This is a genomic window from Microcoleus sp. B4-C2, from assembly GCF_036705265.1.
Lineage (GTDB): Bacteria > Cyanobacteriota > Cyanobacteriia > Cyanobacteriales > Microcoleaceae > Microcoleus.
In genome coordinates this window covers 1-57,671 of the sequence record NZ_JAUBUB010000004.1, presented here as the reverse complement: position 1 = coordinate 57,671, position 57,671 = coordinate 1, and the positions used below count along the sequence as shown (strand labels likewise).

Below are 57,671 nucleotides of genomic sequence, written 5' to 3'. Positions count from 1 at the left end.
GGAAAGCCAGACATATTCCTACCAGTGCTTTATGGATTTTCACCTGTTGCATTGAGCTGTCACAACTTTCAATCAAAAGTTCGATCGTACTCGGAGCATCTGTGCAGAAAGTAAAAAGCGTTTTTTGGGACTCGGATCCGTCCCACACAGCAAAGTCTATAAATATAGCGAGCCGGACGATCGCACACCGACAGTAAAAGCCAAACCGAGATGATCCCGATCGCACTTACGCCGACATAGCAAAAATAATCAAGATTGATGTGGTAGACTAGGAAAAATAGTTTTAAATCCGCACGATCGGAAGGAAGCAAAACTATGTCAATTTTTAAGCGATTTCCTACATCAGTCCGCTATCTAATAGCGCGGTTGCGCCACTGGACGCAACCGGCGGTTTGGGCTCCCTTAGCCGTGCTGTGTGCAGGGGGATTATTTATCTGGGAGGTCTCTGTAAATCCAGAAAGGTTGAGTATAGATGGCGAAGAAGAACCAGCCTCAAACACTCCAGCTTCGCTATCGGGACTATCTGCTGAAGATACCGCCATTGCCGCTGAAATCGACAGCTCACCAGTGCTAGTCAATCAGTTTAATGGATCTACTGCTTCTGAACTGAACTTGTTAAATTCATCAGTAGTAAAAAGCAAAGGTTTATTCGAGGAACTTCGAGATCGGGACTTAGAAACTCCTCAGCCATCTTCAGCACCCAAGCAGGTAGGAAGCAGCGGATTTTTCTCCTTGCCAAATTTAGCAAATCCTGCTGTCGAGGCCGGAAACAATAACCCCCAAAATTCCAGCTTGCCAAGTTCAAACGCAACATCAGCGTTGAGTTTATCTAGCAGCGAGAGACTAACTTCCGGGATAAAAACGATTAAGCCTGAGTCTGGGGGTACAGCGACAGCAACTTTATCCCAGCCGTCGAGTGATGCTAATTCAGCTAAACAAAACGAAAATTCTCTGCCTTTGAGTCCGCTGCAAGCAGCTATGAAAAAATACGTCGTTGCTAACACTTCGGCAACGGCGGCTTCAGGTGAGAAAACTGCAGACGAGGCTACATTGCTCGATCGACCGGCTTCCGATCCGGCTGCAGGAAATGCGACAAATTTGCTCCCAACGACCGCTACAGCTCAAAGTGGAGCCAATCCTGTGAATGTTCCCACAGCACTTCCCCCCCTTGTGACTCCGACAAATACTGTAAGCAAGGAATCTCAAGAATTCTTAAAACCGACAGCTACAGTCGCTGAATCATTGGCGGGGTTAAATTCCAGAGTGCCGAACCTCCCCGAAATTAATGCAGGGGCTGCACCGGTGGCTTTGCCGAAAAATCCCTACCAAACTGATTTATCTGGTTCCGGCTTCGCAACTGAAGTTCAACCTGTGGCACTTCCAGTAGCCATACCTTCGCCAACACCTCTACTTCCGAATGTCAGTCCATCTCCCTTTCCGAATGGGATTGGGGGAAGCAAGATAATTAACCCTCAATTCTCTCCCAATTCAGCGAATTCTCAATTTCAAACACCTCCACCGAGTCAGCTTAATTTACCACAGCAGCCTAACTTTGGAGTTGTTCCCCAAAATACCAATCAGGGCGTGCAGCCCATTCAACCTCAAACTTTTGCTACACCAGGCTCCCTGGCTCCGGGACGCTACATTGGCGGTGGCGAAATCAATACTTTTTCTAATCCTTAAATGATGGAAGTTCGGCCACGAAAACGATATTATCAATTCCCAATTCCCAATTCCCAATGTTATTGGTAAAACTTACCTAGCGGCAGCCCGCACCAACAACAATCCCCCGATTCCCAAACCAAACATGATCGGCAGCCAAGCCGAAAGAATCGGAGTCAAAACAGCTTTCACTCCCATAGAACTGGTGATGAAAGAAAATACGTAGTAAGTAAAAATCACAACTACGCTAATACCAAAACTCGTTCCTCGGCCGGAGCGGCGCGGTTGAGTTCCCAAAGCGGCTCCCACTAAACCAAATACCATGCACACGAAAGGAAAAGCATATTTTTCTTGAATTCGCACCTTTAATTTGCGAATTTGCGGTTCGTCGCCACTGTTTTTAAGGATATCCAAACGCTCTAAAGCTTGGGCAATGTTCATTTCCTTGAAATCCCGCGCTCTCGCAGCTAAATCTAAGGGCGTGCGGGGGAGTTGCAACTGCTGGTGTTGAAATCTAACTATATTGCGGTAAGAGCCATCAGGAGCTACTATATAAGCGGTTCCGTTGAAAAAATCCCAGGTATTTTCTGAGGGATTCCAAGTAGCGGATTCTGAAGAAACGATTTGATTGAGGCCTGGGGTGGAGCGATCGATAATTGTTAAACCTTTCATTTGCTGGCCGTCAAATTGTTCTGCATAAAAAAAGCGGGCCAGGATTTCGTCGCCGCCTTTTTCTGGTTTGCGAAATTCTGTGTAGATAATATTTCTATCTTGAAATATGGGTTTTTCTCGCTTCAGGGCTCTGTCTAAAGTCAGAGTTGCTCTGTAGCTGGCGGCGGGTACAACTAACTCTTGCAAACCAAAGGTTAATCCTGCAACAATTAAACTCATGATCACAGCAGGCAGTATTAATCGGTAAACGCTAACTCCGCAACTGCGGAGGGCGATGAGTTCGCTGTCGCTGGACATTCGGCTGTAAGCCATTAAGGTTGCTAGCAGCATTGACATGGGGAAAGCCAATACCACGAAGTAGGGAATTTGCAGGAGAAAAATTTCTATGGCTGCGCCGTAGGGGAGGCCGGATTCTGCTACTCTGCGGACTAATTCAAATAAAGCTCCAACTGTGACGGCGACGGATGTAAAGAGTCCGACGCCAAATAAAAATGGGCCGATTAGTTCTTTGGTAATGTACCAGTCCATTACGGAAATTCTCGGCAGCCAGTTGATGGGATTCAAAGAATTGGATATTGCTATTTTCATAGTTTGGGATTTTTGCAGTTTGCTCCTCAATCTAACATCTCAAATCTAAAATTCTACCGTTTGCCGAATGCCTTCAAAAGACTATCGCACGAAGTTGTCACCTAAGTAATACTGTCGCACTAAAGGGTTGCTGTAGAGTTCTTCTTCAGCCCCGGAGGCTAAAATTTGACCGTCTCGCATGATGTAGGCTCGATCGGTAATTTCGAGGGTTTCTCGGACGTTGTGATCGGTGATGAGGATGCCGATTTGGCGATCGCGCAGTTTAGCAATAATGGTTTGAATTTCGTCTACGGCGATCGGATCGACGCCTGCAAACGGTTCGTCTAAAAATAGGAACATCGGCCCGTCTCGCCCTGCGGCTAATGCTCTCGCCAGTTCAGTCCGTCGTCTTTCTCCCCCCGATATTTGAATTCCCAAACTGGATGCTATTTTTTCTAAGCGAAATTCTTGCAATAGGAAATCGACTCGATCGCGCCATTCCCAGCGCGGCACTTGAGTTTGTTCTAGGACTAACAAAATGTTGTCCCGCACGCTCATGTTTCGGAAAATGCTTGCTTCTTGAGCGAGATAGCCTATTCCCAAATGCGCTCGCTGGTGCATCGGCAATTTAGTGATGTCTAAATCGTTTAGCCAAACGGTGCCTTGATTTGGTTTTTCTAATCCGGTTGCTATGTAAAATGTTGTGGTTTTACCGGCACCGTTGGGGCCGAGCAATCCTACGATTTCTCCTTGGGCTACCGACAGGTTGACGCGACTAACTACATTGCGTTTTCCGTAGGATTTGTGAATATTTTCGAGTACAATTTTCATTTTCGCTCCCGGCAACCTCTACAAGCTCAATTTCAGACTGCAGCTTTGTGCGATCGAGTTTCTAATTTAAATTTTACCTTTTCAAGTTTGTGAGTTTTATAAAGACGAAATTTCGCATCTATCCCAAGCAGTATGTTTTGGCTGAGGCGAAATTTCGCTGCTGCGAGCCACTGTTACCGGGGGGCTGTAGTTGGACGTGGGGAGCCCACTGCATTTTGGGCTGCTGCATCTTGTTCCGGGGCCACCAGATAAACAGATTCTACCTGTCCTGGGTTGTCTGGCAGGGCAATAAACCGCCCTTCGTCGATCAGGTATGTTATGGTTTCGCCACGCAGGCTGTTGCCCTGCTGCAATACGTAAACATCTCCGCTGAGAATGATCCGGCGCTCGCGGCTGAAGTATTGAGCTTGAGCCGCAGTTGCTTGTATTTGGCGGGCTGGATAGTTGATTTGCACGTTGCCGCGGGCTGTCACGATGCCGGTTTTGGAGTCGGCTTCTTGAATGTCCGATCGCACGCTGAGGGTGCGGGGCGCGTTGGCTTGCGAATAGGTGGGAGAGGCGATCGCGCCTGCCAGAGTGAGGGGCAACAGCAGCGATAATCCTTTGAATATTCGCGAATTGAGTAGTTTAGCGGAGGGCATCATAGCTTACAAGCCTCAAAATTTGTGAAATTGCTGAAGGGCATTATCTCCAGTTAGGTATTTTATCTTAACGGCCAGAAAGATTCCCGTGAGCTCGATCGATTGACCCGATAATCTCAACCAATTATCCTAGCAAGACAACAGCGAATTTTATTGGCTATTTTGCTGAGTGGCTGCAACTGTCTTAACCGGGAACGGGCAAGATGCTCGTTCCACAGCAAATAAATCTGCTTGTGCAGCGGGCAAGAAAGCCAGCCCCCCTCTGTGTAGAGGCAAAGTCTACTGCACACCCTAATACAAACATTTATTTAACTTTTATTTAACTTTTCGGTACTTTGATAATTCGTGGCAATTGCAAGCCTGCAACTTCTGCACCTGTTAATAAAGGTACAAAATCAGCAACTTTTTCCGGCCCTGCTTGTTGCAAAGCGCTCAAAAGTTTAGCACTCTGTCCGAGCAAGTCTTCAACGGCAATTCCGGCATAACTGGGCTGATAATAACTGAGCCGATTTATTCCTTCTCCCAGCAAGATTACGGCACCGCGCCAGTTTTGATTTCCTAAGTGATAAAGCGCGACGGCAATTTGTAATATCCCCTGATAAAATCTTTTTTCTGGGTCGCCAGCTTCCATCCACAAAGCCTCTAGTGTGTCGTGACAAGCATAAAAGTCTTGACTATTAAACTGTTCGATACCTTGCCAAAAGTCGATCGGCATTTCCTCTGTCATTCGATTGGGGATTGGGGATTTTCGATGGCGGATGTGTGTTTGAGTAGGCGGCGATCGATTTTTGTTAAATAGCTAAGTCTTAAAAATAGGAAAAATAACGACCTGTTTTCAAAACTACTGCCATTTCACGACCGCCTACTTAACCGATTACATAGTGTCTCTGACAGCTTGAATCTGATCCATTCCAATTTCCTGATTAGTTCCAGCGAAATCGTTATCTGGCGTCAGAAATAACATACAGTGACACTCTTTGCGCTCGCGCATGGGAATGCAGGGACAGTTCCAGTAGGCGGCTTTTACTTCGGCTTCTTTATCTTCGTAATGGCGACAAGGGCATAAGGGAGCGCCTAGTTCATCCTTGTGTTTTGCTAGTCCTTCTATCACGACAGCAGTGACGGAAGGTTCAGAACAAAAGTAAGTTCCCGTGCGCTTGGCGTAGGTTTCGGAGAAATTCTTCATCGCCTCCAAAGTTTTTTCGTTGGAGAGTTTAGATTTTTCTGTTGTGTTCATAGTTTAGGATCGAAGTTGAGGATGCTACGAGCTTTTGACAATTGTAGCGCAGAATGTGATTTTAAACACTTGTATATTTCTGTTTACTTACAAGGAGGAAAACCTTGACAAAGATTGAGTTTTAGGTTGTTGGTTTTTTAGTGGTTTTTGTCTATCCCGCAGGGTGCGGGAAACTGGCGGCAGACCCGGTTTTTGGAGCTGCCAAAAGATTTGGGCGATCGATCGCCCTCAACAATCATCCCCCAAAGGGGATAAAAATCGGATAAGATAGCACGGCGCTCTTTCTGTGACGGCTATAGGCACGGCATCTGATGGCAACTTCCCCGAACCGCACCCACAGCAAAAAATCTCCTCCGTCTGGGCTGATTTGGCCGGCTGACACCGAGTTAGTCGGATTAGTGTTTGAATTGGCTCCCCGCGCTCCTAGCTATCTGTACGCGCAGTATGCTATAGGTTTGCACGCTTGGTTTTTAGGTCAAGTACAGCAAGCTGACCCGGATTTATCGCAACTTTTGCACGATGAACAGTCAGAAAAAGCCTTTACTATTTCGGGATTGGAAGGTGATTTGCTCCCCGGTGGCAAAGAATTTCAGCTTTTGGGCGATCGAATTTATCGCTGGTACGTAACAGGACTTTCAAAGCCTGTAGTGCAGTGGCTGAGTCAGTGGCTGCAAAATTTGCCCCAAGAGATAGATTTGCGAAATGCTCCGCTGCTAATTCGCTCTTGGGATATTGCTTTTGCACCCACAACTTACCAGCAATTATTAACAGCGGAACCCCCTTTTTCGCCAACCATCAAACTTAGTTTTGTGACTCCTACAAGCTTTCGTAGCAAAGGGCATCACTTCCCTCTGCCAGTTCCCGAAAATGTTTTTCACAGTTATTTGCGCCGCTGGAATAACTTTTCGGGGGGGAATTTTGACCAAGCACAATTTTTGAATTGGATTGATGAAAATGCGATTATTAGCCACCACAAATTGGAGTCGCAAAAGGTAGCGGCGGGCAAAAAAGGCATGGTAACGGGATTCACTGGGGCTGTGGAATTTGGGCTAGGGCGATCGGCTCACAATCGCCCTGATTTTGTACAATTATTTTATGCTTTAGGGCGGTTAGCGCCTTACTGCGGCACGGGCCACAAAACAACTTTTGGATTGGGACAAACGCGAGCCCAATGGTTGACAGAAGCGCTACCTGAAGTATCGATACAAAGCGTATTGGCGGCGCGAATAGATGAATTGACAAATAAGTTTATGGCGCACAGAAAGCGTAAAGGTGGAAGTCGCGCTGCTGAGATTGCTGAAACTTGGGCGACGATTTTGGCGCGCCGGGAATTGGGAGAATCTTTGTTTGATATTGCTGCTGATTTGGAAATGCCTTATGAAACTGTGAAAACTTATGTGAAGTTGGCAAGAAGGGCTTTGAAAGTGGAAGATTAGAGGGCATTGGGCATTGGGCATTGGGCATTGGGCATTGGGCATTGGGAATGACTGATGACTGATGACTAATGACTAATGACTGATGACTGCTGACTAAGGACTCTTAGTAAATAGATATATGTTGTCTCGCTGATATTTGAGTTGAAATTGAGGGTTGTTTTTTAGTTTAGTTATGAGGTTTTCCACAAAAGCTCGATCGCTCATCCAGCCAGGATATCTGAGGTTAAGCAATACATAATCAAATTCTGCGAGATTTGGAGGCGGCGTGTTAGCCTGAGTTAATTTTACTACAGGGCGGTGCGCTAAGTGCGGAGCAATCTGAGCAGTTGTTAAAACACTGCCTTTTGTTTCAACCAGAGAAATTGCCTCTCTGGTAGCGGGCAAAGTGTCGAACCCATTTAAATAAATAGTCCAAAAATAGCCGTATTTCGCTAAAGCTAAGAAAGCAATCAACGACCAAATTACAATGACTCTAGCCAAGGGACAATTAGGAAGTGGCAATCTATCAAATATTGTCTTTCCCTTTTGCTGATTGCTAGCTGCCAAACTGGAAATTACGGCAACCAATAAAAACGGCAATATCGGCACAGAATATTGATGAATTAAATCCCGCTGAGCGGGGATATCGGAAAGAATATTCATCGCCAACATCGGCACAGCACTAATTAAAGATGACAGATGACGCGGAGACAGCCACCAAATTATAGGTAATACCAATAACGCTAAATATTCAAAAGTATCTAAAGAAAACAAACGCCCTAAAACTAGATTTGGTTTGAATATTAAATTAATAGCAATTTCAAAAACCGACTTTCCCAAATATTGATATCGCCCGATTCCCGCGTGTTCTCTTCCCTGATTAAAATACGGTATAACTGCCTGAGTAGCTACCAGGAACCAACCCGCGCCTAAAAATAGAGCTATGAGCCCACAATTACGTTTTTTGTCAAAACACAACAGCCACAAACCCATCGCAGCCACAGTTAAAGATAGCACGGCTTTGCAGCTCAAAACTAATACAATAGCAGCACAAAACCACAAGGTTTTATTCAGCCTCGCGGCTAAGATTGCTGCTAGCATTGCTGGTAAAGCAATTACTTCTGGGTGGAAGTCGAAGAGATTGACATTAAATACTGCGGGATAAAGCAGATATACGCCTGAAATTGCAATTGCTTTCCCTTCGTTTAATCCCGCTTGACGTGCCAAACTCCAACTCGGCCAAGCGCCTAAAGCTAGGGAAACAGCTTGCACTAAAAAAAGCCAGTGAACATCGGGATATATTTTGTAAAGTAAAGCCAGTGGATAGAAAATAAAAGCAGCGTGATCGCCCCAAATATTTATTGCCATTAAAGAGGAAAATGGCGTTTGATTTTGGGATATCAAATAAATTGCTTGGTCAAAAATTGCTAAGTCGAATGCAGTTGACTGAAACAAAGCGTGCCGCGCGCTGCTGGCCGTAAATAAGACTATCGTTGTCACGACAATCATTAAAAATACTGGATGAGATTTTAGGGATTTTAAAGTTAGCATTTTATTGGCTTAATCAGCGATTCGTTTAAATAGCAGAACTTCGTTTTTTTGATAAGTTAATTGAAAATTGGGAGAGTTTTTAAGTTGATTTGCTAAGGTATCACCAAGTTTTTCAGTATCAGGCCAGGGATGGCGCAGGTTTAATAATATGTATTGAAATTCAGCTAAATTTGTTTGAGGCGAAATTTGTGACAGCAATTTTACTATTGGGCGGTGGGCAAAGTGAGGGGCAAGTCTATTATCTGTTAAAATACTGCTTTGGGGTTGAACTTGTGCGACTGCTTCGCGTGTAGCTTGCCAGGTATCTAGTCTATTTAGGTACAGATAAAAATCTTTATATTCGCCCAGAAGTAGGAAAATTATTAACGACCAAATTATCATGATTCTCGGCAATTGAATTCCCCGCCAAAGTTGAGAAATTCGGAAGTTTTTCAATTGTGGCAGATTGACCCATGTTAAAAAATGTTGCTTATTTGCTTTATCCTCTTCCTTGTTGCCTTTTCTTTCTTCCCTCTTCCTTGTTTCTTCCTTCGCGATAACTGCTAAAAATAAAAATGGAATTACAGGCACTGAATACTGATAGGCTAAGCTGCGTTGAAATGACAAGTCAGAGAGGATATTGATCAGCAGGGTAGGGAGGGCAGGAATTAGCGCTGTTAAATATTGTAGGCGTAGTTTGCCCGAAAATGGCAAGAGCAGCCAAATCACAGGTAAGGTGAGGAGAAATAAATATTTGAATGTATCGAAGGAAAGGATTTTTCCTAATACTAACTGTGGTTTTAATATGAGATTGATGATAATTTCTAGTACCGATTTCCCTAAATAGCCGTAGCGCCCGACTCCAGCGACTTCGCTGCCGCTAAAGAAGGGAATTATTTTCTGGGAAGCTATCAAAAACCAAGCTGCACCGAGCAAAAGTGCGATCGCCCCGTACCGTTGCTTTTTTTCGCAAAAAAACAGCCAGAAACCCATAGCAGCAACGGTTATGGACAAAACCGCCTTGCAACTGAGAACTAACACAATAGCGGTACAAAACCACACAATTTTATTTAAACGCGCTGCCAAAATTGCGGCCAAAAGTGCGGGTAAAGCGATTACTTCCGGGTGAAAATCAAATAAATTGATGTTAAATACCACCGGATAGAGCAAATAAATCAATGCGATCGCACGGGATTGTTCTTGATTTAAACCTGCCAAACGCGCTAAACTCCAGGTAGGCCAAGCCCCCAGGGATAATGCAACTGCTTGTACCAACAGCAGCCAATGCACATCTGGGTAAATTTTGTACAGCAAAGCTAGCGGATAATAGATTACCGCTGCGTGATCGCCCAAAATATGAATCCCCATTAAAGAAGAAAAAGGCGTTTGGTTTTGGCTGATTAAGTAAATTGCTTGGTCAAAAATTCCCAAATCGAAAGCAGTTGATTGGAATAAAGCGTGGCGTAAACTGCTACACAACAAGAAAATTGCCGCAGCAGTCGCGATCGCCCAAACCAAACTCGACGGTAGCTGCGATCGACCTTCCTCTCTATTTTCGGCGATCGAGACACTGATGTCCTCACGGTCATCAGCAAAATTTTCCCTATTCTGCATGAAATCTGGCACTAGGTGGTCAATCGATTTTAGATTTTAGATTTTAGATTTTAGATTGACCCCACGGATAAATTCGGGGGCTTGTGTATCGGATACAGGTTTTTTATTTCTGGACGGATGAATCCGGGGGCTTGTATCCTGGATGCTTTCGGTCACTCAAAATATGATTCCATCGAATGTGCTTTCCACGCAATAGTTAACGACTAATTTTTATCCCCGCAATCGTAATATTAGAATAATCCACAAAACATTAAAAAATTGTGAAAGCAATAACTCTTCTCGGCTCCACAGGCTCGATCGGCACTCAGACTCTGGATATTGTAGCTCAATACCCCGATCAATTTCGGATTGTCGGGTTAACCGCCGGACGAAATGTAACGTTGCTGGCCCAGCAAATTCGCCAGTTTCGACCGGAAATTGTCGCGGTTTGCGACGAAGATAAATTACAGGAATTGAAGGAGGCGATCGCAGACATCGACCCTCAACCTATTTTACTTGCTGGCGAGTCAGGCGTTGTCGAAGTTGCCCAATACGGTGACGCTCAAGCCGTCGTCACTGGCATAGTTGGCTGTGCCGGTTTGCTGCCAACAATTGCGGCTATCAAAGCAGGCAAAGATATCGCCTTAGCCAATAAAGAAACATTAATCGCAGGGGGCCCCGTTGTCAACCCCTTAATCGAAAAATACGGCGTTAAAATATTACCTGCTGACTCGGAACATTCGGCAATTTTTCAGTGCCTCCAAGGTGTTATGGTTGGCGGCTTGCGGCGAATTATTCTCACTGCTTCGGGGGGTTCTTTTCGAGATTTGCCGATCGACAAATTAGCAGGAGTAACAGTAGCCGATGCTTTGAAACATCCAAATTGGTCGATGGGGCAGAAAATCACGATCGATTCTGCTACTTTGATGAATAAAGGATTAGAAGTCATCGAGGCTCATTACTTATTCGGAATGGATTATGACGACATTGATATTGTCATCCATCCTCAGAGCATAATTCACTCGTTAATTGAGTTGCAAGATACCTCGGTTTTGGCGCAATTGGGATGGCCGGATATGCGTTTGCCGCTGCTTTACGCTTTGTCTTGGCCGGAACGAATTCATACAGATTGGGAACGGCTGGATTTGGTAAAAGCTGGGGATTTAACTTTCCGAGAACCCGACCACGAAAAGTATCCTTGTATGCAGTTGGCTTATGCGGCGGGACGTGCGGGCGGTTCGATGCCGGCGGTGCTGAATGCGGCAAACGAACAGGCAGTAGCGCTATTTTTGGAGGAGAAGATTCAGTTTTTGGATATTCCGAAGTTGATTGAGAAGGCGTGCGACAAACATCAAGCCGATAACTGTGAAAGTCCTGGTTTAGACGATATTTTGGCGGCAGATAGGTGGGCGCGGCAGGAAGTTTTGGCAGATAGTATGGAATTGGGCGATCGTATTCTTTCGGTTCGCTAATTCTATCAGCCGACTTGCACTTACCCACAAGCCCTAGGAGTGCATTAATTCCTCGTCTCATAGAAGACAGTCGGTTGAAACTTATATCTTGCACCATTCTCAATAAGCCTTTTAGGAACAGGCTTTCTGGCCTGTTCCACAAGAAAATTCACTCTTTGTGGAACAGGCATCTTGCCTGTTGCTGATACTGGTGCAATATCAGAGTTGAAACCGACTGCCCAACCTTGATAAATATCCAGTCCTCTTTCAGAGGACTTTAGCTATGAGACAGGGGTTTTTAACCCCTGACGGACTATGCCAAAAAGTGCAAAATATCGGCAAAACCATATTAAAGCTTGACCTGATTTTAGTTTTTTATTGACTAACTCCCAACTTGTGCCGCAAAATCAGCCGCACTCATCTTTTCGTACATTTCAAAAGGTTGGTGAATCCAAGGATTGTCCGCCAAATAATCTACATAATAATCCGGCTTTGCAACAGAACAAGCCTTGTACCAGAGTACAGCAGTCCGAATTTCCTGAATATCCTCGCCGTAGCGATTCTTGAGCCAAGCGATACCTTGCTCTAAACTAATTCCCGAATCCACCAAATCGTCAACCAGGAGAATGCTGCTGCCCAAATTATCGCCCACCATTGTCAAATCGCGGGCAAACTCGATCGCGCCCCGGACATTTCCCTCGGCCCCACCATAGGACGAGGCCGCTAAAATCGCCAGAGGTTTGTCGAAAATCCGCGACAGAGTATCTCCAACCCGCAGCCCTCCCCTCGCCAGACAGACAATTCGATCGAATTTCCACTGAGATTCCTCAATTTTTACAGCCAAATCCTCAATTTTCCGATGGTACTCAGCCCAAGAAACGTAAAGGTCACTCATTCCTAATATTATTTAAATATCAAAGGTATTATTAAATATTTTGGGGAAAATGACATGGATGCAGATGAACTTCTCAGACGGTATGCAGCCGGAGAACGGGTTTTTCACAAAGTAGACCTGAGCGGTGCCAATATGTCAAGGACAAATTTGCGCGATATTGACCTGAGTCACGCTAATTTAAAAGGTGCAAATTCGATCGGTCTCACCCTCTACAGAGCTAATCTGTATCAAGCAGATATCAGTCAAGCCAACCTCTCCCAAGCCAACCTCATGTCCGCTAATTTTGGCGAATGCGAGGCGGTGGGAGCGAACTTGAGCGGCGCCATCTTGCGGAGTGTCGTCTTCAGTGGAGCCGATTTAACGGGGGCGAGTCTCAGGGGTGCAGACATGAGAGATGCAAACCTTCAGGGGGCAATTTTGATTCAAGTTTATGCAGTTAACGCTAACTTGCAAGGTGCCAACTTGACAGAAGTAAAGCTTTGCGGAATCAACCTGAGCAAAGCAAATTTAACCGATGCAAACTTAACACAAGCTGACCTCAGCCGTGCTAACCTAACTCAAGCAAATCTGAGTTGGGCTAATTTGACGGAAGCAAATCTGGAAAAAGCTGATTTGAAGGGAGCCGATTTGAGTGGAGCTAACTTGAGCTGTGCAAATCTCCATCAAGCAGATTTGAGCGGAGTTTCCCTTAAGGGAGCAAATCTCCGGGGAGCAAACTTGCATCAAGCTTCTTTGCGTGGGACTAATTTGGATGAAGCGAATCTGAGAGAGGCCATGATGCCTGACGGCACAATCTGTGACTAAATAAGCTGAGAAAATAGAAGTTAAAACGGCAGGGTGCCTATGGCGCACCCTACATTTAGGCTAATGCCTAATTTTTTTAAGGGGATTTAATTCTGCCTTCAAGTGACAGTGCATTTAAAGAGTAGTGGCAAAAAATTTAGCACCGAGTTTAATCTACAACTTTCAGCCAGCCCCGGCGAACTGCGTGGAGCAAGCGGTTGATGGCTGTTTGATCTTCTTCGGTAAGACAGTCATTTAACAGCGCTGTCTTGAGCTGTTGTCGGTGAGTGGGAGTCAGCAGACCGGAGTGATATACCTGAAAGACTAGCTCTGCAATAGTAAATTGAGGTAACAGCGTTTGGGTTGTCATCATGTGTTTTTTTTTGAACTCACTTTTGACAGTATTAACTAATTTTTCCAAAATTTATGTGATTCAACTACGGGAGTAAATGTGATCGATTGGCTCTTGATGAGTGATTTGTGTCAGCCGGACTTGGGGATCGGATATTTCCTCGATAGCCCCGCAACTTGAAACACAAACCCCGTCCCGATTTCTCGCTTTTGGCAACTGCGAAATCTCTACTTTTGGTTAAGAAACGGTGACAAATAAATTAAGATTTATCTATTAAGAGATTACTAATGACTGCTAGCTAAATCGCATGGCTTAATTGAAGGTACAACTTTTAGCCTGTTTAGGAACCCGCTTTTACCTACATTTACCTAGTTTCTTGGTGTGGTCTTTGTTCCGTGGATATACTTAATAACCCGCCCAAAGACAGATACAAGTTTCCGACAGGAGTGGCCATCGATCCAAAATTTTAAGCTCTAGTTCAAGCTCCCAGATTCATATGTGAAGTCAATCTAAAATCTAAAATCTAAAATCTAAAATCTAAAATCGACTGGCTGCTTCAAATCAAAAATCCCGGCTTCTTCAAGAAACCGGTTCGAGCTTTTCGATCGCACTACAATTTTTTTTTGAGAGGGTTAATGGAGCGACCTACTCACTTCAATCTTATTGTTGGCAAAGCTTGACAGGAGAGAAAGTAAAAATACTCATCTCAACTTTTTGTGTGAGGAGACTAATCGGAAATCCTGACCCATCCGCGGCGGATGGCGTGCAGCAGGCGGTTGACTGCATCTCTGGCATCTTCGCTGAGAGCGCTTTGGCAGAGTTCGCGCAATCCGTGGCTTTGAGTGCGAGTCAGATTGCCTGAATTGGTGACTTGATAGAACAGTTCAGCGATCGCCCGATCGGATTTTAAAGTCAGAGCTTGCATGAAATCTCGTTGAACTCGACTATTATAATATCGAGCATTTGACAAAAGAGTAGGGTGATTGCAGTCGGCTAAGCTGTGCGATCGTTCTTGGCTCTATTTGTGACCGAAGTCTACCAGTATACGTGATTTAAATCACAGCAAACCCAATACCTCGATCGCATAAGCTATGATTGGGGTGGTAGCCTCCAGGTTTGACAAAACCTCGAAAAGCCCTGAACGCAAGGCTTTAAGTTTCCAATACCGTCGCGCAGCAGGAGTAATTCCGCTCAACATTGCAGGCTATGGACTTGCATAGCTGTGAAACTTTTGGTTTAAGACACTTGCAGCTTGTGGCTCAGGGCATAAAGTTGCGATCGGCGAGCCACCGCCTGAGATACAATAATTATAAATACTTCTATCCCATCTATAGACAGGGAGGTCAAAAAATGATAATGATTAGCTACTTTTCTATTGCCTTAATCGTTTTTCTTGTTTGGTTCAAAAGTTTTTGGAATGATACTGCGACATCTAAAAAAGACGTGATATCTTGGATAGCCTTAATAATCGGCCCTCTGTTTTGGCCTGTTGTTCTGCCCCTATCCCTTTTGCAAATTACTAGCAAAAAGTCTGTTGTACAAACAGCTCAATGCGAGCAAAAATTATAATAACTTTTGGAAGTAACTGGCTTCAACACACTCGCTTATCTCTTCCTAAATTATTCGGCGTGCATCGCTTTTGGCAGCGAGTAATTTATCTTGTTTCATACTAAAAAAATGCAGCTAGAAGGTAGAATCAAATAAAAATTCTGAATCCTAAAACAGTATTTTTTTACCGCTATCAAATTCTGCCTTCTGCTTTTTGATCCAGCCCAAAAACGGATACAAGTTTCCGACAGGAGTCGGCTGCTGCCCTAAATTTTAGGATCTTGTTCAAGCTCTCCGATTCATCTGTGGCATAAATCTCAAATCTCCAATCGTTGAACTAAGCGAGATTGACGCACGCCCTAGCCCACGTATCACGCCAAAGTCTCCAATTGACTGATGCCTAATTTTCTTCTGTCACATCGTGAATTAACGGTGCGGCTCAGTCAATCGATTGCGCGATTTTAGATTTTAGATTTTAGATTTTAGATTTTAGAATTGAAGCCTTGACTTGCGCGAGATAAATTCGGGGGTTCCTTTATCGGATACAGGTTTTTTATTTCTGGGTACTGAGTCTGCTTTCGGAATGAATCACGTGGCGGGTATCCTGGATGCTTTCAGTTAAAATTGTTCCGGCAAAATTGTCAGACTCACATTGTCGAACAACGACCGCAAAATTTTTTTACTCAAAAATTATCTGCCACCTCAACCAAGCTCAAAATTAATATGTAATTTAACATGGCCTGTTGCTTGCAAAAATATAACTTCAGACATATTTTAGTCGGCCGCTGACCAACTTAAGAATTTTCATTACTTCCGGCCACTGCGTACCATTAATCGAAGGTGGGAAAATCCTGGCTAGGCGTGGAAAAACAGCTAGACTCTTTGCCATTTAAGCTTTTCGGGCTCCCTTTATTCAAATCGTAGCAGCTCTAAACAGGAAATTGTAGAGTTCGTTTGCGCCCAAAATCCCTAACTCTTACCGCAGTTAGATAGACAATTCAAGGCAGAGACTGCAATATGAAATAGGCAACCAAAACTGTTTCAAGTCTCAAGTACGACTTATTTTTGGCGATCGGGCATCAGGAGTGTATAACGCGAGCCAGCTAAATTTTTGGAAGTACGAGATGTTTGGGAACTTCAAAAAAAAAGTGCCGTCACGGTATCCAAATTAGTTATTTGCATAAAAAGTAGGAGTCAAAATGAACGAAGTATCTGAGAAACCAATTTATAGAGTTCTTCATCTATTGTCGCTGCTAGCGCTGGCATACTATGGAGCTAGTTCCATCAATTATATTTTCGAGAGTGACTCTCACGCTCACATCTACAAGTACGACAGTCAGAGCAATTCCAACGCGTCACCAGCGCAACTAGAAGCACACCGCTAGGAATAAGTAGAGATTTTCTCTGAATGACTGGCGGATCAAATTTCGGGGAATTGGCTAATCGTTAATGATCAGCTCGAAGTTAACAACCATTAGTAAAAAAGTCTTTGCTAAAAACTCAATATTTTCACTCACAGGTACTAGCCATCGAATGTACCGCAAAAATTAACTATTTAATTTGTTCTCAAAAGAGACCAGAGTGATGAAAGGATGGCCAAGCATTTTCATCAGTAAGAGCCTTAATAGTTTTAGTAATCGCTTCATCAAGAACATTTGAAGGTGGATATGCTTCAGAAGGGAAAATCGCTTTGATTTTTGCCCACTACAGCTCGATGGGAGATAAATCCGGCGAGTATCGAGGTAAGAATTTTACATTGGCTTTGATAGATGCCATCAAAAAATTGACGGCTTCAGCATTCATGATAAACAGGTAAATTATTCATAACTACAATTGGGCTAACCCATAACTGAGGCAGGATTCGCCAGCAGCCCAAAAATTTATATCCTAGTTCCAGTTCCCAGATTCATCTGTGGACTAAATCTAAAATCTAAAATCTAAAATCTAAAATCTAGTGACATTACCCTCACAAATCTACCGGCCCACCGTTCATCCCAACTTTTGACCAAAAGACGCTCGCTACATTGTCTGATTGTGCGGATGGATGCGGATCATGGTTGAAATGACGGATGGGGGTTGAAAAACTGGGTTTTTAGCCAAAATTCTATATTGAGCGTGAGGGATTTGGCTGGAAACATCAAGGCGATGAGGCTCAAAAGTTCGTCCGGGACTGTATTGGGAGCCACTTTTGATTGAATCGGGCCTCCAGCGTGCGTGGGCTTGCTTTCAAAGCGAGTTACAAACTTTTGATTTCTGGGGAACTATTGGCGAAAATCAAAAGTCTGGTCAAGTACAGTGTACTTAAAAAAATCGCAGCTCAGTTCCAGCCTCATTGCGGGCGATCGAACTCTCCGGCGATGACAGGGCCCGCGGGCCCGGTGCAACTTCTCAATCTGGAGAGCATACTTCCATTAAAAATGGTCTCTGTGTATCTTCCGGGTATTGTTTTAATAATGACTAGCCATATCGATGGTCATTATGGTAAACTCGCAAACGTTTAAGTGGAATATTTTCGTGTTAGAGGAGGCAGTGGTGGAGTCGAGAGTCAAAAGCAGGAAACAACCGAGATTTGCTGCTCAACGAATACAGGATTCAACTCGCGCTCCGAGGCTCGCTGCTGACAATTTAAATTACATGACAGCTTATAGCAGCCGGGTCAATTAGGGTCTCAACCGATGTCCGGTTTCATTTATTGAATCCCTTTGGAGGGAAAAGTGTATTGTAGAAAAATGATTGATCTTTTAGGAGGAGTGTAAATGACACAGGTAACAAATCCAACAACACCAACTACACAACCAGGCGGTGTCGGTGGCGGTGGCTCAACCATTATTGGCACCCCCGTAGGCGCTAACAGGTTGAACGGCAGCCTCGGCAGCGATATCATTCTGACTTTTGAGGCCGCTGATGTCATCGCTGGTGGCACTGGCAACGACCTGATTATATCGGGTGGCAACAATGATAGTGTCGGCGGCGGCGACGGCAACGATACCGTCCTTTCAGGCAGTGGCAACGATGTGGTCGCTGGCGGTAGCGGCGATGACTTCATCTTTGGCGGTAAAGGGAATGACCTGGTAGACGGTGGCGATGGCAACGACTTGGTTTCTGGCGACAGAGGCAACGACACTGTACTTGGCGGAAGTGGCAGCGATACAGTCTTTGGTGGCCAAGGCAACGATCTTGTCAGCGGTGGCGATGGCAACGACATTCTCTACGGCGGTAAAGAAAACGATACTGTCGATGGTGGCGCTGGCAATGACTTGATCTCTGGCGACAGAGGCAGCGATGTCCTGATCGGCGGTGCAGGCAGCGATACGTTCTACTTCGCGAGTGCTGGTGGCGATTTCGGCGTAGACACGATCACTGACTTTACCCCAGGCGAAGATAAGATTCGCTTGAAGCAGGGCGGTGTGTTCGCTGGTTTGGGCAGCAGCTTCGAGGCAAGCGAGTTTGTCGTCGTTTCTAATTTCAACGCAGCCACTCCAGGAACAGCCACGACGAACAAGTTGGTCTACGACCCAACAAGCGGTGCGTTGTACTTCAACGGCACCAACGGCGTGCTAACTATTGCTCAGTTGCAGCCTGGTCTGACTATTACCTCGAACAACTTCGAGTTGTTCTAAAACAACTGGCAGTTGTGGGGCAGCACCGGATAAGATTCGGGGCTGTTCTCACAAAGCCGGTAGTTTTAAAGGATTTCAACCTCACTCTGCTACAAGCGGGGTGAGGTTGAAATCTTCAATGCAGGAACTAAAGCAGGGGCAGTTAAAAAAAATCGATCGACAGTTATTGATAAAATTAATCGATCGCCTGATACCAATTTTTTATGAGGCTGCATAGAATTCGATCCCCCCTAGCCCCCCTTAAGAAGGGGGGGACCGGAAGCTTCTTGAAGTCAACCCCTACTCCCCTTTTTAAGGGGGATTTAGGGGGATAGAGATCTGTGCAACTTCACATTAAATTGGTATGATCGGGCCAAATATAAATAGAAAGTTTTTAAATTAGAATTTCTAGGTTTTACTGAAGCGGTAAAGAAACCGCAACTGCACCGCTAGCAATGAGCACTGAAGAATATATCCGGCAAGCCCAAATTTATTTGAACCGGGGGAAGTTAACTGAGGCGATCGAGTTTTGCAACAAGGCGATCGAACTTCAACCGTTTTCGCCCTCGGCTTACACGACTTTAGGGGAAATTCTCGAAGCTCAAGGCGATCCGACGGCGGCAAGAGACGCTTTTGTGCAAGCTTTGGAGATTTCGCCCCAGTTTTTTCTGGCTCATGCTTATTTGGGTCAACTTTACAGCGACTATGCGTGGCTGGATGAGGCGGTTTTTCACTACCGACAAGCTCTGGATTTGAAACCAGATTGGGCAGAAGTTCATTATAACTTGGGAAATGTTTTTCACAAGCAGGGTAATTTGTTGGGGGCGATCGACTGTTACCGAAAGGCGATCGCCCAAAAACCGGATTATCTCGATGCTTTATACAATCTGGCTGTGGTTTTAGGTGAAAATAGTCAGCTCGAAGCGGCAATGGATACCTACCGACAGGCGATCGCCGTGGCGCCGGATTACGTGGAAGCTTACAGCAATCTGGGTGTGATTTTGCTCAAGGACGATCGGGCTGCTGAGGCGATCGAGGTTTACCAGCGGGCGATCGAGATTAAGCCGGATTGGGCGACGCTGCACAATAATTTGGGTCAAGCCTTGCTGGACAAAAATCCCGATAGGGCGATCGCATCTTACCTCACAGCTATTGAGTTGGAGCCGGACATGGTTTTGGCTCACTACAATCTGGGGAAAGCGTGGCAATTACAGGGGGAACATTCGGCGGCGCTTGCTTGTTTCGATCGCGCGATCGAGCTCAATTCTGACTATATTTCAGGCTATACAGACGCCGGGTTTTCTTTGATGGTTTTGGGCAAAATTGCTGAAGCCATGCCTTATTTTGAGCGGGCGATAGCTCTGAAGCCTGATTTTGTTGAGGCTTACTGTCGCTTAGCAGACAGGCGCAGAGTGGCGGCGGTAGAAGATGATGAATTGTCCAGGGCGATCGCTGCGTGCGATCGATTTCTCACAGCATTGATGGGAAGTTCGGCAACGGATTTTGTAGCGGATGTAACGGATGTCACGGATGTCACGGATGTCACGGATTTAACAGATTTAAAAGTAAATAAAAAAGATGGTGTGGCTAGATATTTGTCAAGTGCAGCTTGCGAATTACCTGTTGCTGAAATTTGCGATAATTTAGCCGAAATTTACTTGCATTTGGGAAATGCTTTAACAGAGTACGGCGGACACGAATCTGCCACCGCTTATTATCAAAAAGCTTTGCAAATTCAGCCACAAAATGCAGAGATTTACTGGCGGGTGGGAAATTCCTTAGCCCAGCAAAAGCGGTTCATTGCAGCAATTGCAGTTTACCGCATGGCTTTGACGATTCAACCTGCTTTACCGCAGGTTTATTTTGAGTTGGCAAAACTGCTGGAAAAACAGGGGCGCTGGGAACGGGCGCTCGATTATTATCAAAAAGTTTTAGAGTTGCAATTGCACGGGTATGGGGAGCAGAAAGAGTGGAAAAAACTGAGTTTTATCTTGCCCGATAGCACTTCTATCAAACCTCCTCACGCTATTTATTTATCGAGTTGGGATTGGCTGGTTAATGCTAAGTTGGAGGCTGACAATTATGTGGAAATATTTTGGAAACCTGCACCCGAAGCAAGTGCAGAAAATATTCCTAATTCCCAATTTGCGAGATCCAATTCCCAATTGGCAAATTCCGATTGTGCGGGGTTAACTTGCGGGCTGTGTTTGCAGCGACTTTCTAAGTGGTTCGATCCGGTGCATTTGGGTTGGGGAATTTGCCGTTTGTCCAACTCGCAACCGCTACCTGTGGAGTCGCCCAAGACTTTTGTGGCTGCAATTCCCAACGGGCGAGTTTGGATTGTGCCGCAGGAAAATTATTGGCTGATTTGCAAGGCGATCGCTGTAATTACTCCTGACAATTATTTGTTGGCTGATGTGTCGAGAGATTATCCGGGATTTTTACCGGGATGCGAAAAGCATGATGTGAGGAAACACAGCGTTTTTCAGTTAGAATCCTTTCCAGCTTTAAAGCAAATTGATGGTAGGGTGGCGGTGCTTTCTGGTTTGTCGGGGAATGTCTATTTTCACTGGATGGTTGATGTTTTGCCGAGGATAGAATTGCTGCGGCACAGCGGTAGGGATTTGGCGGAGATTGATTGGTTTTTGGTGAATAGTTGTCAGCACCAATTTCAGCGGGAAAGCTTGAGAATTCTGGGCATTCCAGAAGAGAAAGTCTTGGAGAGCGATCGCTTGCCTCACATTCAAGCAACCGAGTTAATTGTACCGTCTTTTGCGGGATATTTGGGCTGGCCTTCTGCGTGGGCGATGGATTTTTTGAGGCGGGAGTTTCTCAAGGGAATTATACCTAGTTCGAGCTATCCAAAACGCATTTATATCAGCCGCAGCAAAGCAAGATACCGACGAGTTTTGAACGAGGAAGATGTGGTTGAGGTTTTGGAGAACTTTGGCTTTGTTTCGATTTTTCCTGAGTCGATGTCTTTGGCAGAGCAAATTGCTCATTTTTACCACGCTGAGGTAATAGTTGCAGCCCACGGCAGCGGCTTGACAAATACGATTTTTAGTCGCCCTGGAACAAAAGTAATTGAGTTGGTGTCGCCTCACTATATCAGCCATTATTACTGGGGAATCAGTCAATATTTGCAGTTGGAACATTACTTTTTAACGGGCGAGGCTTTTGAATGCTATCCTATTAGACAGTTGATGTATCAGAATTCGCTGACTGAGGATATTTTAGTGAACTTGAGTTCGCTGAAAAGGATGGTTGAGGTGGTGGGTTTGAGTTAGTTGGTGTCTGGAGCAAGTTTAATTATGCCCTCGATTGAGAAGATGGAAAAGGCAGCGGTTGATTTGAGTCGGCAAGCAGAAGTTTATTTAGCCGAAGGAAAGTTGAATGAGGCAGTTGCTGCTTGCGAGTCAGCGTTGAAAATTGAACCGAATTTGGCGGCAGCTTGTCAGACGCTGGGAAAGGTGATGCAGGTTCGAGGTGAAATCGAGCAAGCTAAGCAGTGGTATGAAGCGGCGATCGATCGCAATCCAAATTTGCCGGAAGTTTATGCTAATCTTGGCATTTTGTATTCTCAGGGGAAACAGTGGGAAAAGGCGATCGCCAATTGTGAAAAAGCGATTTCGCTAGCGCCGAATTTTGCTGCTGTTTATCGGCAGTTGGCGAGAATTTGGACGCAGTTAGAGAAGCGAGAAGAGGCGGCAGACTGTTGGTATCAAGCTTTTAATATTGAGCCGAATTGGGCAACTGCTGAGGAGCACGTGACTCTGGGAAATAGTTTGGTTGAATTGGGAAAGTGCGATCGCGCTATTGAATGTTATTCCCGGGCAATTGGGTTAAACCCACAACTGGCCACAGCTTATCACAATTTGGGGGAAATGCTGATTGGCCAAAAACGGTGGGATGAGGCGATCGCCAATTACCGACAAGCCATTGCCATCAATCCAAATTCTTTTGAATCTTACCACAGTTTGGGTAAAACTTGGGCGGAGCGAGGAGAATTATATCGGGCGATCGCCTGTTACCGCAAAAGCATCGAACTCAATCCCAACTACGCTCGTGCTTACGTGGGTTTAGGTAATGTTTTGGTGCAGAAGCGCGAGTTGGATGAAGCCATTAAATGTTACCGTCAGGCTCTTGAAATTAATGATAATTCCTACTGGGCATACAATTGTTTAGGGGAAGCTTTGGCTCAAAAACAACTGTGGCCCGAATCTATTATTTGCTACCGCAAAGCTATTGAATTAAATCCCAATATTCCTTGGTTTTATGTCAATTTGGGAATTGCCTGCACCTGCGAAAAATTCTGGGATGAAGCTGTTAGCGCTTACCTGCACGCGGTTCATATCGAGCAGAATTTGGCGGGAATCAATCAGAAGTTGGGATATGTGTTGCGGAAGCGCAGCGCTGCGGGTTTAGACAGCACAATCGAAACTTATTGTCAAGGTATCGAGGTACTTGCAAGCGGGAAAATTTACCACAACTTGCTGGGAATTGAGTTAGATGGAGCAGAGTTTTATATAAATTTAGGCAATATTTTAGCGAAACAAAAGCTGTTGGAAGGTGCGATCGTATTTTATAGCATGGCGCTGCAAATTGAACCCAATGCTGCGGAAGTTGTCGCCCAACTCACAGATGTTCGCGCGAAACAACAGGACTTATACGCACAAATTGCCACTTACCGCCACCAAATTGAAATCGCTCCGAGCAATGCTCAGTCTTACAACGATTTAGGAAATATTTTACCGCAATTAGGGGAATTAGAAGAAGCAATTATTTGTCACCAAAAAGCGGGCGAATTGAGGGGTTGGCCTGAGTGTGCGTCAAAAAATTATCAATTTACCCAAGATTGGTTTACCCACAATATTCCTATTTGGAAACGGCATTTGCAGGAATTTACCGGAATTGCGGATTTTCAAGTTGTGGAAATCGGCAGTTTTCAGGGAATGTCGGCTTGCTGGCTGCTGGATAATATTTTAACTCATCCGACGGCAAAGATTACTTGTATTGATTTGTATTTTCAACAACATTTTAAAGGCAATATTGTTAAAACGGGAGCAGCAGATCGGGTAATTGAATTAGAAGGTTACTCTCAAGATTTGTTAGTGAATTTGACTTCGGAATATTATGATGTTGCTTACATTGACGGCTGTCATAAACCCACCAGTGCTCTGCAAGATGCGATTTTATCTTGGAGGTTGGTGAAAGTTGGGGGATTGATGATTTTTGACGATTACGAGTTTACGTTTCCCGACAGCCCGGAGCAAGATACTAAAATTGGGATAGATGTTTTTTTGGAGATGTTTGGAAGTCAGTTAGAAGTAGTACACAAAGGCTATCAACTGATTGTCAAAAAACTCGGCAATCAAAGTTTGGGCGAAGAGCAAAATCTGTTGTCTCTGGGTTGGGAAAAATTGGGGGATATTGCGGCAAATGCGGGTTATTTGGATGAGGCGATCGCCCGCTATCAAACAGCTATTAAAATTAAGTCTGGCAACTACTTAACTTACCACAATTTGGGTAAAGCTCTGCAAGAGAAAGAACTGTTTGAGGAAGCTCGGGCAGCTTACCAACGGGCGATCGCACTAAACCCTAATTTTAGTTGGTCTTACCACTTTTTGGGGGAAACTTTGCAGGCGATTGAGGAACACGGCGACGCCGCTGCTGCTTACCGCAAAGCTATTGAGTTAAATCCCGATTTTTGTTGGACTTACAACAATTTAGGCGATTTACTGATGGAGCTTTCTGAGTGGGAGGAAGCTGCTGTTGCTTACCGCAAGTTAGTTGAACTTAATCCCGATTTCTGTTGGTCTTACGACAGATTAGGTAAGGCTTTGATTGCATTGGAAAACTGGGAAGAAGCGGCGGCGGCTTACCGCAAAGCTATTGAATTAAATCCCGATGATTGTTGGTTGTACAATAGTTTGGGAGAAGTTCTGGAATTACAAGAAAATTGGCCCGAAGCAGCAGCGGCTTTTGGTGGTGCTATTGAGCTAGAATCCGATCATAGTTGGCTGTACAAAAAGTTTGGTGATGCACTGCAGAACCAAGGGGAATTGGAAAGGGCGATCGCAATTTACGAAAAAGGTATCAATCTCGATCCAAAATCCTGTTGGTGTTACGAAGGATTGGGTTTGAGTTTAATGGCTAAACAGCAGTGGGAACCTGCAATCGCTAATTTAGTTCAAGCCCTGCAAATTAAACCCGATTTGTTTGAAGTTTACGATAACATAGGTTATGCTCTGGAACAAAAAGGAGAAGTCGATGAGAGCGAGCGGGGAGAATACAGCAATCAAATCTTACCCTTAAGAATTCTCAAAAAATACTGTGGGTTTACAGAAGATTTGATCGTTGCAGCAGAATCGAATCCGCACCTCACCTGCATTGACATCCATCCTGCGAGTCAAATTAATTTATCTGATTCCAAAACAATCGACAGCAGCCACAGATTTTGGGAGCATCAAAGTCATTCCAGAAAAGCTTTTGTTGCCGTATTGCCAAACGGACGAGCTTGGGCAGATGTGGTGACTACCGCCGTGATTACTTCAAACAATAAACTTGTTACTGATATTTCAATGGGTTGTGCTGAATTGGTAATCACTTCCGACAAATTGCCTCCCGCTGAACACGTCGATGGAAATGTGGCTTTTTTATCTGCTCGCTGGGGTGGAGCCGCTTATTTTCATTGGATGTTTGATGTGATTACGCGATTTGACCTTTTGCAGCGGAGCGGATTGATAGAAACTATAGATAAGTTTGTTGTCAATGCCTCGGATTCTTCCTATCAAGCAGAAACTTTAGAGATTTTAGGAATTCCTCAAGATAAACTTTTAGAAAGTCGCTGCAATTTACACATTACCGCCGATAAATTAATAGTTCCTTCAATATCTTATGACGGATCTGGGGCAGTTTCAAAATGGAAGTGTGAATATCTAAAACAGACATTTTTAAATGAAAAACAGCCACTAAACACAGACTATTCAGAGCGAATTTATATCACCCGTAAACAAGCATCTTATCGGCGACTCGTCAACGAGGAAGAGGTAATTAAATACTTAGAAAAATTTGGGTTTCGCAGTGTCAAGTTAGAAACGATGTCGGTAGGGGAACAAGCATCATGTTTAGCTGCTGCTAAAGTAGTTATCGCACCTCACGGAGGGGGGTTGACTAATCTAGTTTTTTGCAGTCCGCGAACCAAGGTAATTGAGCTTTTTTCTCCCCTTTACGTGCCGCATTGTTATTGGATGATTAGCAATTTGTGCGGTTTGGAACATTACTATTTACTGGGCGACTTGGTGGATGACAAAATTCAGAAATGCCCCGGACATAAAGATATGCGGGTGGATTTGAACTTGCTGGAAAAATTACTGAGTCTGGCAGGAGTTTTTCATGGATAATGACTACTACCACAATTTGGGTAATTCCCTGCAAGAAAGCGGTAGGTTTGATGAGGCTGTTGCTGCTTACAAAAATGCTATTAAATTAAATCCTAATTTTTCTTGGTCTTATCACAGTTTGGGCGATGTTTTGCTGAAACTTGAAAAATGGGAGGAAGCTGTCGCTGCTTACAAAAAAGCTGTTGAGTTAAATCCAGATTTTTCCTGGTCTTATCACAATCTGGGCGATGCTTTGCTGAAACTTCGGCAATGGGAAGAAGCTGCTGTTGCTTACCGCTGCGAGATTTCACTCAAATCTGATTTTGCTTGGTCTTTTTGCAATTTAGGCGACGCTTTAACTAAACTCAAACAGTGGGATGAAGCTATCGCTACGTATTTAAAAGCTATTGAAATTGACGGAGATTTGCCGGGAATTTACGAGAAGTTGGGATACGCTCTCGGACAAACAGAGTCTGATTTAAACTTAGTGTTAGAACAATCTCAATTGCAAATTACACCGGAAAATTGGGAGTTTTATTTGCAGTTAGGAGAGAATTTAGCCAAGTACGATCGCCCAAAAAGCGCAATTATTTTTTACCAAATGCTCTTGACAAAATTGCCTATTTGTGCAAGTCTGTCAGCGGAATTGGAGGAGTTGTTGCAGCAGCAAGAAAAGTATGATCGCGCATTAGCGTCATCTCGCGCAACTGTCGCCCAAAAACCAGATGATTGCTGGTCTTATTATAATTTAGGTGCTGTTCTGAGCCACCAAAAATATTGGGAGGAAGCGGCGGCGGCATTTTTCCAAGCAATAGAAATAAATCCCGATCTTCCTTGGTGGTTTTATTACAATTTATGGGAAGTTTTTGTTAGGCAAAACAAGTTAGATGAAGTTGAAAATTTGTGCCGCGAAGTTGTTGCAGCTAAACCGGAGGCTTTTTGGCCTTATCTGAATTTGGGGGAAGTTTTGACGAGGCAAGGTAAAATTGCCGAGGCGATTGATTTTTATCGAACTGTCAGTTACAAACAAGGTTTTGCATCTATTATCAGTAAGAGAACAGGCAAGATGCCTGTTCCACAATCAGATACAGGCAAGATGCTTGTTCCACAAGCAGAAACAGGCAAGATGCTTGTTCCACAAGCAGAAACAGGCAAGATGCCTGTTCCACAAGCAGAAACAGGCAAGATGCCTGTTCCACAAAATTGGAACTTAAAAGCCGTTAAAGTTCCTAACTTTATAATTATTGGTTGTCAGCGGTGCGGGACGACTTCTCTGTATACTTATTTAGCTCAACACCCGCAAATTTTGACTCCGATTAAAAAGGAGATGGATTTTTTCTCGTGGCACTTTGACAGAGGGATTGATTGGTATTTGGCTCATTTTCCGCCAATGCCTTCGGGAGAGCAATTTTTGACGGGCGAAGCAAGTCCGAGCTATTTTGACTATCGGGAAGCACCGGAACGTCTCTACACCGCGTTTCCAGAGGCTAAACTGATTGTACTTTTGCGAAATCCGGTCGATCGGGCGATTTCTCAATTTTACCGCTTGACTGGCTTAAATTGGGAAGCGCGATCGCTCGATCGAGTAATTAGCGATGAAATTGAACGGTTGAATCAAAATCCAGAATACATCATCGGCGAGGAACCGGGGAATTATTTAGCTCGCGGTAGGTACATAGAATTTATCAAAAACTGGCGGACTTTCTTTCCCCAAGAACAGTTGTTAATTTTGAAAAGCGAAGATTTTTATGCAGGTGCGGCGACAACCGTCAAGCAAGTTTTAGAATTCTTAGATTTGCCGGAATATCAATTGTCTGAATACCAAAATGCTAATCCCGGTTCTTACCAGCCGATCGATCAATCGGTTCGCGACAGGTTGATCGATTATTTCCGACCTTACAATCAGGAATTAGAGCAATATTTTGGGAGGCAGTTTGATTGGGAATAAAGTTGAGCTAAAATTAGCTTCTTCGTTACTTAAGATCGCGAATTAAATAACTTACAATTTTAATTGTTATTGTGGGATGGGCGTCCCGCAATTCCAAAAAGGACGGGCGGGACGCCCATCCCACTTTCAAGAGTGGAAGTTATTTAATTCTCATTCCTTACTATGCTAAATCAATAGTTAAATCAGTAAAATCAATTGAACAAATATGTCAAAATGCCAATCAAGTCCTTCTCAGGCTTGACATTTAAGCGAGTTTGATTGTTAACTATAAATAGTCACTCTTAGTTTGGGGGAGGAATTATAGTCATCACCACAAAAAAGGTACTAAAGTTCTAACAGAGCTTCTGAATATACAAGGAATTAAAGAATTAAAGCCCAAACCCTACTCCCCACAAAAAAACTTACTCTTTGTGGAACAGGCAGGAAAGCCTGTTAAGCGAGAATGCTAAAAGATGCAATTGCGAACACTTTCATCTCGTTTAACTTGCTCTACCACCGCCCTAAAACAGAATACTTAAATCCCCGACTTCTTCAAGAAGCCGGGGATCTAAAACAATAAAACTGCCCCTACAAATTAATGAGTACCCGCTCCAGCCGCCCGTTTAAACGCCTCATCAAGCACTTCCGAAAGCGTCGGGTGAGTGTGAACTCGGAATGCTAAAGTATTAACAGAATCGCGCTGGGCGATCGCATTGGCCGCCTCCTGAATCAAATCCGAAGCGTGCAAACCGAAAATGTGAACTCCCAACAACTCCCCAGTATCTTTCCGGTAAATCACCTTAGCCATACCGTCAGTTTCACCCTCCGCAATAGCCTTAGAATTTCCCTTAAAATAACTCTTGACAGAACCGACCTCAAACCCTTCAGTTTTTCCTAACTCTTTGGCCGCAGGTTCAGTCATCCCCACATAGCTAATTTCCGGGTGAGTAAACGCCGCCGCCGGGATACTCAAATAGTCAACTTCGCGGGCACGATCGCAAATATTTTCCACCGCAGCAATTCCCTGAGCAGACGCAGAATGCGCTAACATCATCTTGCCATTAACATCGCCGATCGCCCACAAATTTTGCACCGGTTCTCCCGCCGCCAAAACCTGCATCTTATCGTTAACTGGGATATAACCGCGCATCGTTTCCACCCCAACAGTTTCTAACCCCAAATTCTTACTCACAGGAACCCGACCAGTTGCTACCAAACAAGCATCAACTTCCAAAACTTCGACAACTTCCTTAGTTTTGAAATCAGCTAATTCAATAATTACCGGCGAACCAGGAGTAATCTTCTTGGCCAAAACACCTACTTTTGTTTCAATATCGCGGGGTGCAATTAACACTCGTTCTGCTAACTTAGCAATATCCGGGTCAAAACTCGGCATCAATTGGTCTAAAGCTTCAATCATCGTAATTTCGCAGCCCAGGGCCGTGTAAATATCCGAAAACTCCAAACCGATATAGCCGCTACCAATAATTGCAATCCACTTCGGTAGCGATTCCAACCTGACAGCATCATCGCTGGTAAATACAGTTTTGCCATCAATTTCTATCCCAGGGGGGACGAAGGGAACCGAACCGGGAGCGAGAATAATATCCTTGGCGGTAATAGTTTTCTCGCCTTTATCGGTTTCGACGGTAATTTTTTGAGCACTGGCAATTTTGCCCCAACCTTGAATGACATCGACGTTCAAACGTTTGAGGCTGTTAGTCAAGTCGCCGCGAAGTTTGCTAACAATAGTATTAGCGTGATTGGCGATCGCCCCGCGATCGAAATCCACACTGCCCAATTGAATACCCAAAGTCTTTAGGTGGTGGGCATTCCGCAAATCTCGCACCCGCCCGGAAGCCGCCAACAGCGCCTTCGAGGGAATGCAGCCCCGATTGACGCAAGTCCCCCCCATGTCCCCTGCTTCGATAATTGCCACTTTCAGCCCGCAGCTAACCGCGTGTATGGCCGCCCCGTGTCCGCCCACGCCAGCGCCGATAATTGCTAAATCGTAATCAAATCCCTGAGTCACCTTAAAATCTCCTAATGCCTTTGAAATCTTAGGACTCAAGCAAAAAACACCGTATTTCCGTCCTTTCGGGGTGGCGCGTTGCCATCGCAACCCTTGAACAGCGGTAATAGTTGCATAAGTCCTGTCTCCTTATTCTCGACTAGACTAGGGTTAATTAGACAACGAAAGAGCCCTAACTGAGATTTTTTCAGGGTCAATGATTTTGAGCTGGGTCTGCACCAAGTCTCAAATCACTCAGTAGGCGGGTGTAGAGTTAAATATAGTTTGAAGGCTGACAATGCCCGCGGCAGGTTTTATAGCAGGGCGGTTTCATTCTTGGTAGGGGCCGTGCTCCCGTGCCGGCCCTTTTGGCTGAAACCCCCATTCGATGGTTGGTGGCGGGGGTAGGCACGGGGAGTAGGGGTAGCACTACCCCTACAAAAACCTCGTTTTTGGTGAGAATGAAACAGCCCTGGGTTTTATATGGGGCAGCAAGTTCAGCCACAGGCATTCCCATCGCCCGGTTAAATTCTGTCCTCCTGCTTGTTTTAGTCGGTTTTCATGTCTAATATCTGCACGCGCCGGGGCAGACAGACTTTGTTGGCAAATTTTAGACCCTATGGAGTGGCTTATGACGGATGACGACGACCAGAAAGATTTACGCCGGGCCTCGGCTCAATCATTTTTTGAGTCCCTGGATGAATTGTTCGATTCTATAGAATCGAACAGCACGCAAGCTGCACAACCGAAATCTCCACCGCCTCCGGCTAAACCTTCGAGTCAGTCTTCGAGTTTGCCGAAGAAGACTAGACCTGCGAAAATTAATTTGTCGGATTTTGAAGATGCGATCGCCGATTTGGAACAGTTTATCCAGAAAAAACACTCCAAACGCCCGGAATCCAATCAATAGTGCGATGACACATTTTCAAGTAATGACTGTTGACTGTTGACAAGCGAATTTCAAAGGTGGTACCCGCCACGTGATTGATCCGTGGAATCAATCCAAAATCTAAAATCTAAAATCCTCAAGAAAGAGCATTTATCTCGCGCAAGTCAATCTAAAATCTAAAATCTAAAATCTAAAATCGATTGACTGTTGACTGTTGACAAGCGAAAAATTTTAGATTAATGTTCACGCTCCCAGATGAATCTGTGGAGTCAATTTTTAATGTCAAATTCGGCAGCATAGGAATAATTCATCTCTCTGCTCTCTGACTCTGTGTTCTCTGTGTCCTCTGCGGTTTAATCATTCCAAAGCAACCAGAATTGATATCAATCTCAAATCTCAAATCTCAAATCTCATAGAATAGAAATGATTCATCTCTCTGTTCTCTGACTCTGTGTTCTCTGTGTCCTCTGCGGTTTAATCATTCCAAATGCCACCGGAATTTATATCAATTCCCAATCTAAAATCGACGGGCTGTTAACGATGCTTTCGGCTTAACCTGCTTAGGTTGCACCTACAAAACATTCACATTTGCTTGAGGATTGCTTTACAAGAATCAAGCCAGATAAATCATCTCAATTTACTATTAATAGCCTTGTTTTTAGGCTTTGAGTGCTGCGGTAATTGCCTCGATCGCACTTCGATCGCCCGATCGCCGATCGCACTCACAGGCAACTCCCATTCATCAATATCAAGATCATTGCGGAACTTCACCGGAATATCAGCACCGTTAATAATCGCTCCCAACAGCCGCGGCCCAGATTTATGCGACTCGTCATCCTCAGATTCCAGCAACTGATCTGCAGCCTCAGACAACATACTAGACAAAGTGTAACCAGGCCGCGCCACCAAAATCATACCGTCCGTGTACGGTTCCAGCGTCAGCGCGTCGTTGCACTCGCTCAAAGCCGGAGAATCCACAACCACAAAATCAAAGCGGTTGCGAACATCCTCAAACAATCTCCGCATTTCGCTGGATTCTAGTACGGCGGAGGCCTGTCGCAAAAAGCCGGGACTCGGCACTACGTATAGGTTCTCTACCTCTGGAACCAAAAGAACGCACTCGCTAATATTGCCGTAATAGTGCAAAGGTTCCACAGTCGCCAGAGGATCAGCAGAAATTTTCAAAGATTCAACGTTAGAAGCCGATCGCAAATCTGCTTCAATTAGCAAAGTCCGTTTACCCGATCGAGCCGATGCAATTGCCAAATTGTAAGCACTAAAACTTTTCCCCTCCAAAGGCGCCGCCGAAGTCAGCAACACCACCTTCACCGGTTTGTTCCCGATCCGGCGCAAATTAGTACGCAACCGCTCGTAAAACTCCAAATAGGGAGAATTTGCCTCCAAGGCGAGCGGCATTATTTCATCGCCGTAGGAATCAAACACCGTCACTTCAGGCAAAACTGCCAGTATCGGCACCTCTTTTTCCACCAAAGCCGCCCGCACTTCTTCCCAACTGTAAAACTTGCCGTTGAGCATCCCCAACAAAAATATCAATCCCCCGCCCAGCAGCAATCCCACAAAGCCGCCCACCGCCAGCATCACGGGCAAACCTCTCTTGTTTGACTCAACATCATCAGTTTGCGGCAATTGGGCGATTCTCAAACTCCCCGTTGTCTCAGCTACCGCCGCCTCAGCATCTACCAAAGCCGACTGCATCTTGTCGTAGAGAGCTTTTTTGAACGCCACTTGCTGGGCTAACCGCGCTTGTTCTAACTGCTTGTTGGGGATTGTCGCGTGTTCCCGACGCAATTCTTGTTCAGTTTTCTCGATTCCTTGGAGTTGCTGTTGCACCGTATCCCGCTGCGTTTGCAAAGCAATCAAAGTTTGAGCTAACTGCTGTCTAGCCGGATCTAAAGAAGAGTCTACCCGAATTCGATCAGCACTTCTGAGCGGAGCCGCCACCCCGTTACCGCCTAGTACCTCAGACTGCCGCTGCTGCAACTGCTGCTCAAAAGCAAGTTTTTGTTTAAGCAATTCCACAATTTTCGGGTGTTCCTCCTGCAAGTCGCTGCGGAGAATTTTGAGCTGAGATTCGATCGAAAACAATTGCACTCGCAGTTGGGCAATAATTGGATCTGCAGAGAGTGCTTGAGCGACATAAGCTTGCTCCACATTCAATCCCAAGCGATCCTGCAAACTGTTCATTTGAGCTTCAATTCCTCCCAACTGCACGCGGAGTTGCCGCTGCTGCTGTTGGCTGCTGGTAATCGCTTGCGGCAGTGCACCGCTCTGAGCTGCTAAAATTGAAGTTCCTTCTCGTTTTTCGTAGGCTTCAAGTTTTGCTTCCGTCTCTCTGAGTTCCTGAGTTACTGTCGGCAAACGCTTGTTAATTTGGGTGATCGTCTCACGCAGTCTAGAAGTATTAATACTTTTGCTGTGTTCCACCATTTCGTACATCAGCGTCTTTACTACCGCTTCTGCTTTTTGGCGATCGGCATTTTTATACAATACTTGAATCAAAGCGCTGGGGTCATTATTCTTACTTGGCATCTTTATCTGCACATCTTTTTCCAGCTTTTTAGCCAAAGCTTGTATTTTTTCTTTCGCTTCTTCTTTGTTTAATTTTTCTTCGGGTTTGATGAGTTTTTCGGCTGCTGGTTCAACCACCCTTGTATCCAGTAGCATATCTTTAGTTATTTCTTGTCCTTCCTGTTGAATTTTAGTAGTAGTCGATGAAAAAATCACGCTCGGCCTGTCGTAGGCCAGCGTACCTATTGCAACGTAAACTGGCGCCGGCTTTGGCTGCACGGCCACTACTCCCGACACGCCAACAGTCACCGCGAGAGTAGCCAGTCCCACCCACTTGTATTGGTCGAAAGCAATTAAATAACGTTTAACAACTGATAAAGTCATGACGATTTTAGATTTTAGATTTTAGATTTTAGATTTTAGATTGCTAAGTGTTAACGATAACTAATGATTGCGGACTAATTCTACAAATCCCCCAAAAATCTTAGAACTTTCGGTCGGTGATTAAAACCCATATCGCCTAAGTCATTCTCCATCTTAAATCTAAAATCTAAAATCTAAAACCTAAAATGGTATGACTACCTATCATTACGTGACGGGCCGAACAAATCTGTTACCCCATTTCTCAACTGCTCAAAGAACAGAATAAATCCCAAAGTATCCCGGAATGGTCGAGTAAAAGTATTGATTACATAACCAATGCGCTCTACCAAATTCCTACCAATCACAATCACATCATTATCTTCGAGCATCGGGTTCTGAGAAACATTGCCCTCCAAAGCAGCTTTAGCATCTATCGAACGGTTGATTGCTCTACCTTGCTTTTCGTCGAACCGAATCAGGGCTATTTTTCGCAAGTCAGCAAGATTAACAGGCAAGTTGTTGAGAGCATCCAAAAACCGACTGCCATTTTCAACATAGAACGAGGTCAAACCACCACTAGCGTAACTCAAAACTCGAACGTAGATCCTGGGCTTAATCAGAGTAGACCGCGAAACCAGAGCTTTATCGTAGTCTAGGTTTTTGGTACTAGCGTCCAATTCCGGGATGACAATCACATCTCCCGATGCCAAAGGAAAATCGAACAAATCGTTACCGTTTGCTAGGGGAGTGTAGAGGTCGATTGGTTCCTCCACCGAGGAGCCGTCCATCAGCGTCCGCCGCACTCGCACCTCCCGCAAATCGGCTTTTCCCGTGACTCCCCCCGCAGTCACCAAAGCAGCCGAAATTCGACCAGAACCCGCCGGAAGCGTGTAAAAACCCGGTTTGCTGACTTCTCCGGTGACAGTGATTTGGACGGGGACAGCAGCAGCAGCGAGGCTGTACCTGGACGCTAAATCTTGATCGGATTTGCGATCGGGCGTAACCTGTTTATACGGTACGACGATCGCATCTCCATCTTCCAAACGCAACTCCGGTGGAGCAATACCAGTTTGCAACGGTGTCAAAATATCAACAACTTGCTCCGCCACAGCACCGGACGGCAGAGTCCGCCGCACCCGCACCGCCCGCAGTTCCGCCGTAGGATTAGTCCCAGCAGCCGCCGCCAAAGCCGCAGGAAGCTGGGGGGTTTGCAGCGGATAAAAACCCGGTCTGGCCACTTCCCCCGTCACCGTCACCACTACGGGGCGCTGAACCAGCAAAGCAGCCGAGACTTGAGGATTTTTGATAAATTGGCCAAAGCGCTCCCGGAGGCGCTGCTGTGATTCTTCGACAGTAAGGCCGCGCACATTTACTGTTCCGATTAGCGGCAGTACAATTACCCCTTCAGGGCTGATTGCACCCGTAAAACCAAGCTCTGGGAAGCGCTGAACTTGAACAGAAATCTGGTCTCCCGGCCCCAGGCGGTAGGGCCGATTCCGAAAAGCTGGGTTAATATCCCGGTTGAAATTGGCAGGCGGCGGTGGCGGTACAGGCGGTGGCGGTGGCGCCACGAGTCGCTCGTCTCTGGGAACAACAGATTGAGCTAAAGCCGTTTCCGAAAAATTTTTGCTATTAAAACCCCAGAATACAGCAGCAAAAGATAGAGTCCAAGCAGTTGAATGCAGGCCTGCCAAGTAAAAAGCGAGGCGATTTTTAATAGTGGATTTTTGCCGCATTTTCAGAGGATTTAAAAAAGTAATATTTTGAATAATGACCTGATTTGTAAGTTTCATCTAAATATAGCGACTAGAAAAAACAATAAGATATTTTAGGGGCGAGTTGAATCCGCCGGATATTTACTAAAAAACAGTTGATTTTGGCAAAACTCGCCCACGCGCTAGACTGATTTATTTGCACCTACCTGCTTACTGAAACCGAAAAGTTTCTGTAATTAATTTAGCCTGGACACTTTCGGCAAGAGATTCCAGCAATGGTTGAGCTATCTTAATCTCGCCCTGCGGTTGAATGGGAAGGATGATACTGACAGCAACCCAAGAGGCGCGGCGGTTCGAGAGTCTAGCCATGCTGTCTTCCCAAAACCAGCGACTGGTTGCTGGAGAACCCCCGTTAGGCCAAGCGTACCACTGCACGACAGCAAAAGTTTGTTGGGGAGTCCAGCTTCGGAAAAACCTCGCCTCGACAGTAGGCGGTGGCTGGCCGGGTATTGGTGCTAATTTAACTGTAAACCTCAAAGTGCGATGAGAATCGGTTTGCCATCGGTGAAATCCATCGATATCTAGCCATTCTACTTGGGGCTGGTTTTTGGGGTAATTTTGAGGCAACAGCAATAAAATGGCAATTGTTTTATCCTTTTTAATTTCTTGAACTAACCATCTGTGAGTGCCAATTTGAACGTTATTCTGAACGGCTATAACCTGCCACCCAGGAATTTTTATCCCGTTTTGGCGCACACTTCTTAATTGCTTGAGGTTGGCAAGGGTTGGCGGGTTTGTCCAAGGCCACCTTCCCGTCGCGTAGCCTGGAATTGCTACTGCCCCAACTAATACCAGCAAAAACACCAGTACCATAATTTTAGATAATTGATACCGCCGCAGGAGTTTCTGTGCTGAAATCATCTGTTTCATTAATTGCCAGACTGACTTGGGAAATACTTTTCCATCCCGTTGAGGAGAAGTACCAATAACCCTAGTATACAAGCAGAATACAAATCTCCGCCCCATCCGGCGTGTAGCCAATTAAAAAGCGTCTCTCTGTCGGTTCCGTGAAAGTAAGTTAGCAAAGTATTGCGAAAAATGTTGGAAGTGATGCTAATAATGGATGTAATCACTAAAAACAAAAGACTTTTTTTGCCCGAGTTCCAAACTCCCGTCCAATCCAGCAGAATTAAGCTAACGTAAAGACTGGTAAACAGCATTTTTAAGCCTGCACAGTGTGGAGCAACTTCTACAATGCGATCGTTTACGTACAGATAAATTTCTTCCACTCTCACGTTGATACCAACCTTAATTAATATCCAGCCTGATGCTTCAGCAATGAATTGCTGTAAGGGCAAGGCGTAGGGTTCTATGAGGTAAGGAATGTGGTTTGGCGAGGCCAGAAATACGAATAAAAGTGGCATCGCCTGCAATTGTAAGCCGGGAATTCCTTTTAAAGATAAGCAAATGCTGGCCAGCATTATGGGGAGGGATAAATTTACTAAATCGCTCAAGCGACTCAGATAAAAAAGCGTGGCTAGTACCAGCAAAAAGCCTCCCAAAGGATGCGGTGAATTGGGCAAGTTGCGCCAGCACTTTCGGTTCATCCAAGCAATATAAGCTGCGTAGGGTAAACCAATTAGTCCGTGGCTGAAATATTCGTGTTCGAGGCTGATGGTTTTGTTGAACCAGCCGTCGTACCAGTGTACTAGCAAGGGGGCGTACAGCAGCACTAGGAGCGCCGTGATACCTTCCCCCAGGAGGTATCGCTTGAAAACAATGCGAATTTTGCGCTGGATTTGCATGGTTTGAGAAGTTTTAAGATTGCCGCGCTGGATTCGCAACGCTTTGGGGTTTTAAAGTGTGAGTTAAAGATTTGTTAATTCGCCACAGAAACGCTTTGAAAACCGCACCCTACTGTTTGAATCACCTGCAGCATAAGTTTGATGAACAATTAGCAATTCAATGATAGTACGATCGCCCGAACAACTTGCTCGATCTGAGTATTGCTCAATCCGGGATACATTGGCAATGATAAAATTTGTTGGCACAGGGTTTCTGCGTGGGGGAAGTCGCCCGGATTGCCTAAGTTTTGGTAGGCGGGTTGCAGGTGACAAGGTATGGGATAGTGTATGCCTGTTTGAATGCCGTGTTGGGCGAGTTTTTCCTGAAGGGTGTTGCGGTCGATCCTCTTCGAGGGCTTCGCTAACGAGCTTTCCTCAGTAATTTTGATAACATATAGGTGATAAATGTGACCGCTGCTGCTGTGGTTGGCGATGGGTACAATGCCTTTGCGTTTCAGGGGTTCTAATAGACTATTGTAGTATTGGGCGGCGGCGGTGCGATCGCGATTCCATTTTTCTAAGTAAGGCAATTTAACATTGAGCACGGCTGCTTGCAAATTGTCGAGGCGGCTGTTGGTACCGATTTCTGTGTGCAAATATTTGCTGGGTGCTCCGTAATTGCGGAGAGTTCGCATTTTTTCTGCGAGTTGTGCATCATTAGTAATTAACATACCGCCGTCGCCAAAACAACCGAGGTTTTTGCTGGGATAAAAGCTGAATGCTGCTGCTTTACCAATGGAACCCGCGCGGTATCCTTCTCTTTCGGCTAAGTGCGCTTGGGCGGCATCTTCAAATATGATTAAATCGTGGCGATTGGCAAAATCTAAAAGCTGCCGGGGCGATACCATTTGACCGTAGAGGTGTACGGGGATAATTGCTTTAGTTTTCGAGGTAACTGCTGTTGCGGCTGCTGTGAGGTCAATCAGGGCGGTTTCGGGGTCGCAATCTACAAGAATAGGTATAGCTTTGGCTTTTAGGACGGCGATCGCGGTGGCAATAAAAGTGTTAGCGGGTATGATAATTTCGTCGCCCGGATTAATGCCGCAAGCTTGGAGTCCCAGAGCGATCGCATCTGTTCCACAAGCCACTCCTACGCCGTATTTTACTCCTGAAGCTGCTGCAAATGCTGTTTCAAATTCGGCGACGGCTTGACCTAAAATAAATTCTCCTTCCTCGATAATTTTTCTAATTGCTTCTGCTATTTGGGATTGGATTGGTTGGTGTTGCAGGGAGAGATTTACAAAGGGAACTTTGGGCGGGCGGGTACTCATAAACTATCAGGACGTAATTATTTATATTAACATTTAAGTGCGGATATTTTTTAATTTTTTTTTACCGCAGAGGGCGCAGAGAGCGCAGAGGAAAAGAGGAAGAGATGAGAAAGCCTCGCGCACTTTTCTGGAGCGGTCAATTAAATCAAACTTTTTCGGTAATATAGAATCAGATAATTTTCCAGCAATCAAAATCATGGAATACAAAAAACTCGGTGACAGCGACTTATCAGTATCTGAAATCTGTTTGGGTACGATGACTTATGGCCAGCAGAACACCGTTGCAGAAGCGGCCCAACAGCTCGATTTTGCGATCGATAGAGGAATCAACTTTATCGATACTGCAGAAATGTATCCCGTCCCTGGAAAACCGGAAACTCAGGGAAAAACAGAGGAATATATCGGGGAATGGTTGGTGAAACAGCAGCGGGATAAAGTCATTATAGCGACTAAAGTGGCGGGCAGAAGCACTCGATTAAAGTGGATTCGCGAAGGGAAAAATCAGATCGATCGCCCAAATGTGGAAAAAGCCCTGAATGACAGCCTGAAGCGCTTGCAAACTGACTACATAGACCTCTATCAGATCCACTGGCCAGACCGCTATGTGCCCTTATTTGGCGCGCCGGATTACGACATCGCCCAAGAGCACGAAACAGTACCAATTTTGGAACAGTTAGAGGTATTTGCTGACTTAATTAAAGCTGGCAAAATCCGCTATTTGGGTTTGAGTAACGAGACGCCTTGGGGAGTTTGCGAGTTTTGCACGTTGGCTGAAAAACACGGTTTGCCGAAAGTTGTTTCGATTCAGAATGCTTTCAGTTTGAGCAATCGGACATTTCACCTAAATTTAGCAGAAACTTGCCGTTTTAAGAATGTGGGATTGATGGCTTACAGTCCTTTGGGGTTTGGGCTGTTAACGGGTAAATACTTGAATGGAATTCCCGAAAATTCCAGGTTGGCTTTATTTGCGGGATTTGGTCAGCGTTACGATAAAACTAATCTGAATGATGCGGTGAAAGCGTATGTTGAGATTGCGGGGAAACATGGGATAAGTCCGGCGCAGATGGCTTTGGCGTATGTGCGATCGCGCTGGTTTGTAACTAGCACTATTATCGGTGCAACCAGCCTCGAACAGTTGGAGGAAAATATCGGTAGTTTGGAGGTGAATTTGGATAAGGATATCATAGCGGAAATCAATGCGGTACACGCTAAGTATCCGAATCCGACACCGTAAGTTTATTAGTAGGTTGGGTTGACGTAACGAAACCCAACTTACTTTTTTTATAAAATCATGTTAGGTTGTACAAATCAAGAAAATAGAGAAATGGCAAAAATTAACCTTACTTGTGCAACAATACAAATAAATTATGATGGCACACTATACAATATTAAAAACTAGATGGCTAACCTTGAACCTCAAAAAGAGAAGTTGAGTTCTAAGATTCCGGCTGGGGTAAGTGAATTACGGCAAGCCTTTAATTCTCATCTTAGCGCCTATGAAAAAACAACAGATAGTTTCTGTGCTTCCTCTTACCTGCTTCTCTTCTATGCAGCCGAATGCGGAATGAAGAGCATCTGGCTGAAACGCAACAAGTTGAGAACAACAAATGATATTTCAGACTCAACACTCCTCTCTCCTGACGGTCATAACTTAGACAGGTGGAAAAAAGAACTCAAAATTTCTGCTAGGATTGTTGGAGAGACACCGCATTTCAGTCTGGCTAACGGTGGATCGGATTTAGGTATAGAGAAAGCTCATCAGGTATGGCGGTATGGGATTCGCATGAACTCTGAGAAAGAAAAAAGAGTGGTTGAGTGGTTAAAAAACGTTTGCAATTGGGTTAAAGAGGAAATAAATCGATGATTCCGTCAGATATTCGTCTATATACTTGGGTTGACGTAGAACAAGTCTTGGTCCGAAAGCAAGAGCAAAATAACTGGCCAGAATGGTTGGTTAGGGCGACGGCTTATTGGGATGAGTTAACGATAGGAATTCGCCCGGGCACTCAAGCACAAGCTTCAGCTTGGCTGGAAGAGGCTTACGAGCCTCGCTACCGAATTCATTCACAGCCGGAAATAGTACAGGGTTTAATTATTTTAGAAAGTTTACCTGAGAGCGAACGTACCCTACCGATCTTTTTTGAAGAAACAGAAGAACAACCGCCGATTCCTAGATTGACGCCCACTTTATCCCGGCCCGGAGTGCTTTGGCAGCGGTGCCAAGATATTCAACGCCCAGATATTTTATCCTCCGATGTTCCGCCAGTAGTTGCTTTTCATTCCTTTAAAGGTGGCGTTGGACGCACAACCCATGCTCTAGCTTTAGCACAGGCTCTAACGGAAGATAAACATAAAGTTCTTCTTGTAGATGGAGACTTAGAAGCACCTGGAATTAGTTGGGTTTTTGCTCGCCGATTGCCTAATCCTAGTGTCTCCTTTGCTGACCTGATCGCCCTCGTTCACGGCGATCCTTCTCCTGACGCGGTAGATGCTGTTCAATTAGTAGCAGACAGAATTCAAAATGCTCTAATTGATGGGATTTATGTGTTACCTTCGTTCCGTTTCACAGAAAAATTTACTGCTTTAGAGATCCGACCAGAACATCTTTTTCAAGGTGCTAAAAACCCTTTTATATTAACGAATATTTTAGCTAGTCTCGGTCAAGCTTTAGGCGCTGATTTTGTGATAGTAGACCTGCGGGCTGGAGTTTCTGAACTTTCTACAGGTCTAATCTTAGATCCGCGAGTCTACCGTATCTTTGTTACCACTTTAAGCGCACAGTCTATTTCAGGAACAGTAAGACTTCTAGAGCTTCTTGGAGAAAGATCGCTTTCTAGGAGAGATACTGAACCATTGCCTGCATTGATTATTAACCAGATTCCCGACCAGGAGCGACCCAGCGATATAGTATTAGAAGCGGAAACTAAACTGCTTGAAGCTGCTAGTCCGTTTTTAGGAGAAGGTGGCGAACCTGTGAGAGTCTTGACATCATTTACTGACAGTCTACTGGTTTTGCCTCCTACTTGGGAAGAGGTAGTCACTCGTCTGTTGCGAGCGGGAATTGTTGATGCTGTACGTCCTTTAGTAGAATGGTTACCAATTCAGTGCAGCAAACTTATTGAAGACCCCCTTTCTAGCTTGAAGTCCCAAAGAGAAGAACTGAGCAAGATAGCCAAACAATTAGTGTTTGCAGAAAATGCAGAAGTAAATGACTTTTTAGCTACCACTCCCTTGCGGCACTTGGCTTCAGATCACCGTCGCCGCCTCCCTATTACAGTAATAGTTGGCGCGAAAGGTTCAGGTAAAACTTACACTTTTCTCCAGATTGTTTGCAGAGAAACATGGCAAAAGTTTGCCATAGATGCTGGTGCAATAGAAGTCCAAAGTAATGCTGTTATTTGCCCAATTATAGAGTCAAGCAACCTGCAAGAATCGGCTCAAAATATAGTCCGAAACGTACGAACAAAGGCAGCACAGGTGTTGGGTTTCGAGGCGCCAGATGCCAGTCCTATTCGTGACTATATCAGAGATAGTTATCGGCTCAATAATCTTCACGAAGGAGAGTGGCGCGATCGCTGGTTAAATGTTATAGCCTGGGGTGTTGGCTTCGACCATAAAAAAACAAAATCCCAAGCAGAAGATACTACGCTAGAAAATGCTGGCCGAAGATTAACTGAGCATCTAGCCGCTACTAAAAAGCAACTGGTTGTTGTTATTGATGGCTTAGAAGACCTTTTCCAAAACTTTGCCAGCAATCCAGCTCAACAAACTGCTATCCGATCTCTGCTTCAGGATGTCCCTGAATGGCTAGGGCAACAGCCGGGTCTTCCGTTAGGTATTATTATATTTGTGCGACGCGATATAGTGCTTGCTGCTGTACACCAAAATGCAGCTCAAATGATGGCTCGATATGAACCTTACGCTTTGAAGTGGAATCGGGAAGAAGCACTGCGGCTGGTTGCTTGGGTAACAAAACGAGTAAATATGCTTCCCCAAATTAATTATGAAAAACTTCAAAATATGAATGAAGAAGAACTGACGGAAGCTTTAGTTCCTTTATGGGGTAAAAGACTGGGAAGCGAACGCTCTAAAGAAGCTGGTTCTGCCAGATTTGCGCTCGCAGCAATCTCGGATCTCAGGGGACAAATTCAAGCACGGGATTTGGTACGGCTTCTACACTTAGCAGCCAAAGAGTCTGTCAATGATGATAGTCGCTGGCAAGATCGGATACTTATCCCTACAGCCATCAAGGGGGCATTGCCCGAATGCAGCCGGAACAAAATTGATGAAATTGAGATAGAAAACACAGCATTGAAAGATGTATTCACTAAGTTGCGTAACTTACCAAAAGAAAAGCGGAAAATACCCTTCACGAGGGATATGATTGAACTCTCAGTAGAAGAAATGAAAATCTTGGAAGATAATGGTGTAGTCATCCGTGAAAATGATGAATATTATATGCCGGAAATTTTCCGTTTGGGGTTAGACTTTTCAATGACGGCTGGTGGGCGTCCAAGAATTCTAGCTTTAGCACGCCGTGCTGGACAGAAGTCTTGAGAGACACAATTATAATAGTTTTTAAGTTTAAGGTTAATGACAGAGTAGTTTTTCTCACAAATCGTTAATCAGATCGCACTTTTTGCTGTTTTTCCTGCAAAAACTCCGCAAAATCGCAGACTTCAGCCACTAACTCGTCAGGTAAATTATTTAAAACCGACAGTAAATGCTCTCGAATCCCCATCATTTCGTCGGCAGATTTTATTAATTGCAACTGATGCGGATAAACTGTTTCAACACCAATCGTTTCCATAAATGCGCCCGGTTCATCCTGAGTTGCAGGAACAAAATCCCCGCCAACTTCCGCTTTCACCCATCCCCCAAATAATTATACTAAATAAGCTTCACCATTCTTGAAAACCTCAACAATTGCCCCGGCTGTTTCTGGGGGTGCAATCTCCCCATCAGCGAGGGCGACTCCTTCGGTTAAATTAACTGCATCGAATAATTGAAATTTGCTCATTTATGTCTCGCATAATTCTTGTGGAGCAGGCATCTTGCCTGCTCAAGACTCTGCTTTTCATCAGAAGTCTAATGTCCCAATAGCTTATCCCGCAAATGCTTGATCCGATCGCGCAATTTACCAGCCTCCTCAAACTCCAACTTCTTAGCCGCCGCCTTCATCTGCGCTTCTAACCGCCCGATTAACTGAGGAATCTCATCCAAAGATAACTCGTTTACCTGTTCGTAAACCTCCTCCAACTGCTGAGAATTCAGCTTGCGCGACACATCCAAAAATGCCAAAATCGCATTACTCGATCGCTTTTTCGCGATCGGCTGCGGCGTAATCCCGTGCATCTTATTGTACGCTAGCTGAATCCCCCGGCGCCGATCCGTTTCGTCGATCGCCTTAACCATACTATCCGTCAAATTATCCGCGTACAAAATAGCCTGTCCCTGAACGTGCCGCGCCGCCCTTCCAATCGTTTGAATCAACGAACGTCCCGATCGCAAAAACCCCTCTTTATCCGCATCCAAAATTACCACCAGCGAAACTTCCGGCAAATCCAAACCTTCCCGCAGCAAATTAACACCAATCAATACATCAAACTTACCATCCTGCAAATCTTGGATAATTTCGATGCGTTGAATCGACTGGATTTCCGAGTGCAAATACCGAACTCTAATTCCCCTTTCCTGCAAATATTCAGTTAAATCTTCCGCCATCCGCTTGGTTAAAGTCGTCACCAAAACTCGCTCGTCCCGACTTACTCTCTCCTTAATTTCCCCCAACAAATCATCAATTTGTCCTTCTGTCGGGCGCACGAAAATTGTCGGATCTATTACTCCGGTAGGGCGAATTACTTGTTCTGCAACTCTGCCTTCAGATATCTCCATTTCCCAATCCCCAGGCGTAGCAGAAACAAAGATGCACTGATTTTCTTTTGCCCAGAATTCCTCTGCTTTTAAAGGTCGGTTATCGGCCGCGCTGGGCAAGCGGAAACCGTGTTCTATCAATACTTTTTTGCGCGCTTGGTCGCCGTTGTACATCCCCCGAATTTGCGGCACTGTGACGTGAGATTCATCTATCACTAACATCCAATCTTTCGGGAAATAATCAATCAAACATTCCGGCGGTTCGCCGGCATTTCTCCCTGCTAAATGCCGCGAATAATTCTCGACTCCGTTGCAGTAACCTACCTCGCGCAGCATTTCCAAATCGTAGCGCGTCCGCTGTTCTATTCGCTGAGCTTCTAAGAGTTTACCCTGTTTTTCAAATTCTGCCAATCGGTCTTCTAATTCGAGTTCTATTCCTTGGCAAGCTGCCTCTAATTTATCTTCCGCCGTGACAAAGTGGCGCGCTGGATAGATATTTAAAGCCGTTGTACTTTGCAGGATTTTACCTGTTACGGGGTCAACGTAGCGAATGGCATCGATTTCGTCACCGAAGAATTCAACGCGAATAATTCTATCTTCGTAAGCGGGGCCAATTTCCAAAACATCGCCTTTGACGCGAAATTTGCCTCTGCCTAAATCTATATCGTTGCGGCTGTATTGGACGTTAACTAAATCGCGCAAAACTTGCCGCTGGTTGACTTCCATTCCTACTTGCAAAGGAATAGCCGCTTTCAGGTATTCAGCAGGCATTCCCAAACCGTAGATGCAGCTAATTGAAGCAACTACAATTACGTCGCGGCGTTCAAAGAGCGATCGCGTGGCGGAGTGCCGCAACATATCGATCTCGTCGTTAATTGCTGCCGTTTTCTCAATGAAAGTATCGGTGACGGCAATGTATGCTTCAGGTTGGTAATAGTCGTAATAACTGACAAAGTATTCGACTGCATTGTTCGGGAAAAAATTTCGTAGTTCGTTGCACAGTTGAGCTGCCAGGGTTTTGTTGTGTGCTAAGACTAAGGTGGGTCTGCCGATTTTTTCAATCACCGAGGCAATGGAGAAGGTTTTGCCCGTACCTGTGGCACCGAGTAAGGTTTGAAATCGATCGCCCGCTTGGATGCCTTTGACAAGTTGCTTGATCGCTAGCGGTTGGTCGCCTGTGGGCTGGAAGGGCGCTTGCAATTGAAAAGATGCTGCCGCAGTTACCATAGGAAAATGTAGCTATTACCCATAAATCTTAACAAAAATGCAGAGATTCTGCAATTTCGTTCAGAAAATAGTTAAACTTTGTAATATTATTTTAATCATCGGCCGAAATAGAAAGCAGAAAGCCCACCAAAGCAGTTGTCCGAACCCAGCAATCAACAGCAATAAGCGAGGAAAATAATTATGAGTCTCACCCCCAAAAATAAAGGCAATGCGATCGCCCGCCGCGGCAAAGGCAGTTCCAAGAGCCAAGCGACAGAACCCACGGATGCCAAAGCAACAGGAATTCAACTTTATCGGCCGCAACTCATGCATGACAACCGCCCCGTCGGCCCAGACGATTTTACCATCAGCGAGACCGTCTCGATTTCGGGGAACCGCCCGATCGGCATTAGCACCCTGCACCTCAGCGAAACCTACGGCATTGTAGGCAATCGCCCGGTAGAATCCAGCGACTTTGAAGTGGTTGCTACACTCGGCAATCGCCCGATCGGTTCCAGCGCCATGCAAGTCAGTGAAATGTTCAGTATGTCCGGTGCTCGCCCTATTGCAATCAGCACTCTTCACATTGATGAAGTTTACTCCACAATGGGAGGAAACCGCCCTATTGCCTCAAACGAAATTGACGATAGCTCGACATTAATGGGCTTCTTAGATTAATTAGTCAGTTGTTAGTTGACCGTTGACTGTTGTCAGTTGACTGTTGTTATTTCTTATTTGTTACCTGCTACTAATAAGCAATAACCATAGCACTTCTGGGTTTAATGAGGTACGTCTGGTAATTGGTAATTGAGAGGGATGTATAGCGGTTTTCTCTTGAAGTGAAATGCTAATCTGTAGGGTGCGTCGCCCTCAGATGAGAAATGAAACTTGCAGATTTTTCCGGGCGACGCACCTTACCCTTATCAATAGCGGATCTAACAATTTGTGGCGTCCAGAACTGTAATAATTACAGTCAACAGTCAACAGTCAACTAACTACTTCCCGATACCCTGATATTTACTCAATAAAGCAGCAAAGCGCTTGTAATCCACAGGCTTCCTCACATACTCCGCCGCTCCCAATTCCAAACCCTGATTTTGGTCGTCCAAAAAAGTTATCATAATCACTGGAATATCAACCAAATCTCGATCGGCTTTCAGCGCAGACAGCACCGCCCAGCCGTCCATACTTGGCATCATCACGTCCAGAATAATCGCGTCGGGCAGCAACTCCTTCGCCAACAGCAGCCCCCCTTGACCGCTAGCCGACGATCGCACCCGAAAGCCCTGTTTCGACAAGCAGCGAGTCATCAAATCCCGCGCGTCTGGATCGTCATCAATCACCAGCACAGTAGCAGCATCGGGCAGATCCAGCGGTTGCGATCGCACTTCTTTTTGCTTCGCTTCATTCGCCGCTACACTCGTGTCTAACTCCTCGCCATACTTCGGCTGCATTTCTTCAATTTCTCGATCGTCCTGCGCTTCTTTTGGGTTTTTAACCGCAATCGGCAACCGGATCGTAAAACTAGAACCGCAGCCAAACTCGCTCTCAACGTTAATGTCTCCGCCCATCATCTGGCAAAACTTCCGGCTAATTGTCAGCCCCAAACCGGTGCCGCCGTATTTGCGGGTAGTAGAATCGTCCGCTTGAGCGAAAGCTCCGAACAGCCTCGACACCTGATCCTCAGTCATGCCGATGCCACTATCGGTGACTTGAAACACGATCGACGGCTGTTGACACCGAGAAGGATCTGCCGAGAGTTCTTCGGAATTGCCGATCGGCAAAACCTCCCCTTCTTCCTTCCAAACATTAATCGTAATTTTGCCTCGATCGGTAAACTTAGCAGCATTGCTCACCAAATTCAACAGCGCTTGTCGCAGCTTCGACGAATCCGAGTAGATCGTGCCAATATTGCGATCGCAATTAACGATCAAAGTATTGCCATTTTTCCCTAGCGTCGGTTGAACAGTAGTGACAACCTGCTCGATCAAATCCCACACCTCAAAAGTCTCCAAGAAAAGAGTCATCTTTCCTGCTTCAATTTTAGAAATATCCAGGATGTCACTAATAATGTTGAGCAACTGCTTGCCTGCCATATTAATGCTTGCCAAATCCATCACAAACTCTTCTTCGCCGAGTTCCAGAGCCTCTTCTTGCAGCAGCTCGCTGTAGCCGATAATCGCATTCAAAGGCGTCCGCAACTCGTGAGTCATATTTGCCAAAAAAGTGCTTTTCGCCCGGTTGGCAGCTTCCGCAGCATTCTTAGCGACTTCCAATTCCTCCGATCGTTCCTCTAGCTGCTGCTGCCGCACCTCCAAACCGTTGAGCAAACTGCTAATTTGCTGAGCCATTGTATTGAGAGTAGAAGATAGCACCCCGATCGCGTCATTAGAAACCACCGGCGATCGAGCCGTCAAATCACCGCTAGCCATCTGTTCGGCAGTTTCCCGCAGCAAGCCGAGATTCCGAATAATTGCCGACACCGACACAAAACCCCCTATTCCCGCGATCAAACTCAAAGCCAAAGCCCCCATCAGCCAGTGCTGAGTGCGGCTCGCCACAAACAGAGTTTGCTGCACCAACACCGCCATTGCGGCCTCAGAAACCCCCGCAGGAGCTGAGGCTGCCTCTATTGCCAGCAAATAGTTCTTCATCTCCACAGAACCCATCCACCCGACTCCCACCGCCATCCAAGTTATCAGTACCAAGATGACAAACAGCCCGCTCAAAGACGCCCGAGTTCCCAGAGAAATCCCCCTCGTAGCAAGTGCCGCCGCCCAAGGATAGCCCTTGAGAAAAGGATCGGGCCGAACCGGTGCGCCGGAATTCCAAATCTCCTCAATTTGACCGTCCAGCCTCACCTTGCCAATCCGCACTGTTTTCCAAATATGCTGAGTTTGGGCATCTATTTTTACCTTCCCCGAAGGCGCTGCAAACTCAATATTTTTAGCAGCCGCCCTGACTTTAACCACATTTGTCGAACCAGCTTTTTCTACTGCTTGCTTCCACAGGTAAACGCCCAAATAAGCAGCTTCGATCGGGTCATCCGTGACTCGATTTTCCCCGTATCTGGCTTTATAAGCCTTGACAAATTTCCGATTTTCCGGTGTATCCACCGTTTGAAAATAGTTCCAAACCACAAAATTTCCAGCAATATTGGACGGCCCGATCGCCCGCACTTCCTCTTCTGCTACGCTGACCGACATCACCGGCAAATCCTCGGGTTTCACGCCAGCTTCCCGCAACTTTTGGAAAAAAGCCACATTGCTGTCGCCGTTGAGAGTGTTGAGAATAGCATCTGGTTTCACTGCTAAGATATGTGCGATCGCCTCGCCCACTTCCCTCGAACCCAGCGGCAGATACACTTCCCCCGCCAACTCTCCCCCCAGTGCCGCCAGTTGAACTTTCACAATCCGATTTGCCGTGCGGGGAAAGATATAATCCGAACCCAACAGGAAAATTTTCCGCTTCCCCTGTGCCAGCAAGTAATTCACCCCAGGCACAATCTGTTGGTTTGGGGCAGCACCAGTGTAGAAAATATTCGGACACTTTTCTAGCCCTTCATACTGCACCGGATAGAACAGCAAACCGCTGCCGTGTTCAAAAACCGGCTGTACAGCTTTGCGGCTCGCCGAAGTCCAACAGCCAAATACCACCGCCACCTGCGCTTCTAGGAGCAATTGCTTAGCTTTTTGAGCAAAAGTTTGCAAATCGCTGGCTCCATCCTCTATAACCGCTTCCAAGGGGCGTCCGAGCACCCCTCCCGCCGCATTAATTTCCTCAACAGCCAACAGCGTCGCATCTTTAACAGAAATTTCGCTGATGGACATCGTGCCCGTCAGCGAATGCAAAACGCCTATTTTGATCGGCTCACGAGTCGAGCCTGCTGCTGCGAGGGGGTTACTGCTCCTTGCTCCCATAGGGTTTTAGATAATTTTTACTAATAACAGAAATTTTAGTTCGATCCTGCACGAAGTTAGCCTTGAGGCTAAATCTTGTTTAGCAGATTATTTAACCCGATCGCCACCAAACTTGGAAATTGCTGCACCCTGTTGATTTTAACTGTCAAACTCTCAGCATAGACTTAAGTCTGGACTAAACAGCCTCCCATTTCTCTCTTCATCTTTTACCGATGTCCAAAGAGCCTCATACAACAACATTCGACACTTAATGCCATCGCGCGCGCTGCAGAACAATTCTCCCCCCTCCTCGCCGTTCCCCAACTCATTCACTGCCCGCGCCTTGCTACTCACCAAGCAATCTCACGCACTATTCCCCTTCCCCTATCTCCTTTCGGGCTAATGCAATTTTCCGTAATTTATCTTAACTATAAAACTCAAAACTCTTTACCAGCCCCTATCTCCCTTCAGACAGAGGGAAGCCGTCGTGATTTCCCTTATGATAAATATAAGGTTAACTTCTAAGTACCCTTGTTAAAAATAAATTTTGCAAACAATAGGGGAAAAACTAATGAATATTGAAGAAAAGGCGACCCACACTGGCAGCGAAAATCAAGTAACGCTACCAAAATCAAAGGAAACCTTGCTCGGCGAGGAAACAGAAAAAGCCCTCGGTCAGCAAAAACAAGAAAATGCTCAAACTATGCGCGCTGTCGAACAGTTGAAAGAAGAACTTCAGGACAGAATAGATGAAGAATGTCATCACAAGGTAAATTAAAACTAATACGACATTTGTTCGGGTGTGGGTAAGATGCGGTCTTGCCCACACCCGCCTTTTTAAGGCGAATTAAATAAAATTTTAAAAGCATAAATTCTTTTGGGTTTAAAAAAATAGTCTTGGACGCACGGGCGACCCTCCAGCAGTTTTTTACAAAAATACTTGATTGCAGCCAGCAGAAACGGTAAAAAAACAATAATTAAGTATGAAAGTCGCAGTTAGTTCAAGACTGCAAATAACTGTTCCCTATGCCATATTCCATATTCCCTATTCCATTTGTTATTTATTCTTTCTTCCTAGAGGTAGAGTGCAACGCAGCTCCTAGTTACCTATGATGAGTTCATTAAGTAAAAAACGTCAAATTAGATACAGATAGGGAGAAACCCATGACCACTAAAGATAGAGCAAATGCAACTGGCGACAACATCGCAGGCAAAGCTCAAGAAGCCCTAGGTAATGTTACTGGCGACCCGAAGGATAAAGCAGAAGGCAAAGCCAAGCAGGCAAAAGCTGAAGCTGGTCACGCCATCGAAGATGTAAAAGATGAGCTCAAAAAGAAACTAGACTAAGCCTAATACTAATTGAGAGGGTCGAGCAACCTGACCCTTTCAAGTATTCAAGTTGTTTTCAGAAGGGAGGAAAAAAGGTGAGTTTATTGCAGCAGAGTCGCAAAATGATTGCGGGCTTACTCTTGGTTTTAATGCTGGCTATTACGACTGCCTGCGCGCCCAGCGTTTCAGCCCAAAAACCGACTGATGTACCTGTAGCAATTGGTGGCAGTCAGGGTTATTACGCGCAGCTAGAACGTGGCAATACCGCCGCAGGTCAAGATTTTGGTCAATGGGTAACAAAGACGGCTCAGGGCCTGGTTCAGGATGCTTACGTCCGCGACAATAACAAATTGGGAGTTGTAATTACCCCGCAAGTCCGCCCAACTGAAGTGAAAGATTTGGCGAAATCTTTAGCACAAGGTTTTCACCGCAATTTCCCAAATCAGGATGTAAGTGTTTTGGTTTACGCTCCTGACAAAAAGTTGATTTTGACTGCTAAGTATGACCAGCAATCAAATCAGATTGAATACAAGTCTTGATCGAGTTAGCAAGCTTAAATGATAGCCGCGTGGCGGTTTAATATTCCGCAGTTTTTTGAAGGCGAAACCATCTCAATTTAAGACTGAAATGTTGTGTAGATTGGAAAAAAGTTACCATGAGTAGCAGCGATAATTACAAGCGTCAAATCATGAACGATTTAGCCCAGGGCGATCGAGAAATGATGCCGGAGACAACGGGTGAAGATTACGAAAACTTTGACGATTTTGCTCAGAGAACTTCGCCTGCTCAGCGCAAACAATTATTCGGGCGTTCCCTGAATCACGACTCTCTCCCGCCGGCTCAGTTGGAACCCGAATTGCAAAAGGCGATCGCCCAAATTAAGCCAAACGAACGCGACGATGTAGCGCGGGAATTCTTCAAGCATTTGGGCAAGAGAGGATTGGACGATCGCCAATTGGAAAAGCAGCTAGGACTTTCTACCCACCACGCCAGCCGCATGAATGCTGACGATGTTACCAAGTTGGCCTCGTTCACCTATCACAATCACCCGGATATTTTCCAAGAAGTGCTGGCAGAACAGCCGAGTTTGATGAAGTTTTTGGGAAATCCAGTTGTTGCAGGTATTTTGGGAATAGTTGCGGCTAAATGGCTCAACAACCGCAAATAATCTTGGATTCCGACAAGCTTAAAAGCGGATAATACGTGCAGCACATAAAAGGACGATCGCCCGGCGATCGTCCTTTTATTTTATATAGCCATCCTAAATCATTTGTGAATTTCTTACTCCCTCCCCTTGATAAGGGGAGGGTTGGGGGTGGGGTCAAAAATTTACGACTCCTGCAAGGATTGCTATATTTTATATCTCGTCCTGTAAAATAACCATGACCGCGTTTGTAGTTAAGACTTGAGTCCTCAGAATCTGCTCAGGAATAAAGTCCTCACTACAAAACTTTTTTATTGGAGTCGTTGGAGGCGAAATTATATTATAATAAATTCCAATAATTTAAATATTAATTATTAGGTTAGGATCGCGAATTAAATAACTTACAATTTTAATTGTTATTGTGGGATGGGCGTCCCGCCCGTCCTTTTTGGACGGGCGGGACGCCCATCCCACTTTCAAGAGTGGAAGTTATTTAATTCTCATTCCTTAGTCGGTGTTCGGGTGATTAACACCCCTTGCCAATTACCGACTACGAATTACCGATTGCCAGTGAATAAATATTGGTTACAGATAAAAATAACTGCACCGCAGTCAACAGCGGTATACCTGACACTCCGCAAAATTAAATGTAGGATTAAGTGTTGTCGTGAATCAGAAAAAAAAGATGAACATATCCACTATTTGGCGAAAACTCCGCAGCCAGCAAGCCTTCTGCTTGGCTGTACTCCTGGCAGGTTGCCTGGTATTTATCGGTTGTTCCCCCGCACAGTCAACGGCTGGCAATTCAGTCGATCCCAAGTTGAAAGAGCAAGTCTTGCAGGTTATCCGCGAAAATCCCCAAGCAATTTTAGAGTCGGTACAAGCGTACCAGCAACAGCAGCAGCAGTCTCTCAAAGCAGCGCAGCAGTCATTTTTGCAGGAGATGAAAACTAATCCCAAATCTTCTATAGGGGATTCTCCCACCACGGGTTCAGCTTCGCAGCAGATTGTACTTTTAGAATTCTCTGACTTTCAATGTCCGTTTTGCGCGCGCGCTCACGATACTGTCAAGCAGTTTATGGCAAAACACCAGGACAAAGTTACTTTAGCTTACAAGCATTTTCCCTTAACTTCTATTCACCCTCAAGCGCTACCGGCAGCTAAAGCAGCTTGGGCGGCGGGGCAGCAGGGCAAATTCTGGGAATATTACAGCGCTTTGTTTGAAGGGCAGAAAGATTTAGGCGATCCATTGTACCCATCGATCGCCCAAAAGCTCAATCTAAAATTAGATAAATTCAACACCGATCGCAACAGCCCCGCTGCAGAAGCCGCCATTGCCAAAGACGTGCAACTTGCTCAACAACTAGGCATTGAAGGCACTCCGTTTTTTATTATGAACGGCGAAACTTTCTCCGGGGCGGTCGAGCTTTCTGAGATGGAAAGCATTCTCGCCTCTGTCTCGAAATAAGTAATTCCTGACTCTTGGAAACCGAGTATAAAAATGCGTTCCCAGCCTGCTTGGGCTGGGAACGAGAAAAACCCGAAAAACTCGAAAAATCTTTGATTAAACCGCAGCTAACTCAGGAGTCGGACGCTTGCTGTGGCGGATACCCTCGATCGCCCCTGCGTAATCATTCGCCTTAAACACAGCAGAACCAGCGACGATCGCATTTGCGCCCGCTTCCAGAACCTGCCAAGTATTGTTCCCCTTCAAACCGCCATCCACCTCAATCCAAGGATCGAGGCCCTTGTCGTCGCACATTTTACGCAACTGGCGAATTTTCGGCAAAACAGCCGGGATAAAACTTTGACCACCAAAGCCCGGATTGACGCTCATAATCAGCACCAAATCGCAAAGTTCCAGCACGTACTCGATCAACTCCAAAGGCGTCGAAGGATTCAGAACCACACCAGCCATTTTCCCCAATTCCCGAATTTGGCCGAGGGTGCGGTGCAAGTGAGGCGAAGCATTGTGTTCCGCGTGAACCGAAATAATGTCAGCACCAGCCTTAGCGAAGTCCTCGACGTACTTCTCCGGCTCCACAATCATCAAGTGGACATCGATTACCTTGGTAGTAACAGGGCGAATTGCCTCAACAATCAGCGGCCCGATAGTAATATTAGGAACAAAGCGACCGTCCATCACATCTACGTGAATCCAGTCAGCCCCAGCTCGATCGACAGCCTGAATCTCTTCTCCAAGACGGCTAAAATCGGCTGATAATATGGATGGAGCAATAACGATCGGTTTTTGGGATTGGGTCATGGCTAAGTCTGTTCTCCTGTCTGCTGTGCTGTATCCAGTTTATCAAACTACGGCTCTCCGGGCCGAAAAGTTGCCATCGATCGCGAGATCCCCAGCACCGAAAAATTTTGCCTCTGACAGACAAGTTTAGCGATATCCCCAGCCCGGATCTCCGAATTTGGGTTTAGGAGATCAATTTTCCCTCTAACAAATAACTTTTGTGCAAAACCCAACCTTCTGCAAATTTTGAGTAGCGAATTGTCAGTAACTCAGGGCTAAAGCCACTGAGCTTGTAAGAGAAATCGAGCAAGCTATGCTGACCAGACCCCTCGCAAGAGGAGACGTTATTTAGGTCACGACACCGGCGAATGCGACGCCAGTTTTCCGCTCTGTCACCTGCGATTAAACAGTTTTAAAGTCACTGAAACAGTGTCGCAGGTCTAACAAGCCTTTATAACCAGGTCGAGGCGAACATTACCCCGCAAGGGAGACTGAGGCAACCATACCTCATCGGAGGGGCAACCATACCCCTCCAACCCGAAAGGGGAAAGATTCAAGGCGATTGAAATCGCCGAGTCGTTTTCCTCTCAGGACTGAAGTCGCTGAGTTTCCCACTTACCGAGTTTTTTTATGAAAAAAACAGATCCCTTAGAAAATCCTGAACTCGATCGTGCCAGTCTGTTTGTATTAATGATCCCAGTCATCGGCTTTTTCCCCGCCCTGTGGACTCTTTACCGCCGTCAGGGTAGTCCCGAACGCAAAGCCGTCAGCCGCTTGGCAATTGCCCTTGCTTTTAGTTGGCTCTTAGGACATATTCTTTTAGAAGCTGGAGCGATTTCTGCGGAATCTCCGACACTTCCCATGTTATTAATGAGTAGCCTGCTAACAACCAGCTATTTCATCGTTGCTCTGGGACTGATGGTTCGCCTCTGGAAGCGTCAACCGCTATGGTTGCCTGGAATTAGTCGCTTAGCCGAGCAAGTAGTAGGCAAACATTTATCATAATTTAGGGTTTTTTTAAGCCCCTACCCTATTGATTGAGTGCGTCTTCAGCTTGATACTACATATTGCCATTATCTTTTTTATTTTTGTTGTGTGTGAGGAAGCCAGTGCCAGCTCAAAAAATTCCTAATCAAGACCCTATCCAACAATCAACTGCTCAACCTGCAACCAAAAAAGCTTCCCAGCCCCATCGAGGCCGTTGGCTGGGTTTTGGTTTTGGTTTGGCTGGAGTAGCCATGCTCTCAGCCACAGCCGGAGCATTGCTAGCCGTCTCCCTTTCTACAACGCCGCTTCAGCAACAAAAGTTGAGCCCTGAAGAAGCAGCAGTATTTTCTCAAGGCGACATGGCAAAGCTCAACATGAAGATGCCGGAGCTGACTCGCCCAGTTAATATTTTAGTTTTAGGGCTTAAAGTTCTGACCTCTGACATCGAAGGAAGTGTCAACAAAGATGTCGGATACGAGGTGTGGGAAAACTCATTTAAGGGCTTAACCGATACCATGCTGTTGGTTAGGTTTGACCCTCAAAATAAAAAGTTAAGCGTGCTTTCCATTCCGCGAGACACCCGCACCTATGTTGAAGGCAGGGGCGAGGTGAAAATCAACGAAGCTAATTACTACGGTGGCCCGGCTTCGTCAGCGAAGTCAGTCAGCGGACTCCTGGGCGGTGTGGGAATTGACCGCTATGTCACAGTTAATATTCATGGTATCAAAAGTTTGGTCGATGCCCTGGGTGGCATTACTATTAATGTCCCTAAAGACATGAAATATACCGATCATAGTCAGCATTTATATATAGATTTAAAGGCTGGCAAGCAGAAACTCAACGGCGAACAAATCGTGCAATATTTGCTTTATCGGCACGACGATTTGGGCGACATCGGGCGGGTGCAGCGCCAACAATTGTTGATGCGGGCTTTTGTGGAACAGGAAGTAAATGTAGGTTTGCTGTCTCGACTACCGAAGATTTTATCGGTGATTCAGTCTCACCTTGACACGAATTTGAGTATAGAAGAATTGGTAGCTTTGGCGGGTTTTGCTACTCAAACCGATCGCGCTGGCGTGCAGATGTTGATGGTTCCCGGCAAATTTAGCGATTCTAAGGACTACAAAGCAAGTTTTTGGTTGCCCGACCAATATGCCATCGAAACTATGGTGGCGGAACATTTTGACTTCGGCCAAAATACTTGGACAATTGAGAATGCTGATTCGACTTTTCTGAAGGTGGCGATTCAAGATAGTACCGGAGATCCATCGGCTGTTGAAGATTTTGTCAATAATTTGACTCAAGCAGGTTATAGGAATGTTCAGGTTTATAAAGCTTGGCCCGAACCGCTGGAGGTAACTACTCTAGTAGCTCAACAGGGCGATATTAAAGGTGCTCAAGCGATTCGCCAGTTTTTGGGTTTTGGAGATGTGTTGGTTGAGAGTACCGGTTCTTTGAATTCGGATGTCACAATCAGATTGGGTCAGGATTGGTTGGCGAAAAAGGCTCAGTCCGGTGGTGAGGCTAAGTCTTTTTAAACTGGATTTTAACTGGGGTATTTGTAGGGACACAGCAATGCTGTGTCCTCTTATTTTCTGTTGGTAGAGATGGAGGCGATCGCTTTTTTGTCTATTTACTGATAGTATATTTTTGGGTGATGATGAATCACGATCGCAATACCGATACTTCCCTCCGCAGTCACAAGTGAAACAATAATCAACGAGGGAAAGCTTAAGATATTTTATCAAGGTAGGGTTGATGAACAAGGGTGATAAAATAGACCGACAGCGAGAACATCAGGCAAATGAACGCACCTTTCTGGCATGGTTACGAACTTCACTGGCTTTAGTTGGTTTTGGGTTTGCAATCAGTCGGTTCAGTTTATTTCTCCGTCAATTTCAAGCTACAGTGACTCAGCAAGAAGTTTCCTCCCCTCCCTTCTTCAACTCCGAAACTTTAGGGCTGAGTCTGGTCGTTTTTGGGATTGCGGTCATTGCCTTAGCAGCATGGCGTTATAATCGAGTATTCTGGCAAATTGAGCGAGGTGATTATCGCCCAAATCGTGTGCTAGTTTGGATTCTGACTGGAGTTGTAATGATTTTAGGAACGTTAAGCATTCCGTTGGTGCTATGGCGCGATCGCGCAAATATAGCTCCCACTTCAACTCCTAAAAACTCTCAATTCTAAGTTAACCCGATCGCTTAGGATCGCGAATTAAATAACTTACAATTTTAATTGTTATTGTGGGATGGGCGTCCCGCCCGTCCAAAAAGGACGGGC

The 57,671-nt window shown here is 45.4% G+C and carries 47 protein-coding genes; 24 read left to right on the top strand and 23 right to left on the bottom strand.

From position 1 onward, the window contains the following. Positions 1–315: 315 nt before the first annotated feature. A complete protein-coding gene (locus tag QUB20_RS02620) occupies positions 316–1,683 on the top strand; it encodes a hypothetical protein (RefSeq protein WP_333243062.1) in 1,368 nt (455 codons plus the stop codon). A gap of 72 nt (positions 1,684–1,755) precedes the next feature. Here the strand turns inward: QUB20_RS02620 and QUB20_RS02615 are convergent, their stop codons facing one another. The 6 genes from QUB20_RS02615 to QUB20_RS02590 all read right to left on the bottom strand — a co-directional run bounded on the left by QUB20_RS02615 (position 1,756) and on the right by QUB20_RS02590 (position 5,610). After that, entirely contained in the window at positions 1,756–2,922 is a 1,167-nt protein-coding gene (locus QUB20_RS02615) for an LptF/LptG family permease (protein WP_333243059.1), read from the bottom strand. Positions 2,923–3,003: 81 nt separating this feature from the next. Next, positions 3,004–3,732 carry an LPS export ABC transporter ATP-binding protein gene (gene lptB / locus QUB20_RS02610; RefSeq protein ID WP_333243056.1) on the bottom strand — a complete coding sequence of 243 codons (729 nt, stop codon included), beginning with the start codon at positions 3,730–3,732 and terminating at the stop codon, positions 3,004–3,006. Between the two features lie 173 nt (positions 3,733–3,905). Further along, a complete protein-coding gene (locus QUB20_RS02605; RefSeq protein ID WP_333243053.1) occupies positions 3,906–4,376 on the bottom strand; it encodes an LptA/OstA family protein in 471 nt (156 codons plus the stop codon). 147 nt (positions 4,377–4,523) lie between these two features. After that, positions 4,524–4,649 carry a hypothetical protein gene (locus QUB20_RS02600; protein WP_333291138.1) on the bottom strand — a complete coding sequence of 42 codons (126 nt, stop codon included), beginning with the start codon at positions 4,647–4,649 and terminating at the stop codon, positions 4,524–4,526. Positions 4,650–4,692: 43 nt separating this feature from the next. After that, positions 4,693–5,100 (bottom strand): DUF309 domain-containing protein, encoded by a 408-nt coding sequence (locus QUB20_RS02595; RefSeq protein ID WP_333243050.1) that lies wholly within the window; start codon positions 5,098–5,100, stop codon positions 4,693–4,695. Between the two features lie 147 nt (positions 5,101–5,247). Further along, positions 5,248–5,610, bottom strand: coding sequence for a ferredoxin-thioredoxin reductase catalytic domain-containing protein (locus QUB20_RS02590; RefSeq protein ID WP_172186333.1), 363 nt, complete (start codon positions 5,608–5,610; stop codon positions 5,248–5,250). Between the two features lie 311 nt (positions 5,611–5,921). Between QUB20_RS02590 and cas6 the strand changes: the two genes are divergently transcribed. Then, a complete protein-coding gene (cas6, locus tag QUB20_RS02585; protein ID WP_333243046.1) occupies positions 5,922–7,046 on the top strand; it encodes a CRISPR-associated endoribonuclease Cas6 in 1,125 nt (374 codons plus the stop codon). A 93-nt stretch (positions 7,047–7,139) separates the two neighbouring features. On the opposite strand, the gene QUB20_RS02580 is transcribed toward cas6, so the two are convergent. Then, positions 7,140–8,576, bottom strand: coding sequence for a DUF2079 domain-containing protein (locus QUB20_RS02580; protein WP_333243042.1), 1,437 nt, complete (start codon positions 8,574–8,576; stop codon positions 7,140–7,142). Positions 8,577–8,585: 9 nt separating this feature from the next. Continuing rightward, the gene (locus tag QUB20_RS02575; protein ID WP_333243039.1) at positions 8,586–10,169 is read right to left on the bottom strand and encodes a DUF2079 domain-containing protein; all 1,584 of its coding nucleotides are present in this window, start codon (positions 10,167–10,169) and stop codon (positions 8,586–8,588) included. 260 nt (positions 10,170–10,429) lie between these two features. Here QUB20_RS02575 and dxr point away from each other — a divergent pair, with 260 nt between their 5' ends. Continuing rightward, complete coding sequence (gene dxr, locus QUB20_RS02570; RefSeq protein ID WP_333243036.1) at positions 10,430–11,620, top strand: 1-deoxy-D-xylulose-5-phosphate reductoisomerase; 1,191 nt, start codon at positions 10,430–10,432, stop codon at positions 11,618–11,620. 44 nt (positions 11,621–11,664) lie between these two features. Here dxr and QUB20_RS02565 read toward each other — a convergent pair whose 3' ends face one another. Together QUB20_RS02565 and QUB20_RS02560 are read right to left on the bottom strand one after the other, a co-directional pair. Further along, the gene (locus QUB20_RS02565) at positions 11,665–11,790 is read right to left on the bottom strand and encodes a hypothetical protein (RefSeq protein WP_333291136.1); all 126 of its coding nucleotides are present in this window, start codon (positions 11,788–11,790) and stop codon (positions 11,665–11,667) included. 191 nt (positions 11,791–11,981) lie between these two features. Beyond that, positions 11,982–12,494, bottom strand: coding sequence for a phosphoribosyltransferase family protein (locus QUB20_RS02560; protein WP_333056486.1), 513 nt, complete (start codon positions 12,492–12,494; stop codon positions 11,982–11,984). 54 nt (positions 12,495–12,548) lie between these two features. Here QUB20_RS02560 and QUB20_RS02555 point away from each other — a divergent pair, with 54 nt between their 5' ends. After that, positions 12,549–13,298 (top strand): pentapeptide repeat-containing protein, encoded by a 750-nt coding sequence (locus QUB20_RS02555; protein WP_333056487.1) that lies wholly within the window; start codon positions 12,549–12,551, stop codon positions 13,296–13,298. 148 nt (positions 13,299–13,446) lie between these two features. Here QUB20_RS02555 and QUB20_RS02550 read toward each other — a convergent pair whose 3' ends face one another. Together QUB20_RS02550 and QUB20_RS02545 are read right to left on the bottom strand one after the other, a co-directional pair. Further along, on the bottom strand, positions 13,447–13,647 hold the full coding sequence (locus QUB20_RS02550) for a hypothetical protein (protein ID WP_333056545.1): 201 nt from the start codon (positions 13,645–13,647) through the stop codon (positions 13,447–13,449). 709 nt (positions 13,648–14,356) lie between these two features. Continuing rightward, complete coding sequence (locus tag QUB20_RS02545) at positions 14,357–14,554, bottom strand: hypothetical protein (protein ID WP_333056488.1); 198 nt, start codon at positions 14,552–14,554, stop codon at positions 14,357–14,359. A 1,822-nt stretch (positions 14,555–16,376) separates the two neighbouring features. Here QUB20_RS02545 and QUB20_RS02540 point away from each other — a divergent pair. The 6 genes from QUB20_RS02540 (at position 16,377) to QUB20_RS02515 (ending at position 28,106) form a co-directional block, all read left to right on the top strand. After that, positions 16,377–16,562, top strand: coding sequence for a hypothetical protein (locus QUB20_RS02540; protein WP_333243033.1), 186 nt, complete (start codon positions 16,377–16,379; stop codon positions 16,560–16,562). 1,093 nt (positions 16,563–17,655) lie between these two features. Further along, entirely contained in the window at positions 17,656–17,841 is a 186-nt protein-coding gene (locus QUB20_RS02535; RefSeq protein ID WP_333096849.1) for a hypothetical protein, read from the top strand. A 92-nt stretch (positions 17,842–17,933) separates the two neighbouring features. Beyond that, positions 17,934–18,797 carry a calcium-binding protein gene (locus tag QUB20_RS02530; RefSeq protein WP_333243030.1) on the top strand — a complete coding sequence of 288 codons (864 nt, stop codon included), beginning with the start codon at positions 17,934–17,936 and terminating at the stop codon, positions 18,795–18,797. A gap of 434 nt (positions 18,798–19,231) precedes the next feature. Continuing rightward, complete coding sequence (locus tag QUB20_RS02525; RefSeq protein WP_333243026.1) at positions 19,232–22,063, top strand: tetratricopeptide repeat protein; 2,832 nt, start codon at positions 19,232–19,234, stop codon at positions 22,061–22,063. Between the two features lie 24 nt (positions 22,064–22,087). Further along, positions 22,088–26,179, top strand: a complete 4,092-nt coding sequence (locus QUB20_RS02520; RefSeq protein ID WP_333243023.1) for a tetratricopeptide repeat protein — start codon at positions 22,088–22,090, stop codon at positions 26,177–26,179. After that, positions 26,172–28,106: a tetratricopeptide repeat protein gene (locus tag QUB20_RS02515; RefSeq protein WP_333243020.1), complete on the top strand. Its 1,935-nt coding sequence runs from the start codon at positions 26,172–26,174 to the stop codon at positions 28,104–28,106. The genes QUB20_RS02520 and QUB20_RS02515 overlap by 8 nt, the downstream gene beginning before the upstream one ends. Before the next feature lie 574 nt (positions 28,107–28,680). On the opposite strand, the gene lpdA is transcribed toward QUB20_RS02515, so the two are convergent. Next, positions 28,681–30,117, bottom strand: coding sequence for a dihydrolipoyl dehydrogenase (gene lpdA, locus QUB20_RS02510; RefSeq protein ID WP_333243017.1), 1,437 nt, complete (start codon positions 30,115–30,117; stop codon positions 28,681–28,683). Between the two features lie 610 nt (positions 30,118–30,727). Between lpdA and QUB20_RS02505 the strand changes: the two genes are divergently transcribed. Then, positions 30,728–31,006, top strand: coding sequence for a hypothetical protein (locus QUB20_RS02505; RefSeq protein WP_333291133.1), 279 nt, complete (start codon positions 30,728–30,730; stop codon positions 31,004–31,006). A gap of 606 nt (positions 31,007–31,612) precedes the next feature. On the opposite strand, the gene QUB20_RS02500 is transcribed toward QUB20_RS02505, so the two are convergent. The 5 genes from QUB20_RS02500 to QUB20_RS02480 form a co-directional block, all read right to left on the bottom strand. After that, complete coding sequence (locus QUB20_RS02500) at positions 31,613–33,898, bottom strand: AAA family ATPase (protein WP_333243013.1); 2,286 nt, start codon at positions 33,896–33,898, stop codon at positions 31,613–31,615. Between the two features lie 194 nt (positions 33,899–34,092). Beyond that, on the bottom strand, positions 34,093–35,670 hold the full coding sequence (locus QUB20_RS02495) for a polysaccharide biosynthesis/export family protein (protein WP_333243010.1): 1,578 nt from the start codon (positions 35,668–35,670) through the stop codon (positions 34,093–34,095). A gap of 132 nt (positions 35,671–35,802) precedes the next feature. After that, entirely contained in the window at positions 35,803–36,513 is a 711-nt protein-coding gene (locus QUB20_RS02490) for a cyanoexosortase B system-associated protein (RefSeq protein WP_333291131.1), read from the bottom strand. 8 nt (positions 36,514–36,521) lie between these two features. Then, a complete protein-coding gene (crtB, locus tag QUB20_RS02485) occupies positions 36,522–37,397 on the bottom strand; it encodes a cyanoexosortase B (RefSeq protein ID WP_333243005.1) in 876 nt (291 codons plus the stop codon). A gap of 149 nt (positions 37,398–37,546) precedes the next feature. Further along, positions 37,547–38,707, bottom strand: coding sequence for a DegT/DnrJ/EryC1/StrS family aminotransferase (locus tag QUB20_RS02480; protein ID WP_333243002.1), 1,161 nt, complete (start codon positions 38,705–38,707; stop codon positions 37,547–37,549). 196 nt (positions 38,708–38,903) lie between these two features. Here QUB20_RS02480 and QUB20_RS02475 point away from each other — a divergent pair, with 196 nt between their 5' ends. The 3 genes from QUB20_RS02475 (at position 38,904) to QUB20_RS02465 (ending at position 43,264) form a co-directional block, all read left to right on the top strand. Then, a complete protein-coding gene (locus QUB20_RS02475; protein WP_333242999.1) occupies positions 38,904–39,941 on the top strand; it encodes an NADP(H)-dependent aldo-keto reductase in 1,038 nt (345 codons plus the stop codon). 165 nt (positions 39,942–40,106) lie between these two features. Then, entirely contained in the window at positions 40,107–40,571 is a 465-nt protein-coding gene (locus QUB20_RS02470; protein ID WP_333242996.1) for a hypothetical protein, read from the top strand. Further along, positions 40,568–43,264 (top strand): KGGVGR-motif variant AAA ATPase, encoded by a 2,697-nt coding sequence (locus QUB20_RS02465; RefSeq protein ID WP_333242993.1) that lies wholly within the window; start codon positions 40,568–40,570, stop codon positions 43,262–43,264. The genes QUB20_RS02470 and QUB20_RS02465 overlap by 4 nt, the downstream gene beginning before the upstream one ends. Before the next feature lie 64 nt (positions 43,265–43,328). Here the strand turns inward: QUB20_RS02465 and QUB20_RS02460 are convergent, their stop codons facing one another. The 3 genes from QUB20_RS02460 to uvrB form a co-directional block, all read right to left on the bottom strand. Continuing rightward, positions 43,329–43,577, bottom strand: a complete 249-nt coding sequence (locus QUB20_RS02460) for a DUF2281 domain-containing protein (RefSeq protein ID WP_333242990.1) — start codon at positions 43,575–43,577, stop codon at positions 43,329–43,331. A 15-nt stretch (positions 43,578–43,592) separates the two neighbouring features. Beyond that, positions 43,593–43,727: a hypothetical protein gene (locus QUB20_RS02455; protein ID WP_333242987.1), complete on the bottom strand. Its 135-nt coding sequence runs from the start codon at positions 43,725–43,727 to the stop codon at positions 43,593–43,595. Between the two features lie 68 nt (positions 43,728–43,795). Further along, positions 43,796–45,808 (bottom strand): excinuclease ABC subunit UvrB, encoded by a 2,013-nt coding sequence (gene uvrB / locus QUB20_RS02450; protein WP_333242983.1) that lies wholly within the window; start codon positions 45,806–45,808, stop codon positions 43,796–43,798. 180 nt (positions 45,809–45,988) lie between these two features. Between uvrB and QUB20_RS02445 the strand changes: the two genes are divergently transcribed. Beyond that, complete coding sequence (locus QUB20_RS02445; protein ID WP_333242980.1) at positions 45,989–46,465, top strand: hypothetical protein; 477 nt, start codon at positions 45,989–45,991, stop codon at positions 46,463–46,465. Positions 46,466–46,782: 317 nt separating this feature from the next. Here QUB20_RS02445 and urtA read toward each other — a convergent pair whose 3' ends face one another. Continuing rightward, a complete protein-coding gene (urtA, locus tag QUB20_RS02440; RefSeq protein WP_333242977.1) occupies positions 46,783–49,707 on the bottom strand; it encodes an urea ABC transporter substrate-binding protein in 2,925 nt (974 codons plus the stop codon). Positions 49,708–50,257: 550 nt separating this feature from the next. Between urtA and QUB20_RS02435 the strand changes: the two genes are divergently transcribed. The 5 genes from QUB20_RS02435 (at position 50,258) to QUB20_RS02415 (ending at position 53,627) form a co-directional block, all read left to right on the top strand. Beyond that, entirely contained in the window at positions 50,258–50,464 is a 207-nt protein-coding gene (locus QUB20_RS02435) for a hypothetical protein (RefSeq protein WP_333237137.1), read from the top strand. A 386-nt stretch (positions 50,465–50,850) separates the two neighbouring features. After that, positions 50,851–51,033, top strand: a complete 183-nt coding sequence (locus QUB20_RS02430; RefSeq protein WP_333237135.1) for a CsbD family protein — start codon at positions 50,851–50,853, stop codon at positions 51,031–51,033. A gap of 77 nt (positions 51,034–51,110) precedes the next feature. Further along, on the top strand, positions 51,111–51,554 hold the full coding sequence (locus QUB20_RS02425; protein ID WP_333237133.1) for a hypothetical protein: 444 nt from the start codon (positions 51,111–51,113) through the stop codon (positions 51,552–51,554). Positions 51,555–51,670: 116 nt separating this feature from the next. Further along, a complete protein-coding gene (locus tag QUB20_RS02420; protein ID WP_242723034.1) occupies positions 51,671–52,183 on the top strand; it encodes a hypothetical protein in 513 nt (170 codons plus the stop codon). 661 nt (positions 52,184–52,844) lie between these two features. Continuing rightward, the gene (locus QUB20_RS02415; RefSeq protein WP_333245143.1) at positions 52,845–53,627 is read left to right on the top strand and encodes a DsbA family protein; all 783 of its coding nucleotides are present in this window, start codon (positions 52,845–52,847) and stop codon (positions 53,625–53,627) included. A 96-nt stretch (positions 53,628–53,723) separates the two neighbouring features. On the opposite strand, the gene rpe is transcribed toward QUB20_RS02415, so the two are convergent. Then, positions 53,724–54,425 carry a ribulose-phosphate 3-epimerase gene (gene rpe / locus QUB20_RS02410; protein WP_190744589.1) on the bottom strand — a complete coding sequence of 234 codons (702 nt, stop codon included), beginning with the start codon at positions 54,423–54,425 and terminating at the stop codon, positions 53,724–53,726. On the opposite strand from rpe, the gene QUB20_RS02405 reads away from it, so the two are divergent. The 4 genes from QUB20_RS02405 to QUB20_RS02390 all read left to right on the top strand — a co-directional run bounded on the left by QUB20_RS02405 (position 54,424) and on the right by QUB20_RS02390 (position 57,578). Continuing rightward, positions 54,424–54,555, top strand: coding sequence for a hypothetical protein (locus QUB20_RS02405; protein WP_333245140.1), 132 nt, complete (start codon positions 54,424–54,426; stop codon positions 54,553–54,555). The genes rpe and QUB20_RS02405 overlap by 2 nt on opposite strands. 479 nt (positions 54,556–55,034) lie before the next feature. Next, positions 55,035–55,409 carry a hypothetical protein gene (locus QUB20_RS02400; protein ID WP_333245138.1) on the top strand — a complete coding sequence of 125 codons (375 nt, stop codon included), beginning with the start codon at positions 55,035–55,037 and terminating at the stop codon, positions 55,407–55,409. 104 nt (positions 55,410–55,513) lie between these two features. Further along, entirely contained in the window at positions 55,514–56,929 is a 1,416-nt protein-coding gene (locus QUB20_RS02395) for an LCP family protein (protein ID WP_333245135.1), read from the top strand. A gap of 220 nt (positions 56,930–57,149) precedes the next feature. Then, on the top strand, positions 57,150–57,578 hold the full coding sequence (locus QUB20_RS02390) for a DUF202 domain-containing protein (protein WP_333209163.1): 429 nt from the start codon (positions 57,150–57,152) through the stop codon (positions 57,576–57,578). Positions 57,579–57,671: the final 93 nt, after the last annotated feature.

Excerpts from the sequence above, each read along its gene's own strand:
- QUB20_RS02620 (WP_333243062.1), top strand. The coding sequence starts at position 316 with ATGTCAATTTTTAAGCGATTTCCTACATCAGTCCGCTATCTAATAGCG.
- QUB20_RS02615 (WP_333243059.1), bottom strand. The coding sequence starts at position 2,922 with ATGAAAATAGCAATATCCAATTCTTTGAATCCCATCAACTGGCTGCCG.
- lptB (WP_333243056.1), bottom strand. The coding sequence starts at position 3,732 with ATGAAAATTGTACTCGAAAATATTCACAAATCCTACGGAAAACGCAAT.
- QUB20_RS02605 (WP_333243053.1), bottom strand. The coding sequence starts at position 4,376 with ATGATGCCCTCCGCTAAACTACTCAATTCGCGAATATTCAAAGGATTA.
- QUB20_RS02595 (WP_333243050.1), bottom strand. The coding sequence starts at position 5,100 with ATGACAGAGGAAATGCCGATCGACTTTTGGCAAGGTATCGAACAGTTT.
- QUB20_RS02590 (WP_172186333.1), bottom strand. The coding sequence starts at position 5,610 with ATGAACACAACAGAAAAATCTAAACTCTCCAACGAAAAAACTTTGGAG.
- cas6 (WP_333243046.1), top strand. The coding sequence starts at position 5,922 with ATGGCAACTTCCCCGAACCGCACCCACAGCAAAAAATCTCCTCCGTCT.
- QUB20_RS02580 (WP_333243042.1), bottom strand. The coding sequence starts at position 8,576 with ATGCTAACTTTAAAATCCCTAAAATCTCATCCAGTATTTTTAATGATT.
- QUB20_RS02575 (WP_333243039.1), bottom strand. The coding sequence starts at position 10,169 with ATGCAGAATAGGGAAAATTTTGCTGATGACCGTGAGGACATCAGTGTC.
- QUB20_RS02565 (WP_333291136.1), bottom strand. The coding sequence starts at position 11,790 with ATGCCTGTTCCACAAAGAGTGAATTTTCTTGTGGAACAGGCCAGAAAG.
- QUB20_RS02560 (WP_333056486.1), bottom strand. The coding sequence starts at position 12,494 with ATGAGTGACCTTTACGTTTCTTGGGCTGAGTACCATCGGAAAATTGAG.
- QUB20_RS02555 (WP_333056487.1), top strand. The coding sequence starts at position 12,549 with ATGGATGCAGATGAACTTCTCAGACGGTATGCAGCCGGAGAACGGGTT.
- QUB20_RS02550 (WP_333056545.1), bottom strand. The coding sequence starts at position 13,647 with ATGACAACCCAAACGCTGTTACCTCAATTTACTATTGCAGAGCTAGTC.
- QUB20_RS02545 (WP_333056488.1), bottom strand. The coding sequence starts at position 14,554 with ATGCAAGCTCTGACTTTAAAATCCGATCGGGCGATCGCTGAACTGTTC.
- QUB20_RS02540 (WP_333243033.1), top strand. The coding sequence starts at position 16,377 with ATGAACGAAGTATCTGAGAAACCAATTTATAGAGTTCTTCATCTATTG.
- QUB20_RS02535 (WP_333096849.1), top strand. The coding sequence starts at position 17,656 with ATGGTAAACTCGCAAACGTTTAAGTGGAATATTTTCGTGTTAGAGGAG.
- QUB20_RS02530 (WP_333243030.1), top strand. The coding sequence starts at position 17,934 with ATGACACAGGTAACAAATCCAACAACACCAACTACACAACCAGGCGGT.
- QUB20_RS02525 (WP_333243026.1), top strand. The coding sequence starts at position 19,232 with ATGAGCACTGAAGAATATATCCGGCAAGCCCAAATTTATTTGAACCGG.
- QUB20_RS02520 (WP_333243023.1), top strand. The coding sequence starts at position 22,088 with ATGCCCTCGATTGAGAAGATGGAAAAGGCAGCGGTTGATTTGAGTCGG.
- QUB20_RS02515 (WP_333243020.1), top strand. The coding sequence starts at position 26,172 with ATGGATAATGACTACTACCACAATTTGGGTAATTCCCTGCAAGAAAGC.
- QUB20_RS02505 (WP_333291133.1), top strand. The coding sequence starts at position 30,728 with ATGACGGATGACGACGACCAGAAAGATTTACGCCGGGCCTCGGCTCAA.
- QUB20_RS02500 (WP_333243013.1), bottom strand. The coding sequence starts at position 33,898 with ATGACTTTATCAGTTGTTAAACGTTATTTAATTGCTTTCGACCAATAC.
- QUB20_RS02495 (WP_333243010.1), bottom strand. The coding sequence starts at position 35,670 with ATGAAACTTACAAATCAGGTCATTATTCAAAATATTACTTTTTTAAAT.
- QUB20_RS02490 (WP_333291131.1), bottom strand. The coding sequence starts at position 36,513 with ATGATTTCAGCACAGAAACTCCTGCGGCGGTATCAATTATCTAAAATT.
- crtB (WP_333243005.1), bottom strand. The coding sequence starts at position 37,397 with ATGCAAATCCAGCGCAAAATTCGCATTGTTTTCAAGCGATACCTCCTG.
- QUB20_RS02480 (WP_333243002.1), bottom strand. The coding sequence starts at position 38,707 with ATGAGTACCCGCCCGCCCAAAGTTCCCTTTGTAAATCTCTCCCTGCAA.
- QUB20_RS02475 (WP_333242999.1), top strand. The coding sequence starts at position 38,904 with ATGGAATACAAAAAACTCGGTGACAGCGACTTATCAGTATCTGAAATC.
- QUB20_RS02470 (WP_333242996.1), top strand. The coding sequence starts at position 40,107 with ATGGCTAACCTTGAACCTCAAAAAGAGAAGTTGAGTTCTAAGATTCCG.
- QUB20_RS02465 (WP_333242993.1), top strand. The coding sequence starts at position 40,568 with ATGATTCCGTCAGATATTCGTCTATATACTTGGGTTGACGTAGAACAA.
- QUB20_RS02455 (WP_333242987.1), bottom strand. The coding sequence starts at position 43,727 with ATGAGCAAATTTCAATTATTCGATGCAGTTAATTTAACCGAAGGAGTC.
- uvrB (WP_333242983.1), bottom strand. The coding sequence starts at position 45,808 with ATGGTAACTGCGGCAGCATCTTTTCAATTGCAAGCGCCCTTCCAGCCC.
- QUB20_RS02445 (WP_333242980.1), top strand. The coding sequence starts at position 45,989 with ATGAGTCTCACCCCCAAAAATAAAGGCAATGCGATCGCCCGCCGCGGC.
- urtA (WP_333242977.1), bottom strand. The coding sequence starts at position 49,707 with ATGGGAGCAAGGAGCAGTAACCCCCTCGCAGCAGCAGGCTCGACTCGT.
- QUB20_RS02435 (WP_333237137.1), top strand. The coding sequence starts at position 50,258 with ATGAATATTGAAGAAAAGGCGACCCACACTGGCAGCGAAAATCAAGTA.
- QUB20_RS02430 (WP_333237135.1), top strand. The coding sequence starts at position 50,851 with ATGACCACTAAAGATAGAGCAAATGCAACTGGCGACAACATCGCAGGC.
- QUB20_RS02420 (WP_242723034.1), top strand. The coding sequence starts at position 51,671 with ATGAGTAGCAGCGATAATTACAAGCGTCAAATCATGAACGATTTAGCC.
- QUB20_RS02415 (WP_333245143.1), top strand. The coding sequence starts at position 52,845 with ATGAACATATCCACTATTTGGCGAAAACTCCGCAGCCAGCAAGCCTTC.
- QUB20_RS02405 (WP_333245140.1), top strand. The coding sequence starts at position 54,424 with ATGGCTAAGTCTGTTCTCCTGTCTGCTGTGCTGTATCCAGTTTATCAA.
- rpe (WP_190744589.1), bottom strand. The coding sequence starts at position 54,425 with ATGACCCAATCCCAAAAACCGATCGTTATTGCTCCATCCATATTATCA.
- QUB20_RS02400 (WP_333245138.1), top strand. The coding sequence starts at position 55,035 with ATGAAAAAAACAGATCCCTTAGAAAATCCTGAACTCGATCGTGCCAGT.
- QUB20_RS02390 (WP_333209163.1), top strand. The coding sequence starts at position 57,150 with ATGAACAAGGGTGATAAAATAGACCGACAGCGAGAACATCAGGCAAAT.